A 57,671-nucleotide genomic window follows, 5' to 3' on the forward strand; every position below is an offset into this window, starting at 1 on the left:
AGTAATTCGTGAAGAAACGTCTGCAAAAGTACGTGAAGCATTAGAGTCGGTAGTAGCGAAGGGATCAGGTCGACAAGCGTATCGAGATGGTCTGCGTATTGGGGGTAAAACAGGTACAGCACAAAAAGTTGAAAATGGCCGGTATAAAGATGGCGAGTATATCGTATCTTTTATAGGCTTTGCACCAGCGGATAATCCGCAAATTGTCGTATACGTAGCGGTAGATAATCCGAAGAAAACAACACAATTTGGTGGCGTGGTAGCGGCTCCGATTGTTGGTCAAATTATTGAAGATGTAGCTCCTTTTATTGGTATTGAAAAATCAAAGGAACAGCTTGAAAAGGATTATCGTTGGGGTGACCCGCTTACTGTGAAAGTACCAAGTTTTATTGGTCAAACGAAGGATGACATTGCCAAGCAACATTATCCATTCCGTATCGAATGGCATGGAGAAGGAGCTAAAATTGGTAGTCAATTACCTGAAGTGGATAGTGTTATCAAACAAGACGGCACCATTCATTTATATTTAGTGAACTAATGTAACTTTACCTTTAAAAAAAGGGAAAGAACCACTATTATTATGAAGGGTAGTAATAATTATATGAGAGTTTGTACTTTTTTCGTGAAGAAGAAAGTGAAACAAGATTTAAAGGAGATTTTTCAATGAAACTCGCAACAACGCTTACCATTTTAGCTATTGCTTTTATAGTAACAGTTATCTTGGCACCAATTAGTATTCCACTTCTTCGTCGATTGAAGTTTGGGCAAAGTATTCGTGAAGAAGGACCAAAATCGCACATGAAAAAAGCAGGTACACCAACGATGGGAGGCATTATCTTTTTAATCGCCATCATCCTTACAACAGTTGGCATTGGAAGCTTTTTAGATTTATTCACCTCACAAACCGTGGTCCTTTTACTTGTGCTCGTAGGCTTTGGCTTGATTGGCTTTTTAGATGACGGCTTGAAGGTTATCTTTAAACGCAATCTAGGGTTAACATCTATTCAAAAGTTAATAGGGCAAATTGTCATTGCAATACTTGCATACTTCTTATTACACGCAAGTTCTTTTGATACAACGTTAGCTATTCCTTTTACAGACTGGACAATTGATCTTGGTATTTTTTATGTAGCGTTTTTAATTTTCTGGTTAGTTGGTTTTTCTAATGCTGTCAACCTAACGGATGGTCTAGACGGGCTTGTGGCAGGTACAGCATCTATTGCTTTTGCGGCATTCGGTGTTATTGCACTATTCCAAGATCAAGCTGATATCGCTTTATTTACATTTGCGGTAACAGGTGCTTTGTTAGGGTTTTTACTATTCAATGCAAACCCTGCAAAGGTATTTATGGGGGATACTGGTTCACTTGCACTCGGTGGTGCATTAGCGATGGTATCTGTCTTAGTTAAAGAAGAGTTTTTACTTGTATTAGTTGGATTAGTGTTTGTGATTGAAACACTATCTGTCATTTTGCAGGTGGGTAGCTTTAAAATTCGCAAAAAACGTATTTTTAAGATGAGTCCTATCCACCATCATTTTGAATTATCAGGTTGGTCAGAATGGAAAGTTGTACTTGTCTTTTGGTCAACTGCTTTAGCAGTAGCATTGATTGCAGTCTTATCGGAGGCGTTCTAATGAGAGAGTATACAGATTTACAACATAAAAAAGTCCTTGTTTTAGGCCTAGCTAAAAGTGGTGTTGCAGCAGCGGAGATTTTACATGAGCTTGGCGCCTTTGTGACAGTCAATGATTCTAAGCCGTTTGATGAAAGTCCTGATGCACAAGGTCTATTGCAAAAAGGAATTACCGTTATTTGTGGTCGTCATCCAGAGGATTTACTGGATGAAGGCTTTGAAATAGTCGTTAAAAATCCAGGTATCCCTTACAGCAATAATATCGTAGCAGATGCGATAAAACGTGAAATTCCTGTATGGACAGAAATAGAGCTTGCCTATTTAATTAGTGATGCACCATTTATCGGTATTACAGGTTCTAATGGTAAAACGACAACGACGACATTAATATTCGAAATGCTGGAAAATGGTGCGAAGAAGCCATTAATCGCAGGTAATATTGGGACAGTAGCTTGTGGTGTGGCAAAAGAAGCACAAGAAGATAATGTCATTGTGACAGAGCTTTCGTCTTTCCAACTGATGGGCACTAAAACATTTAAACCAAAAATTTCTATATTAACAAATCTTTATGATGCACACCTTGATTATCACGGTACGTTTGATAACTATGCTGAAGCAAAATTTGGCGTAACACGCAATCAAGATGAAACAGATTATTTCATTTTCAATGCGGATCAGCCGATTGTTGTAGGCTATGCTGCAAAATCCAATGCAAAGAAAGTGCCGTTTTCTTCGAAGGGACGTACCGAGCAAGGGATTAGCGCTGATGATACAACAATCTATTGGCAAGGTGAACCGTTTATGGACAGAGCGAGTATTGCGTTGCCGGGTAAACATAATTTAGAAAATATTTTAGCGGCAGTAGCAGCTTGTATATTGATTGGCTGCGAAAAAGCTAAAATGGAAGAAGTTTTAGCTAAATTTGGAGGTGTTCGTCACCGTACCCAATTTGTCCGTGAGTGGAATGGTCGAAAAATTTACAATGATTCTAAAGCAACTAATTGTCTAGCTACGAAAAGTGCGCTAGATGCATTCCAAGCACCCGTTATTTTGCTAGCGGGTGGTTTAGACCGTGGACATTCTTTTGAAGAGTTACGACCTTGCATGGGGCATGTCAAAGGTGTAGTAGCATTCGGTGAAACGGGCTTACGCTTTGTAGAATTTGCTAAGTCTTGTGGTGTTCCACAAACGGTCATTGCTCAAAATGTAGAAGATGCGGTACATTATGCCGCACCAATGTCTGCAGAGGGAGATGTTATTTTACTATCACCTGCATGTGCAAGTTGGGATCAATATGACAGCTTTGAAATCCGCGGGGATGTTTTTATTGATGCTGTAATGAAGCTGTAATGAGCCTGTAACTATTTTAGAATATACTTGACGTGGAAGGATGGCATTACTGAGAGGGAAAGAAAGCTATTTATTGCTCGTCACAACTTTGATGCTATCAGTAATCGGCATTATTTTCGTCTATTCTGCAGGTACCTATTGGAGTGCCGTTCATTATAGTGGAAAAATGCCGTTTTATATGAAACAAAGTTTGTATTTTGGGGTAGGCATTGTCGTGTTTTTGATCACGATTCGATTAGAAATCTTGAAAGAGCAATCCTTTTGGAAGATGGCTTATCTATTTTCGTTGGTTTTACTTGTCCTTGTTCTTATACCAGGGATTGGTCTTGAGCGAAATGGTTCACAAAGTTGGATTGGTGTAGGACCATTAACAATACAACCTGCTGAACTAACGAAAATTACCGTTCTTGTTTACATGAGTCATATCTTGGCGCAACATAAAACCGGAACACCAGTAGTAAATTGGCGTCATGCCGTCATAGTAATAATACCGGTTGCACTGATTATGCTTCAGCCCGATTTTGGCTCTGTTTTTATACTCGTTGTCTCTGTTTTTTTACTGTTATTTGTGGCAGGGTATCCGTTAAAACTTTATGCAATGATTATGGTAGCGGGAGTTGCTGGATTAGTAGGATTGATTGCAACGGCACCGTATCGACTTAAACGAATTGAAGCGTTTCTTGATCCATGGGCCGACCCTTTAGTCAGTGGATTTCAGGCTGTACAATCGTTAATGGCAATTGGTCCAGCAGGGATTTTTGGACATGGCTTTGGCCAAAGTAGACAAAAGTTTTTGTATTTACCTGAACCACAAAATGATTTTATTTATGCGATTATTTTAGAAGAAATCGGTTTAGTAGGTGGACTTGTTATTTTAGCGCTGTTTGTGTTGACAATTTACGCTGGTTATAAATTTGCAGTACAGGCTAAATCAAGAACATCCTATTACGCCATTATTGGACTTGTGACAATGTTAACGGTGCAGGCATTTTTAAATATTGCAGTAGTTATCGGTTTGGTTCCTGTAACCGGTGTCACATTACCTTTTATTAGCTATGGTGGAACATCTTTAGTAACAATGTGGTTAATAATAGGTATTATTTATCAATTAGCGAAATAAATATAAAGGAGGAGTACTTTTATGGAGAAAGTAATTGATATAGAAGATCGCATACCTACGCTAAAACTGCGACGAAAAAAGCGTACAAATCGTAAATTCATAGTCCTAATATTACTTTTCTTTTTGGTGCTAGCTGTACTCCTTTATTTTCAATCTCCTTACAGTGATATTAAAAACATTACGGTGAACGGTGCTAAACTAGCTGACGAACAATATTATTTAGATGCTAGTACACTTGCACCAGGAAAGTCGATGTGGGGTTTTACGGTTAAAGATGTAGAACAGGCTATATTGAAGGACAAATGGGTGCAAGAGGTACAAGTAAAGCGTAAATGGCTGAGAGGCGTAACGATTAATATTAAGGAATGGAAAAAAGTTGCGTATCTAGCGGGTGATGGAACCTATTATCCATTATTAGAGAATGGTAAAAAATTCGAGCAAGCTGGTGACAATATCCCCATTGATGCGCCCGTTTTTATTGGCATAACGGGGGAAAAAACAATTAACAAGCTTGTAGAGCAATTAGCCCGATTAAAACCTGAAGTTTTAGCTTTAATCTCACAAGTCAATACTAACAGTAATGAGGCCAATCCTAATGCGGTCAAGCTTTATATGAATGACGGCTATGAAGTACGTGCAGTGATACCAACATTAGCTGAAAAGCTAAATTATTATCCATCCATTGTTGCGCAAATTGCAGATTTAGAAAAGGGTGTTATCGACATAGAAGTCGGCTCTTATTACCGTCCCTTTAATGATGAGTACAACAAAGTGAACATTGATATGGAGGACAACCCTGATGGAAAAGTGGCCAATCAGGAAGTGAATGAAGATGAACAACAAGAAACAGAATAGTAAAGGGAACTTCTTTACGAGGAAACAATTTGAGCTGCTCATCGTTTGCATAACAACAGGGTTTATCATCGGCTATTCTTACAACCAAGCGAAAGACAATCGCCAAACTAGCGCCATTAAATCAGAGCTATTTGAACAAGAAGATTCATATCGTGAGGAGCTCATTGAACAACAAGAGCGCAATAAAGAACTCACAGAAGAAGCCAACATGTTACAAGAAAAAATTCGGCACTATGAAAAGAAATTTGCATCAAATGAAAAGGACTCTAAGAAATTAGTTCAAGAAGCAGAAGATTTACGCTTACTATTAGGTGATTTAAATTCAGAAGGAAAGGGTATACGTATTACGCTTCAAGATGGTGATTACGATCCTAAATCTGCAAACCCTAATGATTATATCGTCCACGAAAGTCATGTTTTTAAGTTGCTAAATGAATTAAAAATTTCTGGGGCACAAGCGATTGCCATTAATGGACAACGGGTCATGGCGAATTCTTACATTAGATGTAATGGTCCTGTTATTACAATTGACGGCAAGCAACACCCAGCTCCATTTGTCATCGAGGCTATTGGGGATTCGGGGACACTCCGCGCTTCATTGAACTTAAGTGGTGGTGTAGTAGATCAATTGTTAAATGACAACATTGTGGTGTCCTTAGAAGAAAATCAAAAGTTAATGATGCCTAATGTAAAAGTAGAAAGTTAACTACAGCGATTCTATGTATGAACATGGGCTGAAAGTTATGTTAAGCCTCCTGTGGATGTCCTAGATAATGATTTGTATTTATGGAATGCAAAGTCTAAATTTGATGATATCAAGGAGTAATTGTTTGCGATGCGTCTAGGAGGGGCTATTTTGAAAAAAAATATGTACACCCGAATAACGATCGTGCTATTTATTATCGGTTTGATGATAGCGGTACAATACAATACCATTCAAAAACCAGCTGAGCGAGATACACGAGATATTTGGGCCATACGAGAGGAATTAGCAGAAGAAAAGAAAAGGCATTCCACATTATTAGCAGATATTCGCTCACTCAATGAGGTAGTGGGTCGCTATGAGCAATCTGAAAAAACTAATTTACAAGGTGTTTTAAATGAGACAGTAAATCGTTTAAAGCAACAGGCAGGTCTTACGGATATAACAGGTCCTGGGGTGATACTTCGAGTGGAGCCAGCCCCAGAATTAGTAGCAATGGGGTATGAAATAAAAGAGATTTCTCCAGACTTACTTACCCAATTACTGAATGAATTATTTAAATATGATGCTCCTAGTGTTGCAATTGATGGAAATCGTATTGTTCATACCACAGCTATTAGGGACATAAACGGGAAAACAACGGTGAACAGTGTAGCACTTTCTTCGCCGCCATTCGAAATTTATGTTGGGACAACGACATTTAAAGCAGCTCAAAAAATGTATAATTCCATTCAAGCTTCCACATTTATCGATTCATTTTATTTAGATAATTTTAATTTAGTAATAGAGGAGCCGACTGAATTGGTAACCATACCGGCATACGATCAGCCGTTGACGAATGATTATTTAACAGAAGTCAAAAAAGGAGAATAAACTATGTGGCTACCATTTCTAGGTTTGGTGTTGGGACTAGCACTAGGCTTGTTAACAAATATCCAAATCCCCTCTATTTATGAAAATTATTTGTCTATAGCAGTGCTGGCTGCTTTAGATACGTTATTTGGCGGTATACGAGCTCAATTACAGCATGTATATGACGATAAAGTATTTGTATCAGGTTTCTTTTTTAATATAGTTCTTGCGGCGGGACTGGCATTTTTAGGTGTGAATTTAGGTGTAGACTTATATTTAGCAGCCATTTTCGCTTTTGGAGTACGTTTGTTCCAAAATATAGCAATCATTAGGCGTATTTTACTAACTCGGTTAGATGAAAAACGTCACAACAAGAAGAAAACTTCCATAGAATGAGAGAAAAATTGACCAAAATACTCGATTTGCTTAGACATTATGCAAGATTTACAATAGAATGAAATTAAGAGCATTTTCAAGGAGGTGCAGCGAATTGAATCAGCAGGAATTGTATATATCACTCGATATAGGATCTTCCTCTATCAAAGTATTAATAGGTGAAATGAGCGACGGACAATTACATGTAATTGGGGTCGGTAATGTAAAATCGAATGGTGTTCGAAAAGGTGCGATTGTTGATATTGATGCAACAGTTCAGTCTATTCGAAAAGCAGTAGAACAAGCAGAGCGGATGACTGGTTATCAAATCGACGAAGTCGTTTTAGGCGTTCCAGCGAACCAGACGATGTTACAACTAGTTAAAGGTGTTGTCGCTGTAAATAGTGAAAATAGAGAAATTACAGATGATGATTTAGACAGAGTGGTAGAATCTGCACAAGTCATGTCAATACCTCCTGAACGTGAATTAGTCAACATCATTCCTAGACAGTTTATAGTAGATAATTTAGATGAAATTAAAGATCCACGAGGTATGATAGGTATTCGTCTCGAAATGGACGCGACAATGATTACGACCTCTAAAACGTTGTTACACAATGTACTTCGTTGCGTAGAGAAAGCAGGATTAAGCATTAGAGAAATATATTTACAACCACTAGCTGCTGGTTTTTTTGCATTAACGGAAGATGAGAAAAACCAAGGTACAGCATTTATTGAATTGGGTGGTGGCTCAACGACTATTGCAGTATTTGAAGAAGGGCTACTGACACATACTGGTGTTATTCCGGTAGGTGGCGATCATATTACAAAAGACATTTCAATTGTTTTAAAAACACCGACAGATCAAGCGGAGCAAATAAAACACCAATTTGGACATGCCTTTTACGATGATGCTTCAGACGATGAACTGTTTGAAGTGCCAGTTGTGGGTACAGATTCTAGGGACCAGTACAGCCAACGCTATATTTCTGAAATTATTGGTGCAAGATTAGAAGAACTATTTGAACTAGTAATTGATGAGTTAGCACGTTTAGGCGTTCGCGATTTGCCAGGCGGTGTTGTTTTAACAGGTGGTGTTGCAAAGCTAGATGGTATTGCTCAATTAGCACGCCAAATACTGCAAACGCGTGTTAGAATATATACTCCAGATTATATTGGCGTTAGAGAGCCTTCATTTACGACGGCAGTTGGACTGATTCGTTACGCCTATTTAGAAGATGATTTTTACGGAAAAGGTACGAATACGCAGCCTATTGAATATGCGGTTGTCGGTGCACAAGCGCCTGCATCTAAAAAGCAAGAATATGCTGCACCTTCAGAATCAAAAGGAAGCGTAATCGGTAGAGCAAAAAAATTATTTGATAAATTTTTTGATTAACTTGAATGCGTAATGAATGATACAGAGTCGAGTTACCGTGGGAGGAAAAAAGAATGTTAGAATTTGATACAAGTGTCGATCAACTTGCAGTTATAAAAGTCATTGGTGTGGGTGGTGGCGGTAACAACGCTGTTAACCGAATGATAGAGCATGGTGTACAAGGCGTTGACTTCATCGCTGTAAACACGGATGCACAGGCTTTAAATTTATCGAAAGCTGAAATTAAGCTACAAATCGGTACAAAGCTTACACGTGGCTTAGGAGCAGGAGCTAATCCAGAAGTAGGGAAGAAAGCGGCTGAAGAAAGCCGTGAGCAATTAGAAGAAGTATTACGCGGAGCGGATATGGTATTCGTTACAGCCGGAATGGGCGGTGGCACAGGTACTGGTGCTGCACCAGTTATCGCACAAATTGCCCGCGATTTAGGCGCTTTAACTGTTGGTGTCGTAACACGACCGTTTACTTTTGAAGGACGCAAACGACAAACACAAGCAATCGGTGGTATCGGAGGCATGAAAGAAGCCGTAGATACTTTGATTGTCATTCCAAACGACAAGCTCTTACAAATTGTCGACAAATCGACTCCGATGCTGGAAGCTTTCCGTGAAGCGGATAACGTTTTACGTCAAGGTGTACAAGGTATTTCGGATTTAATTGCAACACCAGGTCTTATCAACCTAGACTTTGCGGACGTAAAAACAATTATGTCTAACAAAGGTTCTGCGTTAATGGGTATTGGTATTGCGACAGGTGAAAATCGTGCAGCAGAAGCTGCTAAAAAAGCAATTTCAAGTCCATTACTTGAATCATCTATTGATGGCGCTAAAGGTGTACTGATGAACATTACAGGTGGTTCGAACCTTAGCTTATTTGAAGTACAAGAAGCGGCAGATATTGTGGCATCGGCTTCAGATGAAGAAGTGAATATGATTTTCGGTTCGGTTATTAATGAAAATTTAAAAGACGAAATCATTGTTACGGTGATTGCAACAGGCTTCTCTGAAGAGGCATTACAACAACACAGAGGAAATGTGCGTCCGAGCATTAATAATAATCGACAAGCTGCTCCACAACAACAAGCGCCTATTCGTGAGCAACGTCAAGAAGTTCATGTACAACAAGAACAACCGCGTCAAAATCATCAAAATTATGCACAAGATGATATGTTAGAAGTCCCTGCATTTTTACGTAACCGCAAAAATCGTGGATAATCAAAACTCGTATTTTACATCATGTAAAATACGAGTTTTTTAAGTGCCAGTCACGCAAACAATTCTGAATTGTTTGCGTGACTGGCACTTTTTGTGTAAGGAAACGATGTTTTTTGTCAAAACATTTTTAGGAAATCATGCGATTGTTTGACAATATTTGTAGCGCTGGCATGCTAACTTTGTAAGTAGGAGGCGGCTGTTATGTATGGAGAATGGCTGGTGCTCATTAATACGCTTTATAATCTAGCAATACTGACGTTTACAGCAAAAGTTACAGGCGTTTTTGTAAAGAATACGAGATTATTAATGAGTTCAATAATTAGTAGTTTAATAGCTGTAATTGGTGGTCAAACGCTGCTTACGATTGTGCTAAGTTTCATTGTACTAATCGGTCTAGCCTTTCGCTTTAAGCTTCGAAGCTTTCAAAAGCAAGGACCGATTGTCCTGACAGCTACGATTGTTATCGGTGGACTGTTAACAGCATTACAACCGTATTTAAAGAATCTTTCTGTCATGCATTTTATTGTGATTTGCTTATTGCTCGCAGTTGGTAATTTAATCATTTTTTATAAGCAATGGGGCTTTGTTAAGCTGGAGAGAGTAAGTGGACAATTTGTATTTCAAACAATCTTGAAGGTTTTTGACAAAGAAATTCCACTTTCGGCATTTGTAGATACAGGCAATCAATGTATCGAGCCGTTATCGGGAAAACCTGTCCATTTTGTTTCCTATGCAGCGCTACGGCCTTATTTACCAGTGACAATTCGTGAAGCATTAATGCAGTGGCAAGAAACAGATCCTTACGATGTATCAATGTTTTCAGTAGATTATCAGCGTCTTATTCGATTTATTCATGTTAATACTGTACAGCAACAAACAGTAGTTTTAGGTTTTCGCTTTGATGAATGGCATATAAAAGGGGAGTCATCACAAGTGAAAACAAATGAATATATCGTGTTAACGAAAAAAGCTAAAAATTTTCCACATAGCACAGCAGCAATTTTACATTTTTCAGCGCTTTCAAATAACTCATAGAGGGGGAGAACTATTGCTTCTTAGGCTACTTGCTAGCTTGAAAAAATTATGGGGTAAGTTTCGGAGTCGTGAAACGTACTATATAGGGGGAAATGATTCATTGCCAGTGCCACTAAGTCGAGAAGAAGAAGTCACAGTCATTGCATCCTTTATGAACGGAGATTTACGAGCTAGAGATACACTTATTGAACGTAATTTACGTCTTGTTGTTTATATTGCTAGACGTTTTGATAATACGGGTACGCCGATTGAAGATTTAATTAGTATTGGTTCGATTGGCTTAATAAAGGCGATTGAAACGTTCAATACAGATAAAAATATTAAGCTTGCCACGTACGCATCACGTTGTATTGAAAATGAAATTTTGATGCATTTACGTAAAACGAGTCGCATGAAGGGTGAAGTTTCACTAGATGAGCCACTAAATTCTGATGCTGACGGAAATGAATTACTATTGTCTGATATTTTAGGCACAGAGGAACATATTATTTTAGATAATGTTGAAAAGAAAATTGAACGTCAACATATGTTCCATGCCATTAATTTATTAGGTGCACGTGAAAGATATATTATGGAATGTCGGTTCGGTTTAAACGGTAAAATTGAAATGACACAAAAAGAAGTAGCCGATCATTTAGGTATTTCGCAATCATATATTTCTAGGCTAGAAAAGAAAATTATTCAAGATTTACGAGAAAATTTAAATCAGCCAATTTCTTAGATAGGGAAATTTATCCTACCTAAAATTGGTCATGCTTTTTCTGCATATTCTCGATTCTGTCGGACAAACTGATGTAACGGTTTAGTCAGAGAATAACATCCGGAGGAATCGAATATGCGAACAAAAGTAGATCTTTGCGGCTTAGATACATCGACTTTGCCAATTTTAAAGCACGAAGAAATGAAGGAACTCTTCATTCGATTACAAGCAGGAGAAACTGAGATTCGGGAAGAGCTTGTAATGTGCAATTTAAGGTTAGTGCTAAGTATTGTCGGACGATTTGCCTATAGGGGTGAACAGGCAGATGATTTATTTCAGGTAGGCTGTATTGGCCTCATGAAAGCCATTGATCATTTCGATTTAAAGCATAATGTAAGATTTTCAACATATGCTGTACCAATGATCATTGGTGAAATTCGTCGCCATCTGCGTGATCATCATGCACTACGTGTTTCTCGTTCTCTTAGAGATATTGCGTATAAGGCGATGCAGGCAAAAGAACAATGGATAACCGATAATTTGCGAGAACCAACGATTGAAGAAATTGCTGAAATGATTGACATGAAAAAGGAAGATGTATTATTTGCTTTAGATGCCATTCAAGACCCAGTTTCATTACAAGAGCCTATTTATGCAGACGGTGGAGACGCTGTTTATATGATGGACCAATTACGTGATGATGATGTATCGGAAGATCAATGGGTTGCCTACGTGTCGGTGAAGGAAAGCTTGCAAAAATTAGATGTACGTCAGCAAATGATTGTAGCAAAGCGTTTTTATTATGGTGAGACACAAACTGAAATTGCCAAAGAATTAGGGATTTCCCAAGCGCAAATTTCACGTCTTGAAAAAAATGCCATTGAAACGATGCAGAAAGATTATAAGTGAGTAGACAATGCGCACCCGAAACTTTCGGTGCGCATTTTATCTTCATTGTATAAGTCCAATATAAAAATAAAACGATGGTACATGTCATAGATTTTATTAAAGCTAATAAAGAACAATAATGTGAGGATGTTGCTTTGTGTAGCAGCAAGTTAGCATGTAACAATGCAAGTTGTAGCTTAAATAAAAAAGACACTGGTATGAGTGGTATTGATTTACTAGGAGGGATACAAATGCGTTTCTCAATGTTACAGCAAAAAGAAGTAATAGAAGCAGGCAATGGACGTTTTTTAGGCTTTGTCGTAGATGCAGAGGTATCGAAAGAAACTGGCTATGTAACTGCGTTTATGATTGCGGAGCCGAGAAAGTATCTAGGTTTTTTTAGAGGAGAAGAGTCGATTAGAAAAGTCCATATGAAGGATGTTCTTGTTGTAGGAAAGGATGTCATTCTAGTAAAGGCATTATCGTAGAATCATAGCATCTGTGTGGCTTGCTTCTATTTTTTGAACAGTAAGACTGTAGCCCCTCATGTCGTTTAAGCAACGTGAATGTATCAGTATTAATAGGTCAGGCTATTCATTGATAAATCAAGAGTTGCTTGTTACAATAAAGGAAACTAAGTTGTAAAGTTGGGAAAAACAGTGACGAAGATCTTAACAAATTTAGACAAAATTAATAGTCAAATACAAGCAGCACAACAACGCTCAAATCGTGAAGCAACTAACGTACAAATTATTGCTGTAACGAAAGAGGTTTCCGTTGAACGAACACAAGAAGCAATTGATGCAGGGCTTATACATTTAGGTGAAAATCGTCCTGAGGGCTTAAAGCAAAAAATTGAAGCCATTCAAGCAAATGTACACTGGCATTATATTGGATCATTACAAACTCGAAAAGTAAAACAAGTTATTAATGAAATTGATTACTTACATTCATTAGATCGTTTAAGTTTAGCTGAAGAGATTGAAAAAAGAGCAACAAAACCTGTAAAATGTTTTGTACAAGTTAATGTGTCAGGTGAACAATCAAAGCATGGTTTAACGATTGATGACGCAGTTACATTTATTGAATCTTTACAAAACTTTACGAAAATTCAAGTTGTAGGTCTAATGACAATGGCACCAAATACAGAGGACGAAACAATTATTCGCTCTGTTTTTAAGCAATTAAAACAATGTCAACAGCAAATAGCCGAACGAGGATTCGCACACGCGCCTTGTACCGAGTTATCAATGGGCATGTCTAATGACTTTGAAATAGCGGTAGAGGAAGGAGCTACATTCGTTCGAGTCGGAACGGCTCTTGTTGGAAATGAAAGAGGGGAACAGGATGAGCATGAAAAATAAAATTAAAAACTTCTTTTATCTTGAAGAAGAATTAGAAGAAGAAATCACGCAAGCTCCTATTCAACAGCAACAACCCGTACAGCAACAACCGATTCATGCAGCTAAACCTAAAAAGGTCATTAAGGAACGTAAAGCACAGATTCATGAAATTGTACCGCAAAGTACAGCTGCCAATAATAATATTGTCAGTTTACAAGCAGCTATGAATACAAAGGGTGCGAAAGTTGTATTAGTAGAACCGAGAGTTTATGCAGAGGCACAAGATATCGCAGAAAACTTAAAGAACAAACGTGCAACGATTGTTAATCTACAACGTATCGAACGAGAACAAGGTATAAGAATCATCGACTTTTTAAGTGGTACAGTCTATGCACTTGGTGGAGACATTCAACGTATAGGCAAAGATATTTTCTTATGCACACCAGATAATGTAGAAGTGTCTGGCGAAATTTCCAATTTTATTTTAGACGATAATTAATAGCGAGGATTGTAGTTTATATGACTTTATATATCATTTTGCATTATGTGGATTTAGCATTTACTGTGTATTCATTTATGCTAGTTGCATATGTTTTAATGTCTTGGGTACCTGCTGCTCAAAGTTCAGCAATTGGCCGTTTTTTAGAAAAAGTATGTGAGCCGTATTTAGGGATTTTCAGAAAATTTATTCCAACTATTGGTATGATTGATATTTCTCCGATTGTAGCAATATTTATGTTGAATTTTATTAAAAACGGACTTTTTATTGTAATTCAAAAAATATTCTTTATGTTTTAGTCAAAATCCTCACAGTTGGTGGGGATTTTTTGTGTAAAGGGGAAATACTAGGCTTAAAAAAGTAGTAGTTTCTAATGAATGAACAAATGGATGAGGTAGATGAGGTGAACGATAGATGGAGCATTTAATACAACATTTTAGGAAGGACGAGCAACCCTTTATTGAGCAAGTAGTAAGCTGGCAGCGCGAGGTGGAAGATCGTTATGCCCCTAAACTTACTGATTTTTTAGACCCAAGACAGCGTTTTATTGTAGCATCTGTTATTGGGCAAAACAATGTGCTCCATACAACAAGTGATGGTCTATTTCATGAGGCAGAACGTCAGCGCATGCTTATTTTCCCAACATATTTTGAGCCCCAGAAGGAAGATTATCAGTTGAAAGTCTTTACTATTCACTATCCTGCAAGGTTTGTGCAATTACGTCATCCCGATGTACTCGGTGCCCTTTTATCACTGGGCCTTGATCGTGCCAAATTCGGGGATATTCGTGTCAATGAACAACAAGTACAGTTTGTCGTAGCGGAAGAGGTGGCAGATTATGTACGCCTTCATTTAACGGGGATTGGGAAAGTAAAAGTACATGTCGAATCAATGAAAGAGTTCCAAGCACTTATCGAAAATGAAGAGGACTGGCAGGAGGAGTCACATACGGTGTCTTCTATGCGTTTAGATGTCATTATTGCGACGGTATTAAAGGTTTCACGTCAAAAAGCTCAAGCACTTATTATAGGAAAAAAAGTACGAGTAAACTGGACTGAACGAGATACAGTTGCTTTTGAGTGTCAAGAAGGTGATATTTTGTCCATACGTGGAAGTGGTCGAGTGAAAATAATAATGACTGAAGGCCGAACAAAGAAAGATAAAATCCGTTTACAAATCGGTCGATTGACCCAAAAAGGCTAAAAAACATGTAATTTCCATTTATTTTTACTGCTAAGTTGTTAGAACAATTGTATAATAAGAATTACGAATGTACATGTAAAGGAGAGAAGGATCGTATGCCATTATCACCTATTGATATACATAATAAGGAGTTTACAAAATCTTTCAGAGGTTATGCTGAAGATGAAGTAAATGAATTTTTAGATCAAATCATTAAAGATTATGAAAAATTACTGCGTGAAAAAAAAGAAGTCGATAAGCAATTAGAAATGGCTTTAGAGCAAGCGAGACATTTTAATTCTTTAGAGGAAACATTACAAAAATCTATAGTGGTTGCCCAAGAGGCGGCTGATGAAGTACGCAGAAATTCGCAAAAAGAAGCAAAGCTTATTGTGAAGGAAGCAGAAAAAAATGCTGATCGCATCGTCAATGAGGCATTAACGAAAGCACGTAAAGTAACAATCGAGATAGATGAACTGAAAAAACAATCAAAGGTTTTCCGCAATCGTTTTAAAATGCTTGTAGAAGCACAGTTAGATTTACTGAATGCAGATGATTGGGATCATTTATTGCAGTATGATATTGATTTAACCGAAATTCAGTCTTCTGTTGAGGAAGCGCAAGAGTCAGAAGAAATGTAAATAAGGCTTTTACTTAAATGTGAAGGTATCATGTGATGAATATGACTTGACGCAATTCGTGGATTTCCATATACTATTGTAATAGTAAATAAAATAAGCACTTATATGCATAGAGGCAGAGACGAAGACAGTATTTGTTAGGCGTTGACAAGCGATTTGGGGATAGTGGGAGCCCATACAAGCAAATAACAAAGAAAATCACTTCTGAGCTAAATAACTGAACGGCTAGTAAGTTATTTCGGAGCGCACAACGTTAACGTGCTTTCAAGCGGTAGTATATTATGTACTACAACTAGGGTGGTACCGCGAGTTCAAGCTTCTCGTCCCTTACAGGGATTGAGAGGCTTTTTTGTTGTTACTGTTTTGACTTTGGGGCAACATTCGCAGGACATTCGAAATAGCATCGTTTTAAAAAAAAGCGCAAGTCGTGTTGCATTCACTTTGCTGAGGCTTTGAAGAAGCTGCATGCCATGAATGCTAAGCAGTTGTTCTCTGTTTGCGAAAAATAAAGGAGGAATTACAAATGGTGGAGTATAAAGAAACCTTATTAATGCCGAAAACGGATTTTCCTATGCGTGGGAACTTACCAGCAAATGAACCAAAAATGCAAGAAAAATGGAATGAGATGGACATCAATAAATTACAAATGGAGCGTACAGCTGGTCGCCCAGAGTATGTGTTACATGATGGCCCTCCATATGCAAATGGTGATATTCATATTGGCCATGCGTTAAATAAAGTGATAAAAGATATGATTACACGCCATCGCTCCATGACTGGCTATCATGTCAATTATATTCCAGGTTGGGATACACATGGTTTACCAATTGAACAAGCTTTAACAAACAAAGGTGTTAAACGTAAAGAAATGTCCATTGCAGATTTCCGTGAGCTTTGTGAAAAATATGCTTATGAGCAAATTGACAATCAGCGTGCACAATTCCGCCGTCTAGGCATTCGTGGCGATTGGGAAAACCCATATATTACGTTAAAACCAGAATTTGAAGCGCGCCAAATTGAAGTATTCGGTAAAATGGCGGAAAAAGGCTATATTTATAAAGGTTTAAAACCAGTATATTGGTCGCCTTCATCTGAGTCTGCATTAGCGGAAGCAGAAATTGAATATAAAGATGTTAAATCAGCTTCTATTTATGTCAGCTTTGCTATTAAAGACGCAAAAGGTGTTGTGCCAGCCGATGCGAAATTTATTATTTGGACGACTACACCTTGGACACTACCTGCAAACTTAGGGATTTCGTTAAATCCAGAGTTTATCTATGTGGTTGTGGCGGTAGCAGATAAAAAATTCATTATTGCGAAAGAATTGTTAGAAACAGTTGCAAAAGAGCTTGAATGGGAAACGTACGAAGTTGTGCAAGAAGTAAAAGGGGAAGCATTAGATCGTCTTGTAGCACAACATCCATTTTACGACCGTGAATCGCTTGTGATGGTCGGGGAACATGTTTCTGCTGAAGCAGGTACAGGTTGTGTTCATACAGCTCCAGGACATGGTGAAGATGACTATCAAATTGGGAAAGCTTATGGTTTACCTATTCTTAGTCCAGTGGATAACAGCGGTTGTTATACAGACGAAGCACCAGGTTTTGAAGGTGTCTTCTACAATGATGCAAACAAGATGGTTACTGCCAAATTAGAAGAAGTTGGCGCACTTGAAAAATTAAGCTTCTTTACGCACTCATATCCACATGACTGGCGTACGAAAAAACCAGTTATTTATCGTGCTACACCACAATGGTTTGCGTCTATCGATGCCTTCCGTGATGAATTATTAGCAGCGGTTAAATCGACGACATTCACACCTGCTTGGGGTGAAACACGTCTTTATAATATGATCCGTGATCGTGGCGATTGGGTTATTTCTCGTCAACGTGCATGGGGCGTACCAATTCCAATTTTCTATGCTGAAAATGGTGAACCAATCATTACACCAGAAACAATTGCGCATATTTCTGCTTTATTCCGTGAGCATGGTTCAAATATTTGGTTCCAAATGACAGCGAAAGAATTATTGCCAGACGGCTTTACACATCCAGGTAGCCCGAATGGTGAGTTTACGAAAGAAAATGATATTATGGACGTTTGGTTTGACTCAGGTTCATCTCACCAAGGTGTGCTAGTCGAACGTGGACTGAAATATCCAGCAGATCTTTACTTAGAAGGTTCTGACCAACACCGTGGATGGTTTAACTCTTCGTTAATTACATCTGTGGCGATTAATGGCTATGCGCCTTATAAAGGCTTATTAACGCATGGTTTCGTTCTTGATGGCGATGGTCGCAAAATGAGTAAGTCACTAGGAAACGTTATTATCCCTCAAAAGGTAATGGACCAATATGGTGCTGATATTTTACGTCTATGGGTAGCATCTGTAGATTATACGGCTGATGTGCGTATTTCTATGGATATGTTAAAACAAGTGTCTGAAGTGTACCGTAAAATCCGTAATACATTCCGTTTCTTACACGGTAATGTAGCTGATTTCAATCCACAAAAAGATCGTGTAGCCTATGCAGATTTACGCGAAATGGATCAATACATTTATATGCGTTTACAAGATGTCTTAAAAATGGTGCGTGCTGCTTACGACCGCTATGATTTTGCGGCTGTCTACCATGCGGTGAATAACTTTGTTGCTGTAGAATTATCTTCTTTCTACTTAGACATCGCAAAAGACGTTGTTTATATTGAAGGGCATGACAATAAAGACCGTCGTGCAATGCAAACAGTCATGTATGATACATTAATGACATTAGTAACAGTCATGACACCAATTATTCCACATACAACGGATGAGGTTTGGTCTTACTTACATGCACAAGGTGTTGTAGAAGAGGTGTCAGTGCAATTAACTGATTTCCCATCAGTAGATGAGCAAGTAAACTTTGATGAGCTTCGTGGCAAATGGGCAGCGATTATCGAAGTGCGTGATGATATTCTAAAAGCATTAGAAGAAGCGCGTAATGCTAAAACAATCGGTAAGTCTCTTGAAGCGAAAATAACAGTTTATGCTAACCCAGAAGTGTTAACATTATTGCATGATGCAAACATTGATTTTGCGCAACTTTCTATCGTTTCTGCTTTTGAGGTAGCAGCAATTGAATCAGCTCCTGCTGAAGCGTTAGCGTTAGAACATGTTTCTATTGTTGTTGAAAAAGCAACAGGCGAAAAATGTGAGCGTTGCTGGTCAATTTCTGCAACAGTTGGAACAAATGAAGCACATCCAACAGTGTGTGCTCGTTGTGCCGAAGTTATTGAAAAATATTATGTATAAAAATTAATGAACAATGAGCAGCTCGATGATTTTAGATCGGCTGCTCATTTTTTTGAATGCGTGGAAAATGTTGAACATACCGATCCAAATTAAGAACATAGTGGAAAGTAGACCATAAATGGGAGGTAAGCGAGGATGTCTAGATGAATAGGTTTTAGGATACAAACATGCAAAAGTAATCTTTATTTAAACAATATTTCGATTGTGTTTCGGTAATCCGTTGGAGATATTCCTACATATTTTTTAAATGTAAGGCTGTAATAATTGGGTGTATTAAAGCCAGAGCTTGCTGCGATTTTTTCAATGGTGTAGTCAAATTTCCGCAAGTATGGGAGTGTTTTGATTATGCGTGTATACGCTACATAATCGACAAAATTACGACCCGTTTCTTTTTTAAATAATCGGCTAAAGTGAGTAGGACTAAAATTAATAGATTTTGCTACATCGCTAATAACTAGCTGTTCATCGTAATGCTCCTCAATGTAGTGAATAGCCTTTTGTAGCTGTTCATGCTTCGTTAAATCCTCATAAAATCGTATATGAATATTATCGACTGGTGGCTTTCTACGTGCTTTTCTAGCTTGACTATAGGATTCTTTGACTTGCATAGATTGCAAAAAAACACCACCAATGCCCATAAAAAGATGGATACTATAATCGTTTTTCAATTGCTCGATCACTGTCAGTAAAGTAGTGACGCCCTCTTCCCAATGTTTAAAGGATGTATACGTTATAGGAATCCGCATGAGCAGTAATAAATAACGCTCGAAATTTAAAAAGGACAACGGTGCTTTATCGGCAAAGTGTTGACGAAAAACATTTGTAATTACACTACTAGCATCATAAGGAATCGGTCGGTTGTGCTGAATATCTACGTAGCCTTGAATTAAGAAAACGATATTGGGAATACAGTCAGTTGATAAAAAGGAAGAGGCTTGTACAATTTCCTGTTCATTGTTGATTTCTCCCCGTATTAAGCGTCTCAAAAACGCTTCGCGAAACGGCGATGTATGATCTTGAGGAAATTGTTGCGAAAGTTCAAGCATCGTGACTGTACTTGCTTGCTGTTCTTTATAGGAAGTATAAAGCTTTTTTACAATTCGTAAAAACTTTTGTTTGTGCAACGGTTTTATTAGAAGCGCTTGTAAATTTAATTCAATGGCAATACCAGCCGAGTAAGCTAGGTGTACTGCAACAATCGGGACAATTATACTGTTAGGATAATGTTTCTTTAAACGATTGACCTTAATCCAATCAAATAATCCCCTAATTTCATAGACGAATATAACTACTTCATGTGCACTTGGTTGTGTACATTCAGTAAATGTGTTAGGGAGGAATTCTTCTAACCACCCTAGCATTTGCTGTTTTTCAATTGAATTCTCAACGTACCATACGACGCCTAAAATACTAAACAGCCCCTTTCTAAAGTCAAAAAATATAATGAAGGTTACTAGAAATATTTTAACTTAAAATAGCAATATTTTGTACTAATACAGCAAAATATTGTACCTATATTATTGGAAAAATAGAATAGAATAGTTGTAGCGAATAATAATTTGAAATTTCAGATAATTATTCATCTATACAAAAGGGGGTTAGTAATATGGCAGGAAGTCATGATTACGAGTATGTAGAAGCTGGAACTGTAGATGTGAAAGATTTGCCACCGTTAGATCCGACAACACATAAAATTATGAAGGATGAGTTTACTACAGGATTTAGCTTAACGGTATTTTATTTTATTTTAATTTTTACTATTCCAGTGATGAATTGGTTTGCTCCTGAATTTGCGTTTAAGAAATTGTGGGGCGGTATGACCGTTACTTGGTTTGTTACGACAATCGTCATGATGTTGATGGCTTTTGTCATTGCCTTTGTGCATACGACATTGTATGAAAAGCGCTTGAAAAAATATGAGATGTCAACGAAGTAGTGTAACTTAAGGGGGTAGGTTGAATGTTAGAGACAATTTTAGAACCAAAAATGTTATTAACAATTGCCCTAATGGGAACGATTGTATACATTACGTATTTAACGAAAAAAAATACAACAGCATCTGATTTCTTCGTTGGGGGACGGAGCTTTGGATGGTTTACGAACGGTTCAGCTATAGGGGGAGACTATTTAAGTGCAGCTACATTTTTAGGGATTGCTGGTTTAACCTTTCAATTAGGCTATGATGGAGCCTATTATGCATTTTGCTTCTCGATTGGTTTGACGCTATTAGCTATTTTTGTTGCTGGGCCATTAAGAAGATTTGGTGCATTTACCGTAGCAGACTTTTTAGCCTATCGCTTTCATAGTAGACGAGCTCGTTTAGCCGCAGTCATTGTAGTTTTAGCAATTTCAGGTTTCTATGCGGCGCCACAACTACTAGGCGCAGCACAAATATTAAGTATGTTCTTTGGGACTTCTTATGAATTTGGTATTATTTTTACATGTGTCGTGATGATTTTCTATGTAGGAATCGGTGGTATGAAGGGCACGACGATCAACCAAGCATTAGAGCTGTGGATTCGTCTAGGTGCATTTATTGTGATGCTTATTGCAGCGATGTATGGTGGCTTGCATTACGATAAAATTTTAGCAGCCATCAATTCCTTTAATGGACCTATTACTGGGACATCACCGTATGCCTTGGATGGAAGTGATATAAATTTTGATGGTGCCGCATGGACGGGGACAGGCTTCTATTTCCCGACGTTTTGGCAAACGATTAGTATGACCATTGGTTTAGCATTAGGTACGATAGGGTTACCGCATATTTTATTGCGCTTTTATACGAATCCGAGTGCTAAGGCTGCACGTAAATCTGCTTTAATGGCGATTGGTATTGCGAGTGCATTCTTCTTGTTAGCCGTATTTTTAGGGGTTGTTGGTCGTGCTATTTTCATTTCAGGTACTGCGAGTGAGGAAGTAATGAGAGATTTAGTGCTTGGTGGCAATAATATGGTTATTCCAACAACGGCGCTTGCATTAGGGGGCGATTGGCTGCTCGGTCTTGTGATTGCAGGGGCATTCGCTGCTATTTTCTCTAACTTATCAGGATTATTTATTACAAGCTCTGGTGCATTAGCGCATGATTTATATGCTAGCTTTATGAAAAAAGATATTACACAAAAACAGCGTGTAGTTGCTGGAAAAGTGGCGATTGTTATTTTAGGTATTTTATATGGCGGACTTGGGTTACTCGTAAAGGATGCTTCCATCGGTCATTTAGTTGCTTTAGCATTTACGGTTGCCGCAAGTACATTTACACCAATCTTTATATTAGGTATTTGGTGGAGAGGGATGACCGAAAAAGGAGCAATTGCAGGGTTAGTGATTGGTCTCCTCGTGTCGATGTGGATGATTTTCTTACCAGGAACACTTCCAAGTTTCCTACAATTCAAAATCCCTGGCATCGTAACAGTACCAGTCGGTTTCCTATCTGTTATTGTTGTGTCATTATTAGATCGTAAAGTACCTGCTGATGTAAACGATTTCATGAAGCGAGTGCACTCGAAGGAATCCGAAACTGCATAGATGATTAACATTGCACGTTAGTTCTTTTAGTGAAGAAAACATAGACGGTAGACCCCTTCAAAGAAATTTGAGTTGGTCTATTGTCTTTTTATTTTTGACATCAAACTTAGGCAAACGTTGATTTCCGTTTCAGGCGCTCCCTTTCCGCAGGCACGGCTCCAACTAATTTTTGCGGCGGATGCCGCAAAAATGGATTTTCCGCTCCAATCAACTAGTATTGACTATTCATATAATATTTCGCTCTCACACACTGAAATGAAAAGATGAAGGTTATGCCTGTCATAAAAAAGTAGTACCCTATAAAATTTTCTACAGATTTCTATTCATTTCTTTAAAAAGAAGCCTTTGGTTATCGCAGAGAGAGACGACTCCCGCGAAAAACGTTCACTTAGAGCGAAAATCAAAAGCGATTTTTGATTATTGACACCTCTTAATTTAAAGTATCAGCGTGTGTTTCTGTCATATTTTCATGTTATATTAGTTATTGCTATATAAGCTCTTATGGTAGAATAGGTAGGATGTTGAGTGAACGGAGGAATAGCTGTGTATAAATATTATGGATTGGCCGCTTTTGTCATTATTCTTGATCAATGGACAAAATGGCTAATTGTGAAAAATATGGAGTTTGGTGAACGTATTGCCGTATGGGATCCTTGGTTTGGTATTTTATCTCATCGTAATAGAGGTGCAGCCTGGGGGATGCTTGAAGGGCAAATGTGGTTATTTTCTATCGTGACAATAGGTGTTATTATTGCCATCATTTACTTTTATCATAAAGAGGCAAAGGGCAAGCCTCTTTTTCAAGTGGGCTTAATGCTGTTATTGGGCGGTGCCATTGGTAATTTTATTGACCGTATATTTAGAGGAGAAGTAGTAGATTTTGCCGACGTATTAATCCCTATTATTAATTACGATTTCCCGATTTTTAATATTGCGGATGCAGCATTAACAATTGCCGTTGTCGTATTAATGATTGGTTTAATCGCCGAAGATAAAAAAGAAAAGAAACAGGTGAAACAATGACACAAGTATCATATACAATTGAAGAACAGCAACAAGGAGAGCGCATTGATAAAGCGGTTTCGAGTATACAGAATGAATGGTCTCGTACACAAATTAGCAATTGGATTACAGAAGGAATTGTTAAAGTAAATGGTGAAGCAGTAAAAGCAAAATACAAGGTGAAAGCAGGCGATGTTGTTGAAATCATCGTACCAGAGGCAGAACCTTTAGACGTTATTGCTGAAAACTTAGACCTTGAAATCGTGTATGAAGACGCAGATGTACTCGTTGTCAACAAACCAAAAGGAATGGTGGTCCATCCTGCGCCAGGGCATATGACGGGTACACTGGTAAATGGTTTAATGTATCATTGCACAGATTTATCGGGCATAAATGGGATCATGCGTCCAGGTATTGTACACCGAATCGATAAAGACACATCAGGTTTGCTTATGGTAGCGAAAAATGATAAAGCACATGAATCATTAGTTGAGCAGCTTGTGAATAAAACAGTCACACGTAAATACACAGCGCTTGTGCATGGACATATTGCTCACGATAAAGGGACAATTGATGCACCAATTGGACGTGATCAAAAGGACCGTCAAAAACAAGCTGTTGTGGATAAAGGGAAACATGCGGTGACGCACTTCCAAGTAATTGAACGCTTCGGTGATTACACATTAGTAGAGTGTCGTCTTGAAACGGGACGTACACACCAAATTCGTGTCCATATGCAGTATATTGGATTCCCACTTGTTGGCGACCCAAAATATGGACCAAGAAAGACCCTTGATTTTGGTGGACAAGTATTGCACGCAGGTGTTTTAGGATTCACGCATCCGACTACTGGCGAATATATGGAGTTTGAAGCACCACTTCCTGTTGATTATGTACAATTATTAGACGAATTAAGAAATAAGGATTGACGGATAATTAAAGAAGGTCTATACTAACGAAAGTGAATGAACGACTTTAACTTAATATTCACCTTTAATGGCAGTCCAGAGAGGCTGAGAAGGTACATGTGAACGTGTTGCTAAAATTTGTGCTGCAAATTTTTCCAACATGCTATTTAAACACGTACTCAACCCTCTCAGGCTATTCGCCTCGAGAGGTTTTTTTATGCCGTTTCAATGATGCTTTTGCAAGTGTGTAAGCATCTGTAACAACCCGATGAAAATAGAGGAAAGAGAGGAGGACAAAAAATGTCAAAAAATGAGCTATTAGATGGGCCATCGATGACAAGAGCATTAACACGTATTGCACATGAGATTATTGAACGCAATAAAGGAATTGACGAATGTATATTAGTTGGGATTAAAACGCGCGGTGCCTTCCTTGCAAGACGCTTAGCAGAACGTATAGAAAAAATCGAGGGTAAAGCGATTCGTACAGGGGAGTTGGACATCACCCTTTATCGAGATGACTTATCAACAAAGCATGAAAATGAACAGGCACATGTTGAGCAAGTAGATATTGATTATGTGGTAGCCAATCAAAAAATTATTTTAGTCGATGATGTACTCTATACAGGACGTACAGTTCGAGCGGCACTAGATGCAGTAATGGATTTAGGAAGACCTGCGCAAATTCAACTAGCAGTGCTAATTGATCGCGGACACCGTGAGCTACCAATTCGAGCGGATTATGTTGGGAAAAATGTTCCGACATCAGGAACGGAACGTATCGTCGTTAATTTACTAGAAGTTGATGGCGAAGATTGCGTCATTATTTATAAAGAAGACTAATTATAAAGTGAGGAAGCGTCATGTCAAAGGCAGTATTAGATATAAATGATAAACCGACCCCAGTCCAATTAGTGACATTAAGTTTCCAACACATGTTTGCTATGTTTGGGTCAACAATTTTAGTACCACAACTGGTTGGGCTTAGCCCAGCAATCGCCCTTCTAACAAGTGGGATTGCCACATTGTTCTTCTTATTAATTACGAAGTTTCAAGTACCAGCCTATTTAGGTTCATCCTTTGCCTTTATCGCACCGATATTAATCGCTGCAGGTGGTTTAGATGACAATGGTTTAAGTGTAAATCCAGGTAATGCTATGATCGGAGCGATGGCAGTCGGAATTACCTACGGCATTGTGTCACTTATTATTTGGAAGAGCGGTTATAAATGGATTATGAAAATCCTTCCGCCTATCGTTGTAGGGCCAGTTATTATGGTTATCGGTCTTGGCTTATCAGGAACAGCAGTTAACATGGCAATGAATGTTGACGGAGAATATAACTTGCTACATTTCTCAGCGGCACTTGTCACATTATTTACAGCGATTATCTTTACCATCTTCTTTAAGGGGATTTTAAGTACAATGCCAATATTAATCGGCTTAATAGTTGGCTATGTCTACTCGATTTTTATCGGGATCGTCAACTTCGAACCAATTAAAGAGGCGAAAATGTTTGCACTACCACATTTTATTATCCCAGGTGTAAATTATGACTTTACGATTACATCGACAATTTTACTCGCGATGGTACCGATTGTGATTGTAACCATTTCAGAACATATCGGTCACCAACTTGTATTAGGAAAAGTAGTCAATCGAGACTATATTAAAGAACCAGGCTTACACCGTTCTTTACTAGGTGATGGCTTTGGGACCTTGATTAGTGCATTTATAGGTGGTCCACCAAAGACAACATACGGTGAGAACATTGGTGTCCTTGCCATTACACGAGTTTACAGCGTATATGTAATAGCAGGTGCGGCAGTCGTAGCAATTGTGCTGTCATTCTTCGGGAAAGCAATGGCGGTGATTGCAACGATTCCAACAGCAGTTCTTGGTGGTGTTTCCATTCTACTGTTTGGTATCATCGCATCAAGCGGTTTACGTATGCTAGTAGACAACCATGTGGACTTTGGTAACAGCCGCAATTTAGTGATTGCCTCTGTTATCCTTGTAATTGGTATCGGCGGTGCGAAATTTATCGTCACAGAATCATTAAGTTTAGAAGGCATGGCGCTAGCAGCGATTATCGGTGTTGTGCTAAATGCAATTCTACCAGGTAAAAAAGAAGCTGATATACCAGTACCATACAATCAAAATAATCAATCATAGTAGTACCTTTTAATGAATTGTCCAGAGAGGCAAAAAAAGGGAAGTTGTGGACAAGCAATAAGTAAGTAATAGGCTTACTATAGTTTGTCACGCCTCCTTATGCCTCGCTGACGACATCAGCGGGGCTTTTACATTATTTAGCCAAATAAATAATGAAGGACGTCATACATAGACGTTCATGACACACAACCTAATGGAGGTACATGATGAAGAACTTATTATCAATGGAACATTTAACAACTGAAGAGATTAACAGCATTTTACATCGTGCGCAGGCGTTTGAAAATGGCGAAACATCATCGTTATCTCGTGCTTATAACGTAGCAAACTTATTTTTTGAACCGAGTACACGTACGAAAACAAGTTTTGAGATGGCAGAGCGCAAAGTAGGCTGTACGGTTATCCCGTTTGACGCAAGCTTTTCAAGTGTAACAAAGGGTGAAACAATGTACGATACAGTTAAGACGTTAGAAATGATTGGCATGGATGCGGTTGTTATCCGCGCCAAAGAAGATGAATATTATAACGAGCTACTAGAAGGCATCAATGTTGCCGTTATAAATGCAGGAGATGGCGCTGGTCAGCATCCATCCCAATCATTACTTGATCTGTATACGATAAAAAAAGAGTTTGGTTCTTTCGAAGGGTTAAATATTACAATCGCCGGAGATATTTCTCATAGCCGTGTAGCAAAATCCAATGCATCCGCATTACAGCGGTTAGGGGCAAATGTACATTTTCTTTGTCCAGTAGAATGGGCAGGGGATTTTAAAGCACATCATTCTTGGGACGATTTAATCGAAATAAGTGATGTCATTATGTTACTTCGTGTACAACATGAGCGTCATAAAGTAAATAAAAGCTTCTCAAAAGAAAGCTATCATGAAGAGTATGGCTTGACAGTAGAACGAGAGAAGAAAATGAAGGACACAGCAATTATTATGCATCCAGCGCCAGTTAACCGCGATGTAGAAATTGCATCAGAGCTAGTAGAATGTGAACGGTCTCGCATCTTTGACCAAGTACGCAATGGTGTATACACACGTATGGCAATAATTGAAACGATCTTACAAGGGAGAGAATAACATGACGAAAGTACTTCAAAATGTACAAATGTTAAATGAACAAGGTGAATTGCAAACAGTAAATATCGCCATAGTAGATGGCAAAATTACTGCCATTGGACAAGAGGTCAATGTAGCTGGTGCAGAAATAATCGAAGGAAATGGTTTAGTTGTTGCACCAGGGTTTGTGGATGTGCATACACATCTACGCGAACCAGGGTTTGAACATAAAGAAACAATTGCAACAGGTTCAGCATCTGCCGCAAAAGGCGGTTTTACAACAATTTGTGCTATGCCAAATACAAAACCAGTGCCTGACACGGTTGAAAACATGCAATTAATAAATGGGCTTATTCAAGAAAGTGCAGTAATTCGTGTACTACCATACGGCTCATTAACACAAGATATTTCAGGGGAAGTTCGTACGAATATTGAAGAATTAAAAGCACATGGCGCAGTAGCGTTTTCCGATGATGGTGTAGGTATTCAGCTTGCATCCACGATGTATGAACAAATGCAGGATGCGGCAAAGCATGACATGGTCGTTGTCGCACACTGTGAAGATAATTCATTAATTTATGATGGTGTTATGCATGAAGGCAAGCGTAACAAAGAGCTAGGTTTACCAGGTATTCCGTCCATTTGTGAATCTGTCCAAATTGCTCGCGATGTTTTGCTTGCAGAAGCGGCAGGAGCACGCTACCATGTGTGTCACGTTTCAACAAAAGAATCAGTGCGTGCAGTACGCGATGCAAAAGCAGCAGGCATCCGCGTCACAGCAGAAGTTTGTCCACACCATTTATTACTAGAAGAGATGGATATCCCATCCGATGATGCAAACTGGAAAATGAACCCGCCATTACGAGGTGCAGATGATAAGGATTCTCTACACGCAGCACTACTTGACGGCACGATTGACTGCATCGCCACAGACCATGCACCACATACAATAGAAGAAAAATGCTGTGGCATGGTTGGTGCACCATTCGGCATCGTAGGCTTTGAAACAGCCTTCCCGCTATTGTACACACAATTTGTTGAAACAGGGAAATGGACTTTAAAGCAATTGGTAGATTGGATGACTGTAAAAGCGGCACAAATTTTTGACTTACCATATGGAACGTTAGAAGTAGGGGCTTCGGCAGACATGGTTTTAATTGATTTACAGAAAGAACAAACGATTGATGCAGAAGGATTTGTATCAAAAGGTCGCAATACACCATTCAATGGTTGGGTTGCAAAAGGTTGGCCAGTCGTAACAATTTTTGAAGGTAATATCGTATACCAGGAGGCAGAGTAATGAAAAAACGTTTACTTATTTTAGAAGATGGCACAGTATTTACAGGCACAGCGTTCGGTAGTGAGCGAGCTTCACAAGGTGAAGTCGTATTCACTACGGGGATGACAGGATATCAAGAAACGATTTCAGATCCTTCATTCTATGGACAAATCGTAACGTTAACATACCCACTTATCGGTAACTACGGTATTAATCGTGATGATTTCGAATCAATCACACCGGCAATTCGTGGATTTGTTGTCCGCGAACTAGCAAAAACACCGTCGAATTTCAGATGTGATTTAACAGTTGATGAATACTTAACATCAAAAGATATCCCAGGGATTGAAGGTATTGATACACGTAAGCTAACACGCATTATTCGTAGCAAAGGTTCAGTTAAGGCCATTTTGACTGCGGCTGACGAAGAAGTAAATGTAGAAGAAATTGTGGCAAAACTACAAGCGACACCAGCAATTACACATCACGTGCGCGAAGTATCACCAAAGGCTGCCTATCCATCACCAGGTCGTGGCAAACGAGTAGTGTTAATTGACTACGGTATGAAACACGGTATTTTACGTGAATTAAACAAGCGTGATTGTGATGTCCTTGTTGTACCATACAACACACCAGCAGCAGAAATTTTAGCATGGCATCCAGACGGTATTATGCTGTCAAATGGCCCTGGTAACCCAGAGGACGTGGCAGAAGGTATCGAAACAGTACGTAATTTAATCGGAAAAGTGCCAATGTTCGGTATTTGCTTAGGTCACCAAATCTTCTCATTAGCAAGTGGTGCGAAGGCATTTAAATTACCATTCGGTCACCGTGGTGGTAACCACCCAGTTAAAGATTTACGCACAGGACGTACAGATTTAACATCTCAAAACCATGGTTATGCAATCGATATAGAATCATTAAAAGATACAGATTTAGAATTAACACATGTCGCTTTAAATGATGGTACTTGTGAAGGTGTCCGTCATAAGAAATATCCAATCTTCACAGTACAATATCACCCAGAAGCATCACCAGGACCAGAAGATTCAAACCACTTATTTGATGAATTCATTGAAATGATGGAAGCAGAAGCAGGGAAGGGGAAACAACATGCCTAAACGTACAGATATAGAAACTATTTTAGTAATCGGGTCAGGTCCAATCGTCATCGGACAAGCAGCAGAATTTGACTATGCCGGAACACAAGCTTGTCTTTCATTAAAAGAAGAAGGCTACCGCGTTATTTTAATAAACTCAAACCCTGCAACAATCATGACAGATACAGAAATTGCAGACAAAGTATACATTGAGCCAATCACACTTGAATTTGTCTCACGTATTTTACGCAAAGAGCGCCCGGATGCCATCTTACCTACACTAGGTGGTCAAACAGGGTTAAATATGGCGATTGAGTTAGATAACTCTGGTATTTTAAATGAACTAAATATCGAAATTCTTGGTACGAAGCTCGATGCTATTCATAAAGCAGAAGACCGTGATTTATTCCGTAACCTGATGTATGAACTAGGTGCTCCAGTACCGGAATCAGATATTATTCATAACTTAGATGAAGCGAAAAACTTTGTTGCAAAAATCGGTTATCCAGTAATTGTACGCCCTGCATTCACACTTGGCGGTACAGGCGGTGGTATTTGTTATAACGATCAAGACTTAGAAGAAATCGTTACATCAGGTTTAAAATATTCGCCAGTTACACAATGCTTACTTGAAAAATCAATCGCTGGCTTTAAAGAGATTGAATACGAAGTAATGCGCGATGCGGCTGACAATGCCATCGTAGTTTGTAACATGGAAAATGTCGACCCTGTAGGGATTCATACAGGTGACTCTATCGTCGTAGCACCAACGCAAACACTTTCTGACCGTGAAAACCAAATGCTACGTAATATCTCATTAGATATTATCCGAGCACTAAAAATCGAAGGTGGCTGTAACGTACAGTTAGCACTTGATCCATATAGCTTTAACTACTATGTAATCGAAGTAAACCCACGTGTTTCTCGTTCATCAGCATTAGCGTCAAAAGCAACGGGTTACCCAATTGCCAAGCTAGCAGCAAAAATTGCAGTAGGTTTAACATTAGATGAAATCAAAAATCCAGTGACAGGTTCAACGTATGCTTGCTTCGAGCCAGCACTAGACTACATTGTCGCAAAAATTCCACGCTGGCCATTCGACAAATTCGAATCAGCAAAACGTAACTTAGGCACACAAATGAAGGCAACAGGTGAAGTAATGGCACTTGGTCGTACGTTTGAAGAAGCTATGCTGAAAGCTGTTCGTTCTCTTGAAACAGGTCAAGTACATTTAGAGCTAAAACATGCAGAAGATAACTCTGATTCTTGGATTGAAAAACGTATCCGTAAAGCGGGAGATGAGCGTTTATTCTTCATCGGTGAAGCATTGCGCCGTGGTGTAACAATCGAGCAAATCCATGAATGGTCTGCAATTGACTTATTCTTCTTAAATAAATTTAAAAACATCGTAGATATGGAGCAAACACTTGCTAACCATAAAAACGATAAAGAAATATTACGCACTGCAAAACGTCTAGGCTTTGCTGATAAAAAAATTGCCGAGCTATGGGACACAACACCAGAGGCAGTATATGCGTACCGTAAAGAAAACGGCATTATCCCAGTCTACAAAATGGTTGATACATGTGCAGCAGAGTTTGAATCTGAAACACCATATTTCTACGGTACTTATGAGGAAGAAAACGAATCCATCAAATCTGATAAACCATCCGTTATTGTATTAGGTTCGGGTCCAATCCGTATCGGTCAAGGGGTAGAATTTGACTATGCAACAGTGCACTCTGTATGGGCAATTCAAGAAGCAGGCTATGAAGCAATCATTATTAACTCAAATCCAGAAACCGTATCAACGGACTTCTCGATTTCAGATAAGCTATACTTCGAGCCATTAACAATCGAAGATGTTATGCATATTATCGATTTAGAACAACCAATTGGTGTAGTTGTCCAATTCGGTGGTCAAACAGCCATTAACCTTGCTGATAAATTAGCTGCAAATGGTGTGAAAATTTTAGGTACATCATTAGAAGATATCGACCGTGCAGAAAACCGCGATAAATTCGAACAAGCTTTACATGCATTAGACATTCCACAGCCTCCAGGTGAAACAGCTGTTTCAACGGAAGAAGCACTTGCCATTGGCGAACGCTTAGGCTTCCCAGTACTAGTTCGTCCTTCGTATGTACTTGGTGGACGTGCAATGGAAATTGTTTATAACGAACAAGAATTACAACACTATATGGAAAACGCTGTTGAGGCATCACCAGATCACCCAGTACTCGTAGACCGTTACTTAACGGGGCAAGAAATTGAAGTCGATGCGATTTGTGACGGTGAAAATGTTTTAATCCCAGGTATTATGGAACATATCGAACGTGCAGGGGTACACTCCGGTGACTCGATTTCTGTATACCCACCACAAAAATTAACACAAGCACAAAAAGATACATTAGTGGATTACACAACGCGTTTAGCAAAAGGTCTTGGCATTATCGGCTTAATGAACATCCAGTATGTTATTTCCCAAGGTGAAGTGTATGTCATTGAGGTAAATCCTCGTTCATCTCGTACAGTACCGTTCTTAAGTAAAATTACGAACATCCCAATGGCGAACATTGCAACAAAAGCCATTCTTGGAAAATCAATCATAGCACAAGGCTACCCAACTGGCTTAGCGGCAGAGCAAAAAGGTGTATTTGTTAAAGTACCAGTATTCTCATTCGCTAAATTACGCCGAGTGGACATTACATTAGGACCTGAAATGAAATCGACAGGGGAAGTAATGGGGAAAGATGCAACATTAGAAAAAGCACTATATAAAGGCTTAGTTGCAGCAGGTATGGAAATTCGCACAGAAGGCACAGTATTATTCACTGTATCTGATAAAGATAAAGAAGAAGCAATTGCACTTGCAAAACGCTTTTCAACAGTAGGCTACCGCATTGTAGCGACTGAAGGTACTGCACTAGCATTTGAAGCTGCTGGTGTTCGTACTGATGTAGTAGGTAAAATCGGTGCCAAAGGACAAACGTTACTTGATTTAATTCAAAATGGTGAAGCGCAGTTAGTAGTGAACACATTAACAAAAGGCAAGCAACCAGCGCGTGATGGATTCCGCATTCGACGTGAGTCTGTAGAAAATGGTGTGCCTTGCTTAACTTCTCTAGATACAGCAGAAGCAATGCTACGTGTAATTGAATCAATGACATTTACAGCAGAACAAATGCCGAAAGCGGAGGTAGTACATTAATATGATTCGTCAAGAGAAAATGACGGTCGTCTCTCAAAAGCAAATTGCGACAAACATTTTCGAATTGACACTTCGTGGTGAACTGGTTCAGGATATGACTCCTGGCCAGTTTGTCCATGTAAAGGTGTCAGATTCATTGGAGCCGCTTTTACGTCGACCTATTAGTATTGCAAACATAGATAAAGACAACAGTGAATTTACCATGATTTATCGTGCGGAAGGTCGAGGAACAAAGGTGTTAGCGACAAATCGTGAAGGGCAGCTAGTCAATGTCCTTGGCCCAATCGGTAATGGCTTCCCAGTTGATGCAGTAAAGACAGGTGGGACAGCATTATTAGTTGGTGGCGGCATCGGTGTACCTCCTTTACATGAGCTGTCAAAACAACTTAATGCACGTGGTGTGAAGACCATCCATGTATTAGGCTTCCAAACAGAGGATGTATGCTTCTACGAAGAGGAATTTAACGCACTTGGTGAAACACATTATGTAACAGTCGATGGCTCAAAAGGAACAAAGGGCTTTGTGACCAACGTTTTAGAATCACGTGCACCGGAGTTTGATGTGTTCTATTCTTGTGGTCCTCTACCGATGTTAAAAGCTTTAGAAGGTTTCTATCCTGAAAAAGAAGGCTATTTATCTTTTGAAGAGCGAATGGGCTGTGGCATTGGAGCTTGCTTCGCGTGTGTATGTAAGACAACAGATCAAATTGATAAAGACTATGTCAAAGTATGCTCTGACGGTCCAGTATTCCCGAAAGGTACGGTGGCATTATGAGTCGTTTAAATATCCAATTACCTGGCTTAGATTTAAAAAATCCAATTATGCCAGCTTCAGGTTGCTTCGGCTTTGGTCGTGAGTATGCGCAACTATACGATTTATCGAAACTTGGCGCGATTATGATTAAAGCAACAACTGTAGAAACAAGACCTGGCAATCCGACACCTCGTGTAGCGGAAACAGCAGCAGGAATGTTAAATGCGATTGGTTTACAAAATCCTGGTATTGAAAAAGTAATGAATGAAGAATTAAAGTTTTTAGAAGGCTATGATGTGCCGATTATTGCCAATGTAGCGGGAACGGAAACAGCAGATTACGTGGAAGTAGCACGTCGCATCTCAGCTGCACCCAATGTCAAAGCACTAGAACTTAATATTTCATGCCCGAACGTAAAATGTGGCGGTATTCAATTCGGGACAGATCCAGCAACAGCAAGAGATTTGGTTGCAGCTGTCAAGGCAGTGTCGGAAGTACCTGTTTACGTGAAATTATCACCAAACGTTACAAATATCGTAGAAATTGCGCAAGCTGTTGAAGCAGGTGGAGCGGATGGTATTACGATGATTAACACATTAATCGGCATGCGCTTACATGAACGTACAGGTAAACCTGTCATTGCCAACGGTACAGGGGGCTTATCAGGTCCTGCAGTAAAACCTGTTGCCATTCGTATGGTATATGAGGTGTATAAGGCAGTCAATATTCCGATTATTGGGATGGGGGGCGTAAGCGAAGCACAAGATGTTATTGATTTTATGTCTGCTGGTGCATCAGCAGTCGCGGTTGGAACAGCCAACTTTGTCGATCATTTTGTTTGCCCGAATATCATTGAGGAATTACCTGCAAAGCTTGACGCTTTAGGTGTAGAACATATTACGGATATTATCGGAAGGAGCCATCGTTAATGAATACAAAACCAATTCTAGCACTTGATTTCCCAGGAGAAGCAGAAGTTTTCAAGTTTTTAGCACATTTTCAAGAGCCTCTTTTCGTCAAAATTGGTATGGAGCTTTATATGCAAGAAGGTCCAGATATTGTCCGCAAAGTGAAAGATTTAGGTCATGATATTTTCTTAGACTTAAAGCTACATGATATTCCTAATACGGTTGGCTCAGCGATGAAGGGCTTAGCTAAATTAGGGGTTAATTTAGTCAATGTCCATGCAGCGGGCGGGCGTCCGATGATGGAAGCTGCACTCGAAGGTTTGGAAGCAGGGACACCCGCAGGTCAAGAGCGCGCTGCATTGATTGCAGTGACACAACTAACATCCACTACGGAAGCGCAAATGCAAGCAGAGCAAAAAATTGCGTTAACATTGCAAGAATCGGTATTGCATTATGCAAACTTAACAAAACAAGCAGGCTTGAATGGTGTGGTTTGCTCGGTACATGAAGCACAAGCAATTGCTGAAGTGTGTGGCCAAGACTTTTTACGTGTCACACCTGGTATCCGTTTAGCAGGTGGTGACGCTCACGATCAAAAGCGCATCGCTACACCGGATGGCGCCAAACGTGATGGTTCTTCTTTAATCGTAGTAGGCCGTGCCGTAACAGGTGCGCAAGATCCAGTGGCAGCATATAAAATGGTAAGTGAACTATGGGAGGCATCAATATGACATTACAAAACGAAATCGCACACGCTATGCTTAAAGTTGGCGCTGTCGAATTAAATCCAACAGAACTTTTTACATGGGCATCAGGTATTAAATCTCCAATTTACTGTGATACGCGTCTAACAATCTCTGACCCAGTTATCCGTAAACAATTGGCAAATGGCTTAGCCACTGTGATTAAAGAGAACTTTGGTGCAACAGAAATCGTAGCTGGTACAGCCACAGCAGGCATTCCACATGCTGCATGGGTAAGTGATATTTTAGACTTACCGATGGTCTATGTACGCTCAAAGGCAAAAGAACATGGTCGTGGCAATCAGATTGAAGGAAAATACGCTGCTGGACAAAAAGTCATCGTAGTCGAAGATATTGTGTCAACAGGTGGTTCTTCCATTACAGCAGTTGAAGCTTTACGTGCTGCGGGTTGTGAAGTATTAGGGGTTGTATGTGTTTATACGTATAACTTACCACGTGCTGAACAAGCATTTGATGAAGCGGGCATAAAGTACGTATCTTTAACAAACTTCGATTATCTAATTGAAGCAGCGAACGAATCTGGTGCCATTAAAGAAGAAGATATTCCATTTTTAAAAGATTGGCATGCAAAACTTAAAGCTGGAGAGTTATAATCGCATTTTTGACTAGCTATAACGAATCTGTTTAATAAAGAATAATGAAACGATCACGGTTATGATAACCTGTGGTCGTTTTTTTATTGGAAAGGAACTGTGAAGGATTGAAATATAAAAATTAAATATAAGGAGATGTATGTTAAAGAAAATTCAATAAAATAAAGTTTTCTAATGTAATAAAAATCGCTTTTTAATATTAATGCTTTAAAGGGAAAAATTATATGTTAATAATAATTGAGTATTAAAAATAAACAGAAAATTAAAGTAAGTCCAATAATAATCAAGTTTACCAAATAAAAGAATGCGATGTGTGAAGAAGTAAGAACTGAATAATCGCATTATTTATTATATTTAAATAGCAAAAAAATAATGAAAAGTAGAATTGATAAATAGATTGGCAAATATTTCATTAGAATTAATTTGTAAAAAGAAAAAATTTTTGTAATAGTTGTACGGTTTATTATGTATATAACATTATGAAGAGTTGTAAAAAAACTCTTGATTAAATGTATTATTTCTAGATAAAATAGCCGTAGAGATAATTTTCAGATAATTCTATAAGTAAATAGTAAGTTATTTTTTTGTTTATACTGTAAAAAAATTATTAATATGTATTTAAATTCAATATAATAAAAACTATTAATTATTTGAGTAGAAATAATTTTGAAATAAGTTTAATCCGTTTCAAATCTTTTTTCTGAATATTGAATCAGGAAAGTTTGGACATCGCTAGTATTTACTACATATTTCTATTTAGAAAAAATTTACGAAGGTGTGATGATTAAATGAATTTAATGCTCGAAGTAAAGAACCTAAAAACTGGTTTTGATATAGAAGGGGATATTTATCATGCAGTCGATAATGTGTCCTTTTCGGTTAAGCCTGGTCAAATTGTAGGGATTGTAGGGGAATCAGGCTGTGGTAAAAGTGTTATGTCACTGTCAATTATGCAGCTACTGCCCCAAGGAATTGGCAAAGTTACTGGCGGGGAAATAAAGTTCCAAGGCCAAAATATAGAAAATTATTCAAGCGATGAAATGAATAAAATACGAGGAAAAGATATTAGTATGATCTTTCAAGAGCCTATGACATCTTTAAACCCTGTATTTACAATTGGTAATCAGATTGAAGAGATTTTATTAAATCATCTGTCAATCTCCAAAACAGAAGCAAGGCAGCAAGCCATCGAATTGTTAAAAAGTGTAGGCATCCCTAGACCAGACAAAATTGTTGACGAATATCCCCACCAATTATCTGGAGGGATGCGACAAAGGGTAATGATTGCAATTGCGATTGCCTGTCATCCAAAGCTTTTAATTGCTGATGAACCGACTACTGCACTAGATGTCACTGTGCAAGCCCAAATTCTAGAGCTGCTGAAAAAAATTCAAGAGAAAAATGATATGTCCATTATTTTGATCACGCATGACTTAGGTGTAGTGGCAGAAATGTGTGATGAAGTCATCATTATGTATGCTGGGAAAATTGTAGAACGCACGAATGTAGATAATTTGTTTTATAACCCACAACATCCGTATACAAAGCTGTTAATGGCATCGATTCCTCGTATTGATTTAGAGGTGAGTGAGTTAACAACAATCCAGGGCATCGTGCCTTCATTAAAAAATATGCCTACTTTTGGCTGTCGCTTTGCCGATAGATGCCCGTCTGTAAAACCTGAGTGTAGTACAGTAACGCCACAGCTTGCACAAATGGCTGATGGTCATGAGGTTTCGTGCTTACTATATGAAGGTTGCTATCCTAAAGAAAGTGTGAGGTAACAACATGACAGAAACTACAATCAAACAACGTAAAGAAAACTTACTTGAAGTGAACAACCTAAAAACTTATTACCCGATAAAAGGCGGATTTATAAAAAAGACGGTCGGACATGTGAAAGCGGTCGATAATATTTCATTTTCTATTAAAAATGGTGAAACACTCGGGTTGGTAGGGGAATCAGGCTGTGGAAAATCAACAACTGGGCGTACTATTATTCGATTGTTAGATTCTACTGAAGGACAAATCATTTTTAATGGTCAGGATATTACAAAATTACAAGGCAAATCATTAAGAGAGATAAGAAAAGATATCCAAATGGTATTCCAAGATCCTTATGCATCGTTAAATCCAATGCAAATGGTTGGCAGTATTGTAGCGGAGCCCATTATGAATTTCCATAACAAAACGCTCAATTCATTAAAGGGTGAAGTTGTGGAGTTATTGCGCAAAGTAGGCTTACCTGAAGATGCTTATTATAAGTATGCGCATGAATTTTCAGGAGGACAGCGTCAGCGAATTGGTATTGCGAGAGCCCTAGCTCTTAAACCAAAACTAATTATCGCCGATGAACCTGTTTCTGCTTTGGATGTTTCTGTTCAATCTCAAGTTTTGAACCTATTAAAAGAATTGCAGGATGAGTTTGACTTAACCTTTTTATTTATTGCGCATGATTTAAGTGTTGTGAAGCATATGAGTGATCGCATTGGCGTGATGTATCTAGGAAATATTGTTGAAATTGCTAACAAGACGAGTATTTATGATGAACCATTGCACCCTTATACACAAGCGCTTATTTCCGCGATACCCGTACCGGATCCTCGCAAAAAAAGTACGCGCATTGTATTAGAAGGTGATGTACCAAGTCCCGCAAATCCTCCGACAGGATGTCCATTCCATCCAAGATGCCCTAAAGCCATGATGGAATGTTCCTTAACGAAACCAGTATTAAAGGAGGTGAAGCCAGACCATAACGTTGCTTGCCACTTATATTAACAACGGCAAGAAAAAACAGGAAACAATGCTTTTCAAAATAAAATTTTAACGGGGGAAAAGAATGAAAAAGACAAAAACATTATGGTCACTGTTACTGATGCTTGTCATGGCTTTATTCCTAGCAGCATGTAATAGTGATTCAGGGACAACTGACAAAGATGCACAAAAAGATAAGGAAACGCCAGCGGCAACTACTGATGTTAAAGAAGGTGGCGTGGTTACATTCGGAACAGACCAAGCGCCAGAGGGCGTATTTGACCCTGCCTTTGCAGGAAGTATCGTAGATAGCTATATCCAAAATTTCATGATGGATGGCGTGTATGATGTAAATGATGAATTAGAATATGTACCAAATCTTGCAAAATGGGATATTAGTGAAGATAAATTAACGTATACGTTCAATTTCGAAAAGGGCGTAAAATGGCATAATGGTGAGGAACTAACAGGTGAAGACTGGGTTTTCGCATTAGAAACGTTAGCACACCCTGATTATGATGGTCCTCGTTTCAACTATGTTGAAGGCGTAAAAGGGGCAGAAGAGAAAAAAGCAGGCAAAGCAGATAAAATTTCAGGAATTGAAGTTGTAGATCCTTACACAATTAAAATTACTTTTAAAGAAGTGAAAATTAATAACTTAGAAAGCATTTGGCAATACCCAATGCCTAAGAAACATTATGAAGGCATTGCAGTAAAAGATTTAAGTGAATCAAAACAAGTGCGCGAAAACCCTGTAGGATTAGGCGCGTTTAAAGTGAAAAAAGTGGTAGACGGCGAGTATTCTGAATTAGAGCGTTTTGATGATTACTGGAAAGGGAAACCAGCGCTTGATGGTGTTATTGTAAAAGTAATTGACCCATCATTAGCTGCGGGTGCGTTCCAAAACGGAGAAATCGACATCATGGATATTAGACCACAATCTGTGAAAGAGCTTTCTGCATTAAGCAATGTACGTATCGAAGAAACAACTGGTGTGAGCTATTCTTATATCGGGCTTCGTTTTGGTCATCGTGATAAAGCTACACTGAAAAATGTAGCTGATTTTGATAAATTCAATTCAAAAGAATTACGTCAGGCACTATTATATGCTCTTAACCGTCCAGCAATGATCGATGCTTTCTTAGAAGGAAAAGCGAAAGTAGCGAACACAGTTATCCCAGTTACTTTCTGGACTGCTGCAGATGCTTCAGATTTAAATGCATACGAGTTTAATGTGGATAAAGCGAAAGAGCTGTTAAAAACAGCAGGCTATGTTGATACAGACGGAGATGGATTTGTCGAAGATCCAAAAGGTCAACCATTCAAAATTTTATTTGGTCACTATGCAGGACCAGCTGCATTTGAAGGTCGTTCACAAGCAATCATTCAATCTTGGAATGATATTGGCGTAAAAACAGAATTAGCAACAGGAAGCTTAGTTGAGTTTAACTTGTACAATGAAATGAAAGATAACGATGATGCAGCATTAGAGGCATTCTTCGGTTCTTGGAGCATGGGTTCTGATCCAGACCCATCAGGTTTATGGGCTAATGATGCAGAATGGAACTACGGTCGTTATGTAGATGCAGAGAATGACAAATTATTAAAAGAAGCATTAAGTGAAAAAGCATTTGATAAAGACTACCGTAAAAAAATGTATGTTAATTGGCAAAAATACTTTAACGAACAATTACCAGCACTACCATTATGGGAAAATCTAGATTTATATGGTATTAACAATCGACTACAAGGTGTTCATATTAACGCTGTTGGATTCCAAACAGACGTTTATAAATGGCACATTGTTGAGTAAGTTAGTGCTTAATCAAGGCTGAGAAACCTACTACTATCAGGCTCGAATTGGAGCTTGATAGTAGTAAATTTTAATTGATAAGGGGACGTCACATGCTTCAATACACACTTCGAAGACTACTCGGCATGATTCCATTGTTACTCCTTATTTCGTTAGTTGTGTTCTTCTTAGCAAAAATGATGCCAGGAGATCCATTTGCGGGAGAAATTGATCCATCCAATACAAACCCACAATACATCGAGGAAATGAGAGAGAAGTTAGGCTATAATGATCCAATTATCGTGCAATATGGAAGATGGATGGCGAATTTTGTACAAGGGGATTTTGGCAAATCAACCGTTTATAAAAAACCTGCAGTGGAAGTGATTGCACAGCGAATTCCAAATACATTATTTTTAGCCATTACATCTTTAATTTTTACGTATATTTTTGCTTTTATCATGGGGATGTATGCAGGAAGAAAACCTTATACATTAGGTGATAATCTAATAGCTTCGTATAATTACCTAGCTTTAGCGATTCCGTCATTTGTTGCCGGCATTGTCGCTATTTATGTGTTCTCTTTCCAATTAGGGTGGTTCCCATTCAACGGCTCAGTTGGTGTAGGGCTACAGGAAGGCACATTTGCTTATTATTTAAGTAGGATCCATCATGTATTATTACCAGCCCTTGTTTTAGGATTAATGGGAACGGCATCCTACACGCAATTTTTGCGCAACGATATTATTGAAAACAGTCGAAAAGATTTTGTACGTACGGCAAGAGCAAAAGGAACAAAGGAATCAAAAATTTACAACAAGCATATTTTAAGAAATTCGATTATTCCGATTATTACTTTCCTTGGGTTTGACATCGCTACATTAATTAGCGGTGCGGTTATTACAGAAACCATCTTTACTTATCCCGGAATAGGTGCACTGTTCTTAGATTCCGTTGGAAGAAGAGATTATGCGGTCATGATGTCGATAACTATGTTACTTTCGTTCTTAACACTTTTTGGAAATTTAGTAGCCGATTTACTGTACGGTATAGTAGATCCGCGAATTAGACTAGATTAAGGAGGGGAAATATGTGGAGATTGTAACAAAACAAGAAGCTTCTGCACCAAAAAAAACACCGAATAAAAGCCCCTCTCCATGGGTGATAGCGAGAAGAAAGTTCTTTAAAAATAAATTAGCGATGATCAGCCTTATTTTTTTACTAATCGTTATTATTCTATCGTTTTTGGCACCGTATATTACGACAAAAGATATCGTGCGTGTAGACTTTACGAAAATTAGTCAGCCACCTTCAAGTGAGAACTGGCTTGGAACGGATACGAATGGTCGTGATGTTTTTACGAGAATGCTATATGCTGGTAGATCCTCATTGACGGTTGGCATCGGCTGTATGTTTTTTATTGTTTTAATTGGGACAACGATTGGGGCGATTTCGGGTTACTTTGGGGGCAAGGTTGACCAAATTTTAATGCGTTTCACAGACTTTGTTTTAATGTTCCCATTATTAGTTTTCGTTATCGTTTTAAATACGATTCTAGTCGGCAAAGTTTCAGGCTTATGGACATTAATTATTGTTATTTCCGTATTAAGTTGGGGAAGTGTTGCCCGCGTTGTTCGAAGTCGAATTCTTGCGGAGAAAGAAAATGAGTACATTTTAGCTGCAGAGTCGATCGGCTGTAAATCATCGAAAATCATTATCAAACATTTACTACCTAACGTCGCTTCTACGATTATTGTACAAGCTACGCTATTAATGGCAGTAACGATTGTTATCGAGTCCGCGTTAAGTTTCTTAAACTTCGGTGTGCCAGCAGATACACCAAGCTGGGGTAACATGTTATCTGAGGCTAGAAACTCAGATGTATTAAGAGATAAAATTTGGATTTGGATTCCACCTGCAACAGCGATTACATTGGTCATCTTATCGATCAATTTTATCGGTGAAGGGCTGAAAGATGCAATGAATCCGAAATCAAGAAGATAATGTTGGTGAATAAATGGCATCTATCAAAGTAAATTTTACTTTGATAGGTGCCATTTGCTATTTGTTTTGGGAGGGGGAATACCTGCGAAGCAGGGTGAAATACCCGTGAGGCAGAGTGAAATACCCGCGGAACAAGGTGAAATATCCGCGGAGCAAGGAGATACCCGCGGAATAAGGAGAAATACCCGCGAAGCAGAGTGAAATACCCGCGGAGCAAGGAGAAATACCCGCGGAACAAGGGAGAATATCCGCGGAGCAGGGGAGAATATCCGCGGAACAGAGTGAAATACCCGCGAAGCAGGGGAGAATATCCGCGGAGCAAGGTGATACCCGTGGGGCAGAGTGAAATACCCGCGGAGCAAGGAAATACCCGCGGAGCAAGGAGAAATACCCGCGGAACAAGGGAGTACCCGCGAAGCAGGGGAAAATACCCGCGAAGCAGGGTGAAATACCCGCGGAGCAAGGGAAAAATCCTCCGCTCAAGGCATGAAAACGGGAGGTATCAAAATTGTACATGTAAGGATTTTATAAAGCGTAAAAACTAACTATTTTTCTGTAAAAAGTTACAAACTTAAATAACATTACTGAAATTGAAATTAAAATATAACTTATTTATATTAGTTATATTTTAATTTTGTTAATGTAATAAGAAGTGGTTAATGCGGAATGTTTGTTATGGAAAATAGATAACCATAAATATATCTATAAAATTTATTGATAGTTAATATATTCAGTTGAATACAACTACCAGTTAAAATTTTATATTCAATTAATTATTTTGAAATAACTACTATCACCTTACGTATTTATTTTTTAAAGATAACAAATAATCAAATTTGACAAAAGGAAACTAATTTTCTTGTAGTGAAAACTAGGCTAATGCACTTTAATTTTATAATAGTAATTTGCAAAATAAGCTTGATTTTACGTATTATTTCTAGATAAAATAGCAATACATTCAATTATCTGATTATTCTATCTATAGAAAAGCGTGTTTTTTCTTGTGGTAGGTAATTTTGATAAACATTATTTTTCACAAAAAATAAGAGTGATGAAAGGGGGATTTTAGATATATTGCAATTCTAATATAGAGAAAGTGGATGGTTAGATAAATAATTGTAGGAGGGAGATTGTTTGTGTACAAATGACTTATTGACGATAAAAAACTTAACGACGAGCTTTCGATTAAAAGACACATATCATGCAGCAATAGAAGATGTTTCGCTTTCGCTTAGAAAAAATGAGATTTTGGCTATAGTTGGAGAGTCGGGCTGTGGGAAAAGTACGTTAGCTACAACAATTGTAGGCTTACATAATGCAATGAATACAAAAGTGACGGGAGAAATACTTTACAATCAACAAAATTTAACACAGTTAAGTGAAGAGCAATTCAATCAATTACGAGGGAATGATATAGGCTTTATTTTTCAGGATCCTCTTTCGGCATTAAATCCATTAATGCGCATCCACGAACAAATTGCAGAAGGGCTTATTTATCATACAACACTTACAAAGCAACAACGGGACGAACGTGTAATAGAGTTGTTAGAGCAAGTAGGTATTGCGAATCCTAAACGGGTTGCCCGACAATTTCCTCATCAATTATCAGGTGGTATGCGTCAACGCGTAATGATTGCCATTGCTTTATCGAGCAAACCTGCCATCATCATTGCTGATGAACCGACAACAGCATTGGATGTAACGATACAAGCACAAATTTTAGATCTGTTAAAAGCGTTACAAGATGAGACACATGCTGGCGTTATTTTAATTACCCATGACTTAGGTGTTGTAGCAGAGGTTGCGGATCGAGTTGCTGTGATGTATGCGGGCCAAGTGATTGAAGAGGCGCCTGTTCAAGAGCTTTTTAACAATGCCAAACATCCATATACACGATCCCTATTAAACTCGATTCCACAAACTCATGAGGAACATGAACGCCTAGAGGTAATACAAGGCATGGTGCCTTCACTTGTAAATTTGCCACGTGAAGGTTGTCGATTTTCCTCGCGTATACCATGGATTGACGCATCCGCACATGAAAGTCATCCACAATTACATGAAATTGCACCTGAGCATTTTGTTCGTTGTACATGCTGGCAACACTTTCATTTTGCAGGAGAAAGCGAGGGGGTGTCAGGATGAGCTTTATGCAAATTAAAGATTTAAACGTCCATTATCCGATTCGAGGTGGCTTTTTCAATACGATAAAAGATAAAGTGTATGCGGTTGATGGCATTACAATGGCATTTGAAAAAGGAAAAACATACGGTTTAGTTGGCGAGTCAGGTTCAGGGAAATCTACTACAGGTAAAGCCATTATTGGTCTTGAAAAGGTAACAACGGGGCAAATTATTTATGAAGGACAGAATGTTACCAATCGACGTCGCAAGCGAGGGTCAGCCTATAGTCGTGATATTCAAATGATATTTCAAGACGCTCATTCTAGTATGAACCCTAGAAAGCGCGTAATCGATATACTGGCAGAGCCGATACGTAACTTTATGAAGCTCGGTGATCAGGAGGAGCGCAAGCGAATTAAAGAATTACTAGCCATTGTCGGTATGTCAGAGGATGTGCTGTTAAAGTATCCTCATGAATTTTCTGGAGGGCAAAAGCAGCGTCTTGGTATAGCGCGCGCGGTTGCTTGTAATCCGAAATTGATTATTGCAGATGAGCCTGTGTCGGCACTTGATTTGTCGGTGCAAGCACAAGTGTTGAATTTTATGAAAGACATTCAGCAAGAATATGGGCTAAGTTATTTATTTATCTCCCATGATCTAGGTGTCGTGAAACATATGTGTGATTACATTGCCATTATGTATAAGGGACGCTTTGTGGAAACTGGTACCCGTCAGGATATTTATAACAATCCACAGCATATATACACAAATCGCTTACTGTCCGCGATTCCGCATATTGAGCCTGAAACAAGGATGGAGCGCAAAGCAGTACGACAAAAAGTCGAAGAGAAGTATCAAAAAGACCATCATCAATACTATGATAAGCAAGGCAAAGTATACCCTTTAAAATCTATTTCCGATACGCATAAAGTGGCGATGTCCGAAATTGAGCAGGAGGGATTGTAACATGTGGAAAACGGTTGTTAGACGTGTACTCGTCATGATTCCACAATTGTTTATATTGAGTTTAATCGTCTTTATATTGGCAAAGCAAATGCCTGGTGATCCGTTTACAGGGTTAATCACACCTGAAACAGACCCATCAAGAATTGAGGAACTACGAATACAAGCAGGCTTCTATGATCCTTGGTATGAACAGTATTATCGCTGGATTACAAATGCTCTTCAAGGAGATTTTGGACAAAGCTATACATATAAAATTGCGGTGTCAACATTGATTGGGGAGCGTGCACTCAATACATTTTGGCTATCTTTACTTAGTGTGATACTGGTTTATTTATTAGCCATACCGCTTGGAATGCTTGCAGGACGTAAACAAGATACATTGTTAGACAAAGCCATTATTTTATATAGCTTTATTAGCTTTGCGATTCCGACATTTGTTTTATCACTCGTGTTTTTATTTGTTTTTGGTTATCGCCTAATGTGGTTTCCAACGAGTGGAACCGTTGATGTTGGCCTAGAATCGGGAACATTAACCTATTTTTGGAATAAAATATATCACTTGCTCTTACCTGCGATGACGGCAGCTATTTTGGGTACTACAGGTATTATCCAATATTTACGCTCAGAAATTATTGATGCCAAAACACAGGATTATGTCAAAACTGCTCGCAGTAAAGGGATTCCAATAAGAAGAATTTATACGCGGCATATTTTCCGCAATTCAGTACTTCCAATTGCAGCGTTTTTAGGGTTTACAATTACAGGTTTATTAGGCGGCTCCATTTTTATCGAAACGATTTACGGCTATCCAGGTATGGGGGAATTGTTTATTAGTTCGATAACGAGTCGCGACTATAGTGTCATTACCGCACTGATTATGCTGTATGGTTTCTTAGCATTATTAGGTAGTCTGTTGTCGGATATTATTATGAGCATTGTTGATCCGCGTATCCGTATAGACTAACGACTAAACATAATGTTGAGGTGAAAGGACATGACACAACATAACAATGAAACAGTAATGATGGAAAGTACACCGCCAACAGGTATACAAGTTGTTTTACGAGAGTTTAAGAAAGATAGAGTTGCAATGTTTTCTTTTGTGGGCGTTACACTAATCATCATTTCTATTTTTATTACTGCTTGGCTGCTCGATCAAGAGAACGTGTTAAAAATCAATCTGTTTGAACGCTACACAGAGCCAGGCGAGAATGGCTATATTTTAGGGGCGGATGAAGCAGGACGTGATGTACTTGGGCAATTAGTGATTGGCGCTAAAAATTCACTGTTAATCGCCATTTGGGTGACTGTTATTGCAAATATAATTGGAATTGCGCTAGGGATTATTATGGGCTATTACAGCGGAATTGTAGACAATGTCATGATGCGCATCATTGATTTTATTATTACATTGCCGACATTTATGATTTTTATAGTCCTTGTGTCCATTATCCCTGAATATGGTGTTTTTGAGCTCGTGATGATTATTAGTGTATTTCAATGGATAGGCATTGCACGGTTAATTCGAAGTAAAGCATTATCGGAAGGGAGACGAGATTATGTAAGCGCTTCTAAAACAATGGGGACAAGTGATTTCGCAATTATGTTTAAAGGCGTCTTGCCTAATTTAAGTTCGTTATTAATTGTAGAGTTTACTTTAAGTCTTGCTGGCAATATTGGAATCGAAACAGGCTTATCATTTTTAGGATTTGGGCTACCACCCTCTACGCCAAGTTTAGGTACTTTAGTAAGCTACGCTAGAAATCCACTTGTGTTAGCCGAGAAATGGTGGGTATGGTTACCAGCATCGTTATTAATTTTACTATTGATACTTGGCATCAATTATATCGGTCAAGCCCTTCGTCGTGCCGCTGATGCAAAACAAAGATTGGGATGATATAGGAGGTAATAACAATGACAAAAAAGTGGTTGATTACTGTCGTGACGTTGACAATCATATTGCTATTAACTGCCTGTAAAAGCTCCGATAAAGAGCAAGCAAGCGAAGCAAAAGATAGCAATGATAAACCAGCACAAACAGAAGATAACAAAGTAGATACAAGTACACTTCCATTTGAAGTAACGAACGAAGGGGATGCTGTGCAAGATGGCACATTACATGTTGGACTTGTAACAGATTCCCCGTTCAAAGGCGTTTTCTCATGGGAGTATTACCTTGATGCTTATGACGCAGCAATTATGAATTACACAACAAATAGCTTATTTGTATTGGATGAAGACTTTTTAATCACCGATAAAGGAATTGCCAAATTAGATGTTGATGCTGCCAATAAAAAAGTGCTTATTACAATACAGGGCGATGTAAAATGGTCGGATGGCACACCGTTAACGGCAGATGACTTAATCTATCCATATGAGATTATTGGCCATCCCGATTATGAAGGCGTGCGCTATGATGATGATTTTAAAAATATTATAGGTGCTGAAGAGTACCATGATGGCAAAGCAGACACGATAGCAGGCATTAAAAAAATAGATGACAAATCGATTGAAATCGCACTTGAAAAAGTGTCACCCGCTATTTATTCAGGAGGGGATGGCTTATGGGGCTATGCAGCACCGAAGCATCAACTCGAATCCATTGCCATAAAAGATTTAATTTCTTCTGATGCTGTACGCAAAAATCCAATTACACTTGGGCCATTTAAATTTGACAATATCGTCAATGGCGAGTCCGTACAGTTGGTTGCCAATGAGCATTATTTTAAAGGGAAGCCAAAGATTGAGAAAGTAGTTGTGCAAGTTGTTCCTTCGACCTCGGTGGGGGAAGCGCTGAAAACAGGAAAATTCGATTTAACATCAGAATTTAGAGCCAATCAATATGATAGTATAAAGAATTTAACGAATATTTCGATATTAGGGCGTCCTGAATTAGCATACAGCTATTTAGGTTTTAAGCTTGGACACTACGATCAAGAAAAAGGCGAGAATGTTTATGATGAAAAGGCAAAAATGAATGATGCTGATTTACGTAAAGCGATTGCTTATGCCATGGATATTGAAACGGTAACAGATAAATTTTATCAAGGATTACGGGTGCGGGCGAACTCCTTAATCCCACCAGCTTTTAAATCTTACTATGATAACACGCTAGAGGGCTATTATTACAATCCTGAAAAGGCAAAAGAACTATTAGATGCAGCAGGCTATAAAGATACAGATGGTGATGGTATTCGCGAAGATAAAGACGGCAATAAGTTTGCCATTCGTTTAGCGGCAATAGCCGGTTCTGATACGGATGAAGCGATTGTTGAATACTATCGTCAAAACTGGAAAGATGTTGGTTTAGATGTGCAATTAACGACAGGGCGTCTTCTTGAATTCAATAATTTTTACGAGAAAGTACAAGCAGATGATCCTGAAATTGATATGTATATGGCTGCATGGGGTACGGGGACAAACCCTTCACCAGCAGGGCTCTATAGTAAAGGAGCCTCATTTAACTACAGTCGCTATGTTTCAGATGACCTTACAAAGCTATTAAATAATATTGATTCTGAAGCAGCACTAGATGCACATTATCGCGCACAAGCTTTCCGTGCATGGCAAGTTTATATGAATGATAAAGCAACGATTATTCCAATGTATTTCCGTACTGAGATTATTCCTGTCAATAAACGCATTAAAAATTACAATATTCAATATGGAAATACGACAGAGAAACAAAATATTGAATTACTAGCAGAAACACCAATCAAATAGGGCAATTTAAGTCTAGTACAGATGCGATATTCACAATGTCAATGTAAGGGGGAGGAATAACGATGACAAAAAAGTCGTTGACGTTATTCGTGATATTCATAATCATGTTGTTATTAGCTGCTTGCAGTAGCAAGAATAAAGAGCAGGCAAACGAGGCGGAAGATAGCAATGATAAACCAGCCGAAACAGAAGATAACAAAGTAGATACAAGTTTGCTACCGATGGAAGTTACAAATGAGGGGGAAGCCATTGAAGGTGGTACATTACATGTAGGGCTTGTTGCAGATTCACCATTTAAAGGCATCTTCATTGCTGAGCTCTATGAGGATGCCACGGATGCATCCATTATGGGTTATGCATCAAATGGTCTATTTAAGGTTGATGGAGATTTTTTAATAACGGATGAGGGAATTGCCAAGTTAGATGTCGATACGGACAATAAAAAGGCAACAATCACGATTCAAGGGGATGTGAAATGGTCAGATGGCACACCGTTAACGGCTGAGGATTTAATTTATCCATATGAGATTATCGGTCATCCGGATTATGGCGGTGTACGCTATGATGATGACTTTAAAAACATTATTGGGGCAGAAGAGTACCACGATGGCAAAGCAGATACGATTTCTGGCATTAAAAAAATAGATGATAAATCAATTGAAATTTCGTTAAAGAAAGTATCACCAGCGATTTATTCAGGAGGGGATGGCTTATGGGGCTATGCGGCACCGAAGCATCAACTCGAATCGATTGCTATAAAAGATTTAATTTCTTCTGATGCTGTACGTAAAAATCCAATTACTCTCGGTGCATTTAAATATGATCAGATTGTAAATGGGGAGTCTGTACAGTTTGTGGCTAATGAACATTACTATAAAGGTAAACCAAAGATTGATAAGGTAGTTATTCAAGTTGTTTCAACTTCAACTATTGGTGAGGCACTGAAAGCAGGGCAATTCGATATCGCTTCAGTCCCAGCTACGCATTATGAGAATATAAAAAACTTATCGAATATAACGATATTAGGTCGTCCTGACTTATCATATGACTACCTAGGCTTTAAATTAGGGAAATACGATCAAGAAAAAGGCGAGAATGTTTATAATGAAAATGCAAAAATGAATGATCCTGATTTACGAAAAGCGATTGCTTATGCAATGGATATTGAAACGGTAACAGATAAATTTTATCAAGGCTTGCGGGTGCGTGCGAATTCATTAATTCCACCAGCATTTAAAACATACTATGATGACACGCTTGAGGGCTACCACTATAATCCTGAAAAGGCGAAACAATTACTAGATGCAGCAGGCTATAAAGATATCGATGGTGACGGTATTCGGGAAGACAAAGAGGGCAATAAGTTTGTCATTCAATTAGCAGCAAGGGCAAACTCTGATACTGCTGAAGCAATCGTCGAGTATTATCGTCAAAACTGGAAAGATGTAGGGCTTGATGTGCAACTAACAACAGGTCGTTTAATCGAAGTTAACAACTTCTACGATAAAGTACAAGCAGATGACCCTGAAATTGATATGTATATCGCAGGTTGGGGTACTGGTACGAACCCATCACCAGCAGGATTGTACAGCAAAGGAGCCGCATTTAACTTTAGTCGCTACGTTTCGGATGATTTAACGAAGCTATTAAATGATATTGACTCACAAGAGGCGTTAGATGCCACGTATCGTGCGCAAGCATTCCGTAGATGGCAAGAATATATGGCTGACAAGGCAATGGTTATTCCGATGTTATTTAGTACATCCACGATTGCGATTAATAAACGAATAAAAAGCTATAATATTGATCGTGAAACAGGTACAGAGATTCAAGATCTTGAATTGATAGCTGATGCGCCAATAAAATAAGCGTAAAGAGATGTTTAAAAGAATAATCCTAAAAAAATGATCCATCCAATGCATAATTGCAGTGGATGGATCATATATATTACTTAGTGGCAACCCAAGTTTTCACAAGATCAGCAGTACCATATACATAATGTTGTTCGCCAACTTCATGGTATGTGGCGCTTTCGTCAACTTCTGTATGTTTATAAGGAATACGTTGACGACGCTTTTCTGACATAGGGTCTGGAAGCGGAATAGCTGATAATAATGATTTTGTATAAGGGTGTACAGGATGATTGTAAATATCATCTGCTTTACCGATTTCCATAATTTTACCACGGTACATAACAGCGATACGGTCACTGATATATTTAACCATCGAAAGGTCATGGGCAATGAAAAGATACGTTAAGCCACGTTCTTTTTGTAGTTGTTTTAATAAGTTTACAACTTGCGCTTGAATCGATACGTCAAGTGCAGAGATAGGTTCATCGGCAATGATAAACTTAGGATCTAAGCTTAGCGCACGTGCGATACCGATACGTTGACGTTGACCACCAGAGAATTCATGGGCATAACGGTTAGCGTGCTCTTTGTTTAAACCAACAGCTTCAAGCAATTGGTTGATTTTTTCGCGACGTGCTTTCTTATCCTTATACAAACCGTGAATATCGAAAGCTTCCCCAATGATTTCTCCAGCCGTCATACGCGGGTTTAACGATGCGTATGGGTCTTGGAAAATCATTTGCATTTGACGATTAAAATTCTTTAATTCATTTTTAGATTTTTTACCATGAACGTTTTCACCGTCGAAAATAATTTCGCCACCTGTAATATCATAGAGGCGAATGATTGAACGACCAGTCGTTGATTTACCACAGCCTGATTCACCAACAAGACCAAGTGTTTCACCTTCGTAGACATCAAAACTAATACCATCAACAGCTTTAATAGGGTTGCTTGGTGAACCGAAATATTGTTTTACGTTTTTAACTTCAAGAATTTTTTTTGCACCCGTTTTAGTCATTGAATTCTTCCTCCTTCGCAATAAAGCCTTCAATACGTTTAGCAACCGCATCTGGAAGTGGAATTTTTGGCGCGTCAGGATGCAACAACCAAGTTTTTGCATAGTGTGTGTCGCTTACTTTGAACATTGGTGGCTCTTGCTCATAGTCAATGGCCATTGCAAATTCATTACGAGCAGCAAACGCATCACCTTTTGGAGGATTTGTAAGATCCGGTGGTGAACCAGGAATCGTACGTAATAGCTCGTCCTCATTACTATCTAAATCAGGCATAGAACCAAGTAATCCCCAAGTATAAGGATGTTTTGGATTATAGAAAATATCATCTACTGTTCCGTATTCAACGATTTGACCAGCGTACATAACGGCTACACGGTCAGCAACGTTAGCCACAACACCAAGGTCGTGGGTAATGAAAATGATAGATGTTTTAGAATTCTTTTGGATTTCTTTCATTAATTCTAAAATTTGTGCTTGAATAGTTACGTCTAATGCTGTTGTAGGCTCATCGGCAATTAACAACTTCGGATCTGCCGCAAGTGCAATAGCGATTACAACACGTTGGCGCATCCCGCCTGAAAATTCATGTGGATATTGGTTATAACGTTTTTCAGGGAATGGAATACCTACTTGCGTTAAAAGTTCAATCGCGCGTTTTTTCGCCGCATCTTTTGAAACTTTTTTATGTTGTAAAATTACTTCAGTAATTTGACGTCCGACCTTCATCGTTGGGTTCAAACTTGTCATCGGATCTTGGAAAATCATAGCAATTTCATTTCCGCGCACTTTTGACATTTCTTTTTCACTAAGTGGAATTAAATCACGGCCATTGAATAAAATTTGTCCTGACTCATAAATACCAGGTGGCTGTGGAATTAATTTCATTAAGGCGTTACTCGTAACACTCTTACCAGAACCAGATTCACCAACGATCGCTAGCGTTTCACCTTCTTTTAAATCGAAGTTTACACCACGAACAGCATGGACAAGTCCAGCATAAGTTTTAAAGTTAATTTTTAAATCTTTTACTTCTAAAATTGTTTTACTCATTTCGGCCACCTCCTTATTTACGTAGTTTTGGATCTAGTGCATCTCGTAAGCCATCACCAATAGCATTAAACGCAAAGATTGTTAGCGAGATAAATACTGCTGGGAAAATTAAGCGCCACGGAGCGTTAGCAATCGCTTTATTTCCGTCAGATGCCATTGTACCCCATGAAGCGTGTGGAGCAGGGACACCAAGTCCAAGGTAACTTAAGAACGATTCCGTGAAAATAGCAGATGGAATTGTTAATGTCATTGTTACTAAAATCGCACCAAGCGCATTTGGAATTAAATGTTTTAAAATTAAATGCCCTGTGCTAGCACCTAAAGTACGTGCAGCAAGTACATATTCTTGATTTTTAATCGATAATACTTCACCACGGACGATACGAGCCATGTTAATCCAGCCTGTAATCGAAAGGGCGATAATCATAGGGAATAAACCTGGTTGTAAAACAACTAATAATACGATTACGACTAATAGGTAAGGAACCGCAGTTAATACGTCGGCAATACGCATCATAATATTATCAACGCGACCACCAGCTAAACCTGAAATACTTCCCCAAAGAACGCCGATAATTAAGTCAATAACCGCCGCTGTAATACCGATAAATAAGGAAATACGAGCACCTGCCCAAATACGTACGAAAATATCACGCCCTAAATCATCTGTCCCAAACCAAAATTCTGCAGATGGTGGGGAGTTGAAAACACCAAGTTGATCGCTGTATTTATATTGTGAAAGCATCGGTGCAAAAATCGCCATTAAAATAATGATGATTAAAGTGACTAAACCAAAAATCGCCATCTTGTTATGTGAAAAACGAATAAATACTTCCTTCCAGAAGGAAACGGATTTATCAGCTAATTTATCAGTTGCTTCATGATTTCCACCGACAATTTTAAACATATCTTTGTTAATCGGTTGTTGCGTCATTACTTTTTCGCTCCCTTCAACTTAATTCGCGGATCAATAAAGCTATATAAAATATCGACAATTAATACCGCAAATAAAAGGATGATTGAATAGAACACTGTCGTTCCCATGATAACTGTGTAATCACGGTTTGTAATACTTTGTACAAAGTGTTTACCTAGACCAGGGATTGCGAATATATTTTCAACGATAAAACTACCTGTTACAACACCAGCTGTTAATGGACCAAGGTACGTGATAACTGGTAGAAGGGCATTACGTAAAGTATGGCGGAAAACGACTGTCCATTTGCCAATCCCTTTCGCACGAGCCATTTTTACATAATCACTGCTGTTTTGTTCAAGCATACTGGAACGTGTTAGTTTAGCGATAAAGCCCATATGTGAGAACGCAATAGCAAGGGCAGGTAAGATACTATAAACGAAGCCTTTCCATCCACTAACAGGGAACCAGCCTAATTTATAAGCTAAGAAATACTGCATTAAGCCTGCCAAAATAAACGATGGTACCGATATTCCGAGCACCGCAAAGGACGTTGCCAAATAATCCGGCCACTTATTATGATAAAGCGCTGAAACTACGCCTATTAATACACCGAATCCAACCGCCAATAGCATAGCTTCAATCCCAAGAGTTAACGAAACAGGGAAGCTCTCATTAATCATGTCATTTGTAGAACGCGCTTTATACTTCATAGACTCACCGAAATTAAATGAGGCCGTATCGATTAAATAATCTTTATATTGAATATACCAAGGGTTATTTAATCCATACGTTTCGTTTAACTTTTCCTCGATTTGCGGAGGGAAATTACGTTCACTTGCAAAAGGACTACCTGGAGCAAGACGCATTAAGAAAAACGTAGCCGTTACGATGACGAAAAGCGCGAGAAGTATATACATCAGCCTTTTCAAAATATAATTAATCACATAAAACTCCTCCTTCTATTTGTCAATTTTCTGACAAATATATGCCTTCGTATTTTAAAAAGAGCTGACTCGCGCCGAAGTGGCTTCGAGGCAGCTCTTCGCTGTAGAGCTTAAAAAATATTATTTAGATTATTTAGCGTCTAAATCAACGTTTTTAAGTTGGATGATACCAAGTCTATCTGGTCCCATGTTTTTAACATACTTTTGTTTTACTGAAAGGTTTGTGTAGTAGTAGATTGGTGCAACTGGGAATTCTGAAACTGCGACAGCTTCAGCTTCTTTTAATAGCTCAAGACGTTTCGCTGTATCAACTTCAGCAATTGCTTGTTTTAACAATTCTTTGTACTTTGGATTTTCCCAACCAGTATCGTTGTTACCGTTTTTAGCAGTATCAAACATTTCTAAGAATGTGTAAGGATCGTTGTAGTCTGCAATCCAGCCCATACGACCAATTTGATAGTCAAGAACGTTAAGTTTTTCTAAGTAAACTTGCCATTCAGAGTTATCAAGACTTACAGTAATACCAAGGTTTTTGCTCCATCCTTCTTGGATGTATTGAGCGATAGCAGCATGTCCTTCACTTGTATTGAATGATAAGTTAAGTTTGATATCTTTCGCGTCTTTAATACCAAGTTCTTTCATACCAGCTTCAAGTGCTGCTTTAGCACCTTCAACATCGTTATCTTTGTAGTAACCGCGGTCTTTTTCAAAACCACTGATTGCAGATGGAACCATACCTAATGCAGGTTTTTGTTCACCTTTAGTTACGTTGTCAATTAAGCCTTGACGGTCGATTGCTAATGTCAACGCTTTACGAATGTTAGCGTTTCCAGTAATTTTATCAGTTGTGTTAAATTTGTACCAATAGATTGCTGCATGGTCATCGATATTTAATGACTTGTCAGCTTTGAATCCATCAATAGCATCAAGCGCTACTGTTTGGTATGGAGAACCTAAGTAATCAATTTCTTTATTTTTGAACATTGTTACAGCAGTTGCTTCGTTTTCAACCATACCGATGTTTACTGTATTAAGTGCTACATTTGCAGCATCCCAGTAACCTTCGTTTTTCTTAAGCACGATTGAATCACTGTGTTTCCAAGTATCTAATGTGAAAGGTCCGTTTGTTACGTAGTTTTCACCAGCTTCAGCGTACCAATCTTCTTTACCTTCAACCACTTTTTGGTTGACTGGTGAGTAAGTTTTGAATGCAGTTAACTCTAAGAAGTAAGGTGTTGGGTTAGTTAAAGTAACAACTAATGTTTTGTCATCTTCAGCTTTAATACCTACTTCATCAACTGTACCTTCAGCATTGTTGTATTCGTAAGCACCTTTAATTGGGTAGAATACAGAAGCATATTCAGATAGGTTTTCTGGATTTAAAGCCCATTTCCAAGCATATTCGAAGTCGCCAGCAACTACTGGATCTCCGTTTGTCCATTTTGCATCACGTAAGTGGAATGTGTAAGTTAAACCATCTTCACTTACATCCCATTTCTCAGCCATAGCTGGCTGTGGTTGTCCTTCAGCGTCTGAACGAGTTAGACCTTCAAATACGTTAATTAAGATCGCACTAGATGTAGAATCTGTTGCAAGTTGTGGGTGTAAAGATGGTGGCTCAGAAGGTATTACTAAGTTCAGCTCTTTTGCTGTTTCTGATGAACCAGAATCTTTTTTATCGTCTTTTGCTTTGTCAGACGAATCTCCACCAAAGCCACATGCAGCAAGTACTAATGAAAATACTGCAAGGACAGTTAGTAATAAAAACTTTTTGTTCTTATTCATGTGAATCCCCCTTATACAATTTTTAAGCCTTTTGTGAAGCTCCTATTTAATATACCAAAAAAGTCATTGTGCACAAAATAAAAAAGATTCAAATTTATATAGTATTATCTGACATTTACAAGAATAATAATTTTCTTCTGTTTATCACTTTAGAGTACAAAAGTGTTTAAATAATGAGAATTTGATTTAAAATAGCTAAAAATATCAAAAATGAAACAAAATCAAAAAAATGATTTACTATACGGAAAATTCCTATTTTTTTGATAATATTATCACGAAATAAAAAATGATTCTAAAGTCATAGATGTTCTACCTTGAAGAATTTTTATAGTTTTGTAGAAAATCATTGTAAAACTAAGTGAATATGATTTTTTA

At 38.5% G+C, this 57,671-nt stretch carries 51 protein-coding genes and 1 other annotated feature (1 of these 52 running past the window's edge); of the genes, 45 read left to right on the forward strand and 6 right to left on the reverse strand.

Going from position 1 to position 57,671, the window contains the following annotated elements; all coding sequences use genetic code 11:
- The 20 genes from MKY08_RS04170 to ileS all read left to right on the forward strand — a co-directional run.
- Positions 1-538, forward strand: partial view of a stage V sporulation protein D gene (locus MKY08_RS04170; RefSeq protein ID WP_069510263.1) — the end only. 1,379 nt of this gene lie to the left of the window's left edge; the window shows 538 of its 1,917 coding nt (coding positions 1,380-1,917); its start codon lies beyond the left edge, outside the window; it ends in the stop codon at positions 536-538.
- A gap of 125 nt (positions 539-663) precedes the next feature.
- Positions 664-1,635, forward strand: coding sequence for a phospho-N-acetylmuramoyl-pentapeptide-transferase (gene mraY, locus MKY08_RS04175; RefSeq protein WP_024362143.1), 972 nt, complete (start codon positions 664-666; stop codon positions 1,633-1,635).
- A complete protein-coding gene (gene murD / locus MKY08_RS04180) occupies positions 1,635-2,984 on the forward strand; it encodes a UDP-N-acetylmuramoyl-L-alanine--D-glutamate ligase (RefSeq protein ID WP_069510261.1) in 1,350 nt (449 codons plus the stop codon). Before mraY ends, murD begins: the two co-directional genes overlap by 1 nt.
- A gap of 40 nt (positions 2,985-3,024) precedes the next feature.
- A complete protein-coding gene (ftsW, locus tag MKY08_RS04185) occupies positions 3,025-4,104 on the forward strand; it encodes a putative lipid II flippase FtsW (protein WP_069510258.1) in 1,080 nt (359 codons plus the stop codon).
- Between the two features lie 21 nt (positions 4,105-4,125).
- Complete coding sequence (locus tag MKY08_RS04190; RefSeq protein WP_069510256.1) at positions 4,126-4,959, forward strand: FtsQ-type POTRA domain-containing protein; 834 nt, start codon at positions 4,126-4,128, stop codon at positions 4,957-4,959.
- The gene (locus tag MKY08_RS04195) at positions 4,937-5,665 is read left to right on the forward strand and encodes a DUF881 domain-containing protein (protein ID WP_069510254.1); all 729 of its coding nucleotides are present in this window, start codon (positions 4,937-4,939) and stop codon (positions 5,663-5,665) included. The genes MKY08_RS04190 and MKY08_RS04195 overlap by 23 nt, the downstream gene beginning before the upstream one ends.
- Positions 5,666-5,815: 150 nt before the next feature.
- Positions 5,816-6,535, forward strand: a complete 720-nt coding sequence (locus MKY08_RS04200; RefSeq protein WP_069510252.1) for a DUF881 domain-containing protein — start codon at positions 5,816-5,818, stop codon at positions 6,533-6,535.
- 3 nt (positions 6,536-6,538) lie between these two features.
- Positions 6,539-6,910, forward strand: coding sequence for a small basic family protein (locus MKY08_RS04205; protein ID WP_069510250.1), 372 nt, complete (start codon positions 6,539-6,541; stop codon positions 6,908-6,910).
- Positions 6,911-7,004: 94 nt separating this feature from the next.
- On the forward strand, positions 7,005-8,288 hold the full coding sequence (gene ftsA / locus MKY08_RS04210) for a cell division protein FtsA (protein WP_024362136.1): 1,284 nt from the start codon (positions 7,005-7,007) through the stop codon (positions 8,286-8,288).
- Between the two features lie 53 nt (positions 8,289-8,341).
- Positions 8,342-9,499 (forward strand): cell division protein FtsZ, encoded by a 1,158-nt coding sequence (gene ftsZ, locus MKY08_RS04215; protein WP_069510249.1) that lies wholly within the window; start codon positions 8,342-8,344, stop codon positions 9,497-9,499.
- 201 nt (positions 9,500-9,700) lie between these two features.
- Entirely contained in the window at positions 9,701-10,534 is an 834-nt protein-coding gene (locus MKY08_RS04220) for a sigma-E processing peptidase SpoIIGA (protein ID WP_069510247.1), read from the forward strand.
- 13 nt (positions 10,535-10,547) lie between these two features.
- A complete protein-coding gene (sigE, locus tag MKY08_RS04225; protein ID WP_024362133.1) occupies positions 10,548-11,255 on the forward strand; it encodes an RNA polymerase sporulation sigma factor SigE in 708 nt (235 codons plus the stop codon).
- 114 nt (positions 11,256-11,369) lie between these two features.
- Positions 11,370-12,143 carry an RNA polymerase sporulation sigma factor SigG gene (sigG, locus tag MKY08_RS04230; RefSeq protein WP_024362132.1) on the forward strand — a complete coding sequence of 258 codons (774 nt, stop codon included), beginning with the start codon at positions 11,370-11,372 and terminating at the stop codon, positions 12,141-12,143.
- A gap of 230 nt (positions 12,144-12,373) precedes the next feature.
- Entirely contained in the window at positions 12,374-12,610 is a 237-nt protein-coding gene (locus tag MKY08_RS04235; protein ID WP_024362131.1) for a YlmC/YmxH family sporulation protein, read from the forward strand.
- Positions 12,611-12,781: 171 nt separating this feature from the next.
- Positions 12,782-13,486 carry a YggS family pyridoxal phosphate-dependent enzyme gene (locus tag MKY08_RS04240; RefSeq protein ID WP_081327910.1) on the forward strand — a complete coding sequence of 235 codons (705 nt, stop codon included), beginning with the start codon at positions 12,782-12,784 and terminating at the stop codon, positions 13,484-13,486.
- Positions 13,470-13,964 carry a cell division protein SepF gene (locus tag MKY08_RS04245; RefSeq protein WP_069510245.1) on the forward strand — a complete coding sequence of 165 codons (495 nt, stop codon included), beginning with the start codon at positions 13,470-13,472 and terminating at the stop codon, positions 13,962-13,964. Before MKY08_RS04240 ends, MKY08_RS04245 begins: the two co-directional genes overlap by 17 nt.
- Positions 13,965-13,984: 20 nt before the next feature.
- Positions 13,985-14,263, forward strand: coding sequence for a YggT family protein (locus MKY08_RS04250; protein ID WP_024362128.1), 279 nt, complete (start codon positions 13,985-13,987; stop codon positions 14,261-14,263).
- Between the two features lie 115 nt (positions 14,264-14,378).
- Positions 14,379-15,167: an RNA-binding protein gene (locus MKY08_RS04255; RefSeq protein ID WP_069510243.1), complete on the forward strand. Its 789-nt coding sequence runs from the start codon at positions 14,379-14,381 to the stop codon at positions 15,165-15,167.
- Positions 15,168-15,262: 95 nt separating this feature from the next.
- Positions 15,263-15,787 (forward strand): DivIVA domain-containing protein, encoded by a 525-nt coding sequence (locus tag MKY08_RS04260; RefSeq protein ID WP_024362126.1) that lies wholly within the window; start codon positions 15,263-15,265, stop codon positions 15,785-15,787.
- A 109-nt stretch (positions 15,788-15,896) separates the two neighbouring features.
- Positions 15,897-16,118, forward strand: a binding site (T-box leader).
- Positions 16,119-16,310: 192 nt separating this feature from the next.
- Positions 16,311-19,079, forward strand: coding sequence for an isoleucine--tRNA ligase (gene ileS / locus MKY08_RS04265; protein WP_069510241.1), 2,769 nt, complete (start codon positions 16,311-16,313; stop codon positions 19,077-19,079).
- 182 nt (positions 19,080-19,261) lie between these two features.
- On the opposite strand, the gene MKY08_RS04270 is transcribed toward ileS, so the two are convergent.
- Positions 19,262-20,440 carry an AraC family transcriptional regulator gene (locus tag MKY08_RS04270; RefSeq protein WP_069510240.1) on the reverse strand — a complete coding sequence of 393 codons (1,179 nt, stop codon included), beginning with the start codon at positions 20,438-20,440 and terminating at the stop codon, positions 19,262-19,264.
- A gap of 245 nt (positions 20,441-20,685) precedes the next feature.
- On the opposite strand from MKY08_RS04270, the gene MKY08_RS04275 reads away from it, so the two are divergent.
- The 25 genes from MKY08_RS04275 to MKY08_RS04395 all read left to right on the forward strand — a co-directional run bounded on the left by MKY08_RS04275 (position 20,686) and on the right by MKY08_RS04395 (position 51,594).
- A complete protein-coding gene (locus MKY08_RS04275; RefSeq protein WP_024362123.1) occupies positions 20,686-21,015 on the forward strand; it encodes a hypothetical protein in 330 nt (109 codons plus the stop codon).
- Positions 21,016-21,038: 23 nt separating this feature from the next.
- The gene (locus MKY08_RS04280; protein ID WP_069510236.1) at positions 21,039-22,607 is read left to right on the forward strand and encodes a cation acetate symporter; all 1,569 of its coding nucleotides are present in this window, start codon (positions 21,039-21,041) and stop codon (positions 22,605-22,607) included.
- Between the two features lie 543 nt (positions 22,608-23,150).
- A complete protein-coding gene (lspA, locus tag MKY08_RS04285) occupies positions 23,151-23,630 on the forward strand; it encodes a signal peptidase II (protein WP_069510235.1) in 480 nt (159 codons plus the stop codon).
- On the forward strand, positions 23,627-24,538 hold the full coding sequence (locus MKY08_RS04290; protein WP_069510233.1) for an RluA family pseudouridine synthase: 912 nt from the start codon (positions 23,627-23,629) through the stop codon (positions 24,536-24,538). The genes lspA and MKY08_RS04290 overlap by 4 nt, the downstream gene beginning before the upstream one ends.
- 279 nt (positions 24,539-24,817) lie before the next feature.
- Complete coding sequence (pyrR, locus tag MKY08_RS04295) at positions 24,818-25,360, forward strand: bifunctional pyr operon transcriptional regulator/uracil phosphoribosyltransferase PyrR (RefSeq protein WP_024362119.1); 543 nt, start codon at positions 24,818-24,820, stop codon at positions 25,358-25,360.
- A 20-nt stretch (positions 25,361-25,380) separates the two neighbouring features.
- Positions 25,381-26,691 (forward strand): solute carrier family 23 protein, encoded by a 1,311-nt coding sequence (locus tag MKY08_RS04300; protein ID WP_069510232.1) that lies wholly within the window; start codon positions 25,381-25,383, stop codon positions 26,689-26,691.
- A gap of 206 nt (positions 26,692-26,897) precedes the next feature.
- Positions 26,898-27,776: an aspartate carbamoyltransferase catalytic subunit gene (locus MKY08_RS04305; RefSeq protein WP_069510231.1), complete on the forward strand. Its 879-nt coding sequence runs from the start codon at positions 26,898-26,900 to the stop codon at positions 27,774-27,776.
- A gap of 1 nt (position 27,777) precedes the next feature.
- Positions 27,778-29,055, forward strand: a complete 1,278-nt coding sequence (locus MKY08_RS04310; RefSeq protein ID WP_025218761.1) for a dihydroorotase — start codon at positions 27,778-27,780, stop codon at positions 29,053-29,055.
- Entirely contained in the window at positions 29,055-30,155 is a 1,101-nt protein-coding gene (gene carA / locus MKY08_RS04315; protein WP_024362115.1) for a glutamine-hydrolyzing carbamoyl-phosphate synthase small subunit, read from the forward strand. The genes MKY08_RS04310 and carA overlap by 1 nt, the downstream gene beginning before the upstream one ends.
- Positions 30,148-33,345, forward strand: coding sequence for a carbamoyl-phosphate synthase large subunit (gene carB / locus MKY08_RS04320; RefSeq protein WP_069510230.1), 3,198 nt, complete (start codon positions 30,148-30,150; stop codon positions 33,343-33,345). The genes carA and carB overlap by 8 nt, the downstream gene beginning before the upstream one ends.
- A gap of 1 nt (position 33,346) precedes the next feature.
- Positions 33,347-34,120, forward strand: a complete 774-nt coding sequence (locus tag MKY08_RS04325; RefSeq protein ID WP_024362113.1) for a dihydroorotate dehydrogenase electron transfer subunit — start codon at positions 33,347-33,349, stop codon at positions 34,118-34,120.
- The gene (locus MKY08_RS04330) at positions 34,117-35,028 is read left to right on the forward strand and encodes a dihydroorotate dehydrogenase (RefSeq protein ID WP_069510229.1); all 912 of its coding nucleotides are present in this window, start codon (positions 34,117-34,119) and stop codon (positions 35,026-35,028) included. Before MKY08_RS04325 ends, MKY08_RS04330 begins: the two co-directional genes overlap by 4 nt.
- Entirely contained in the window at positions 35,028-35,738 is a 711-nt protein-coding gene (gene pyrF, locus MKY08_RS04335; protein WP_069510227.1) for an orotidine-5'-phosphate decarboxylase, read from the forward strand. Before MKY08_RS04330 ends, pyrF begins: the two co-directional genes overlap by 1 nt.
- Positions 35,735-36,364: an orotate phosphoribosyltransferase gene (pyrE, locus tag MKY08_RS04340; RefSeq protein WP_069510225.1), complete on the forward strand. Its 630-nt coding sequence runs from the start codon at positions 35,735-35,737 to the stop codon at positions 36,362-36,364. The genes pyrF and pyrE overlap by 4 nt, the downstream gene beginning before the upstream one ends.
- 788 nt (positions 36,365-37,152) lie before the next feature.
- Positions 37,153-38,148: an ABC transporter ATP-binding protein gene (locus tag MKY08_RS04345; protein ID WP_029747186.1), complete on the forward strand. Its 996-nt coding sequence runs from the start codon at positions 37,153-37,155 to the stop codon at positions 38,146-38,148.
- Between the two features lie 4 nt (positions 38,149-38,152).
- Positions 38,153-39,142 carry an oligopeptide/dipeptide ABC transporter ATP-binding protein gene (locus MKY08_RS04350; protein ID WP_069510223.1) on the forward strand — a complete coding sequence of 330 codons (990 nt, stop codon included), beginning with the start codon at positions 38,153-38,155 and terminating at the stop codon, positions 39,140-39,142.
- A 61-nt stretch (positions 39,143-39,203) separates the two neighbouring features.
- A complete protein-coding gene (opp4A, locus tag MKY08_RS04355; RefSeq protein WP_024362108.1) occupies positions 39,204-40,931 on the forward strand; it encodes an oligopeptide ABC transporter substrate-binding protein in 1,728 nt (575 codons plus the stop codon).
- A 92-nt stretch (positions 40,932-41,023) separates the two neighbouring features.
- Complete coding sequence (opp4B, locus tag MKY08_RS04360) at positions 41,024-41,989, forward strand: oligopeptide ABC transporter permease (RefSeq protein ID WP_069510221.1); 966 nt, start codon at positions 41,024-41,026, stop codon at positions 41,987-41,989.
- Positions 41,990-42,002: 13 nt separating this feature from the next.
- Positions 42,003-42,914, forward strand: coding sequence for an oligopeptide ABC transporter permease (gene opp4C / locus MKY08_RS04365; protein ID WP_069510219.1), 912 nt, complete (start codon positions 42,003-42,005; stop codon positions 42,912-42,914).
- A gap of 1,134 nt (positions 42,915-44,048) precedes the next feature.
- Positions 44,049-45,059: an ABC transporter ATP-binding protein gene (locus MKY08_RS04370; RefSeq protein ID WP_024362105.1), complete on the forward strand. Its 1,011-nt coding sequence runs from the start codon at positions 44,049-44,051 to the stop codon at positions 45,057-45,059.
- On the forward strand, positions 45,056-46,003 hold the full coding sequence (locus MKY08_RS04375; protein ID WP_069510218.1) for an ATP-binding cassette domain-containing protein: 948 nt from the start codon (positions 45,056-45,058) through the stop codon (positions 46,001-46,003). Before MKY08_RS04370 ends, MKY08_RS04375 begins: the two co-directional genes overlap by 4 nt.
- 1 nt (position 46,004) lies before the next feature.
- The gene (gene opp4B, locus MKY08_RS04380; protein WP_069510216.1) at positions 46,005-46,967 is read left to right on the forward strand and encodes an oligopeptide ABC transporter permease; all 963 of its coding nucleotides are present in this window, start codon (positions 46,005-46,007) and stop codon (positions 46,965-46,967) included.
- Positions 46,968-46,997: 30 nt separating this feature from the next.
- Complete coding sequence (locus tag MKY08_RS04385; RefSeq protein ID WP_069510214.1) at positions 46,998-47,900, forward strand: ABC transporter permease; 903 nt, start codon at positions 46,998-47,000, stop codon at positions 47,898-47,900.
- 17 nt (positions 47,901-47,917) lie between these two features.
- Positions 47,918-49,726: an oligopeptide ABC transporter substrate-binding protein gene (locus MKY08_RS04390; protein WP_069510212.1), complete on the forward strand. Its 1,809-nt coding sequence runs from the start codon at positions 47,918-47,920 to the stop codon at positions 49,724-49,726.
- A 62-nt stretch (positions 49,727-49,788) separates the two neighbouring features.
- Positions 49,789-51,594 (forward strand): oligopeptide ABC transporter substrate-binding protein, encoded by a 1,806-nt coding sequence (locus MKY08_RS04395; protein ID WP_069510210.1) that lies wholly within the window; start codon positions 49,789-49,791, stop codon positions 51,592-51,594.
- A 79-nt stretch (positions 51,595-51,673) separates the two neighbouring features.
- Here MKY08_RS04395 and MKY08_RS04400 read toward each other — a convergent pair whose 3' ends face one another.
- The 5 genes from MKY08_RS04400 to MKY08_RS04420 all read right to left on the reverse strand — a co-directional run bounded on the left by MKY08_RS04400 (position 51,674) and on the right by MKY08_RS04420 (position 57,296).
- Complete coding sequence (locus MKY08_RS04400) at positions 51,674-52,600, reverse strand: ATP-binding cassette domain-containing protein (RefSeq protein WP_069510208.1); 927 nt, start codon at positions 52,598-52,600, stop codon at positions 51,674-51,676.
- Entirely contained in the window at positions 52,593-53,648 is a 1,056-nt protein-coding gene (locus MKY08_RS04405; RefSeq protein WP_024362098.1) for an ABC transporter ATP-binding protein, read from the reverse strand. The genes MKY08_RS04400 and MKY08_RS04405 overlap by 8 nt, the downstream gene beginning before the upstream one ends.
- 13 nt (positions 53,649-53,661) lie before the next feature.
- Positions 53,662-54,582, reverse strand: coding sequence for an ABC transporter permease (locus MKY08_RS04410; RefSeq protein ID WP_024362097.1), 921 nt, complete (start codon positions 54,580-54,582; stop codon positions 53,662-53,664).
- On the reverse strand, positions 54,582-55,511 hold the full coding sequence (locus MKY08_RS04415; protein ID WP_069510206.1) for an ABC transporter permease: 930 nt from the start codon (positions 55,509-55,511) through the stop codon (positions 54,582-54,584). Before MKY08_RS04415 ends, MKY08_RS04410 begins: the two co-directional genes overlap by 1 nt.
- A gap of 129 nt (positions 55,512-55,640) precedes the next feature.
- Complete coding sequence (locus MKY08_RS04420; RefSeq protein WP_069510204.1) at positions 55,641-57,296, reverse strand: peptide ABC transporter substrate-binding protein; 1,656 nt, start codon at positions 57,294-57,296, stop codon at positions 55,641-55,643.
- Between the last annotated feature and the right edge of the window lie 375 nt (positions 57,297-57,671).

The organism is Lysinibacillus sp. FSL M8-0337 (assembly GCF_038593855.1).
Taxonomy (GTDB): Bacteria; Bacillota; Bacilli; order Bacillales_A; family Planococcaceae; genus Lysinibacillus; species Lysinibacillus sphaericus_D.

Excerpts from the sequence above, each read along its gene's own strand:
- mraY (WP_024362143.1), top strand. The coding sequence starts at position 664 with ATGAAACTCGCAACAACGCTTACCATTTTAGCTATTGCTTTTATAGTA.
- murD (WP_069510261.1), top strand. The coding sequence starts at position 1,635 with ATGAGAGAGTATACAGATTTACAACATAAAAAAGTCCTTGTTTTAGGC.
- ftsW (WP_069510258.1), top strand. The coding sequence starts at position 3,025 with ATGGCATTACTGAGAGGGAAAGAAAGCTATTTATTGCTCGTCACAACT.
- MKY08_RS04190 (WP_069510256.1), top strand. The coding sequence starts at position 4,126 with ATGGAGAAAGTAATTGATATAGAAGATCGCATACCTACGCTAAAACTG.
- MKY08_RS04195 (WP_069510254.1), top strand. The coding sequence starts at position 4,937 with ATGAACAACAAGAAACAGAATAGTAAAGGGAACTTCTTTACGAGGAAA.
- MKY08_RS04205 (WP_069510250.1), top strand. The coding sequence starts at position 6,539 with ATGTGGCTACCATTTCTAGGTTTGGTGTTGGGACTAGCACTAGGCTTG.
- ftsZ (WP_069510249.1), top strand. The coding sequence starts at position 8,342 with ATGTTAGAATTTGATACAAGTGTCGATCAACTTGCAGTTATAAAAGTC.
- MKY08_RS04220 (WP_069510247.1), top strand. The coding sequence starts at position 9,701 with ATGTATGGAGAATGGCTGGTGCTCATTAATACGCTTTATAATCTAGCA.
- sigG (WP_024362132.1), top strand. The coding sequence starts at position 11,370 with ATGCGAACAAAAGTAGATCTTTGCGGCTTAGATACATCGACTTTGCCA.
- MKY08_RS04235 (WP_024362131.1), top strand. The coding sequence starts at position 12,374 with ATGCGTTTCTCAATGTTACAGCAAAAAGAAGTAATAGAAGCAGGCAAT.
- MKY08_RS04245 (WP_069510245.1), top strand. The coding sequence starts at position 13,470 with ATGAGCATGAAAAATAAAATTAAAAACTTCTTTTATCTTGAAGAAGAA.
- MKY08_RS04250 (WP_024362128.1), top strand. The coding sequence starts at position 13,985 with ATGACTTTATATATCATTTTGCATTATGTGGATTTAGCATTTACTGTG.
- MKY08_RS04255 (WP_069510243.1), top strand. The coding sequence starts at position 14,379 with ATGGAGCATTTAATACAACATTTTAGGAAGGACGAGCAACCCTTTATT.
- MKY08_RS04260 (WP_024362126.1), top strand. The coding sequence starts at position 15,263 with ATGCCATTATCACCTATTGATATACATAATAAGGAGTTTACAAAATCT.
- ileS (WP_069510241.1), top strand. The coding sequence starts at position 16,311 with ATGGTGGAGTATAAAGAAACCTTATTAATGCCGAAAACGGATTTTCCT.
- MKY08_RS04270 (WP_069510240.1), bottom strand. The coding sequence starts at position 20,440 with ATGCTAGGGTGGTTAGAAGAATTCCTCCCTAACACATTTACTGAATGT.
- MKY08_RS04275 (WP_024362123.1), top strand. The coding sequence starts at position 20,686 with ATGGCAGGAAGTCATGATTACGAGTATGTAGAAGCTGGAACTGTAGAT.
- MKY08_RS04280 (WP_069510236.1), top strand. The coding sequence starts at position 21,039 with ATGTTAGAGACAATTTTAGAACCAAAAATGTTATTAACAATTGCCCTA.
- MKY08_RS04290 (WP_069510233.1), top strand. The coding sequence starts at position 23,627 with ATGACACAAGTATCATATACAATTGAAGAACAGCAACAAGGAGAGCGC.
- pyrR (WP_024362119.1), top strand. The coding sequence starts at position 24,818 with ATGTCAAAAAATGAGCTATTAGATGGGCCATCGATGACAAGAGCATTA.
- MKY08_RS04300 (WP_069510232.1), top strand. The coding sequence starts at position 25,381 with ATGTCAAAGGCAGTATTAGATATAAATGATAAACCGACCCCAGTCCAA.
- MKY08_RS04305 (WP_069510231.1), top strand. The coding sequence starts at position 26,898 with ATGAAGAACTTATTATCAATGGAACATTTAACAACTGAAGAGATTAAC.
- MKY08_RS04310 (WP_025218761.1), top strand. The coding sequence starts at position 27,778 with ATGACGAAAGTACTTCAAAATGTACAAATGTTAAATGAACAAGGTGAA.
- carA (WP_024362115.1), top strand. The coding sequence starts at position 29,055 with ATGAAAAAACGTTTACTTATTTTAGAAGATGGCACAGTATTTACAGGC.
- carB (WP_069510230.1), top strand. The coding sequence starts at position 30,148 with ATGCCTAAACGTACAGATATAGAAACTATTTTAGTAATCGGGTCAGGT.
- MKY08_RS04325 (WP_024362113.1), top strand. The coding sequence starts at position 33,347 with ATGATTCGTCAAGAGAAAATGACGGTCGTCTCTCAAAAGCAAATTGCG.
- MKY08_RS04330 (WP_069510229.1), top strand. The coding sequence starts at position 34,117 with ATGAGTCGTTTAAATATCCAATTACCTGGCTTAGATTTAAAAAATCCA.
- pyrF (WP_069510227.1), top strand. The coding sequence starts at position 35,028 with ATGAATACAAAACCAATTCTAGCACTTGATTTCCCAGGAGAAGCAGAA.
- pyrE (WP_069510225.1), top strand. The coding sequence starts at position 35,735 with ATGACATTACAAAACGAAATCGCACACGCTATGCTTAAAGTTGGCGCT.
- MKY08_RS04345 (WP_029747186.1), top strand. The coding sequence starts at position 37,153 with ATGAATTTAATGCTCGAAGTAAAGAACCTAAAAACTGGTTTTGATATA.
- MKY08_RS04350 (WP_069510223.1), top strand. The coding sequence starts at position 38,153 with ATGACAGAAACTACAATCAAACAACGTAAAGAAAACTTACTTGAAGTG.
- opp4A (WP_024362108.1), top strand. The coding sequence starts at position 39,204 with ATGAAAAAGACAAAAACATTATGGTCACTGTTACTGATGCTTGTCATG.
- opp4B (WP_069510221.1), top strand. The coding sequence starts at position 41,024 with ATGCTTCAATACACACTTCGAAGACTACTCGGCATGATTCCATTGTTA.
- MKY08_RS04375 (WP_069510218.1), top strand. The coding sequence starts at position 45,056 with ATGAGCTTTATGCAAATTAAAGATTTAAACGTCCATTATCCGATTCGA.
- opp4B (WP_069510216.1), top strand. The coding sequence starts at position 46,005 with ATGTGGAAAACGGTTGTTAGACGTGTACTCGTCATGATTCCACAATTG.
- MKY08_RS04385 (WP_069510214.1), top strand. The coding sequence starts at position 46,998 with ATGACACAACATAACAATGAAACAGTAATGATGGAAAGTACACCGCCA.
- MKY08_RS04390 (WP_069510212.1), top strand. The coding sequence starts at position 47,918 with ATGACAAAAAAGTGGTTGATTACTGTCGTGACGTTGACAATCATATTG.
- MKY08_RS04395 (WP_069510210.1), top strand. The coding sequence starts at position 49,789 with ATGACAAAAAAGTCGTTGACGTTATTCGTGATATTCATAATCATGTTG.
- MKY08_RS04400 (WP_069510208.1), bottom strand. The coding sequence starts at position 52,600 with ATGACTAAAACGGGTGCAAAAAAAATTCTTGAAGTTAAAAACGTAAAA.
- MKY08_RS04405 (WP_024362098.1), bottom strand. The coding sequence starts at position 53,648 with ATGAGTAAAACAATTTTAGAAGTAAAAGATTTAAAAATTAACTTTAAA.
- MKY08_RS04410 (WP_024362097.1), bottom strand. The coding sequence starts at position 54,582 with ATGACGCAACAACCGATTAACAAAGATATGTTTAAAATTGTCGGTGGA.
- MKY08_RS04420 (WP_069510204.1), bottom strand. The coding sequence starts at position 57,296 with ATGAATAAGAACAAAAAGTTTTTATTACTAACTGTCCTTGCAGTATTT.